Annotated in this window: 54 protein-coding genes, 3 tRNA genes and 2 pseudogenes (1 of these 59 only partly in view); 28 read left to right on the forward strand and 31 right to left on the reverse strand. The window is 62.8% G+C overall.

Translation table 11 applies throughout. The features are described 5' to 3' along the window. The first annotated feature begins 114 nt into the window (after positions 1-114). Positions 115-279, forward strand: coding sequence for an excisionase family DNA-binding protein (locus tag EWH12_RS22975; protein ID WP_129926144.1), 165 nt, complete (start codon positions 115-117; stop codon positions 277-279). A gap of 142 nt (positions 280-421) precedes the next feature. Then, positions 422-1,648 (forward strand): tyrosine-type recombinase/integrase, encoded by a 1,227-nt coding sequence (locus EWH12_RS06540; protein WP_129926084.1) that lies wholly within the window; start codon positions 422-424, stop codon positions 1,646-1,648. A 19-nt stretch (positions 1,649-1,667) separates the two neighbouring features. Here the strand turns inward: EWH12_RS06540 and EWH12_RS06545 are convergent. Beyond that, positions 1,668-1,742, reverse strand: a tRNA-Val gene (locus EWH12_RS06545). 134 nt (positions 1,743-1,876) lie between these two features. On the opposite strand from EWH12_RS06545, the gene EWH12_RS06550 reads away from it, so the two are divergent. Further along, the gene (locus EWH12_RS06550; protein ID WP_066601988.1) at positions 1,877-2,005 is read left to right on the forward strand and encodes an entericidin A/B family lipoprotein; all 129 of its coding nucleotides are present in this window, start codon (positions 1,877-1,879) and stop codon (positions 2,003-2,005) included. Between the two features lie 4 nt (positions 2,006-2,009). On the opposite strand, the gene EWH12_RS06555 is transcribed toward EWH12_RS06550, so the two are convergent. After that, positions 2,010-2,198 carry a hypothetical protein gene (locus EWH12_RS06555; protein WP_066601986.1) on the reverse strand — a complete coding sequence of 63 codons (189 nt, stop codon included), beginning with the start codon at positions 2,196-2,198 and terminating at the stop codon, positions 2,010-2,012. A gap of 176 nt (positions 2,199-2,374) precedes the next feature. On the opposite strand from EWH12_RS06555, the gene hslV reads away from it, so the two are divergent. Together hslV and hslU are read left to right on the forward strand one after the other, a co-directional pair. After that, the gene (gene hslV / locus EWH12_RS06560; protein ID WP_066601983.1) at positions 2,375-2,941 is read left to right on the forward strand and encodes an ATP-dependent protease subunit HslV; all 567 of its coding nucleotides are present in this window, start codon (positions 2,375-2,377) and stop codon (positions 2,939-2,941) included. 43 nt (positions 2,942-2,984) lie between these two features. Beyond that, a complete protein-coding gene (hslU, locus tag EWH12_RS06565) occupies positions 2,985-4,286 on the forward strand; it encodes an ATP-dependent protease ATPase subunit HslU (protein WP_129926085.1) in 1,302 nt (433 codons plus the stop codon). Between the two features lie 106 nt (positions 4,287-4,392). Here the strand turns inward: hslU and proS are convergent, their stop codons facing one another. From proS to phaR, 3 genes are all read right to left on the reverse strand, one after another. Then, positions 4,393-5,919 carry a proline--tRNA ligase gene (gene proS, locus EWH12_RS06570; RefSeq protein WP_129926086.1) on the reverse strand — a complete coding sequence of 509 codons (1,527 nt, stop codon included), beginning with the start codon at positions 5,917-5,919 and terminating at the stop codon, positions 4,393-4,395. Between the two features lie 101 nt (positions 5,920-6,020). Then, on the reverse strand, positions 6,021-6,365 hold the full coding sequence (locus tag EWH12_RS06575; RefSeq protein WP_066601977.1) for a hypothetical protein: 345 nt from the start codon (positions 6,363-6,365) through the stop codon (positions 6,021-6,023). 4 nt (positions 6,366-6,369) lie between these two features. Then, the gene (gene phaR / locus EWH12_RS06580; protein WP_066601974.1) at positions 6,370-6,990 is read right to left on the reverse strand and encodes a polyhydroxyalkanoate synthesis repressor PhaR; all 621 of its coding nucleotides are present in this window, start codon (positions 6,988-6,990) and stop codon (positions 6,370-6,372) included. On the opposite strand from phaR, the gene EWH12_RS06585 reads away from it, so the two are divergent. Together EWH12_RS06585 and EWH12_RS06590 are read left to right on the forward strand one after the other, a co-directional pair. Further along, positions 6,989-8,077, forward strand: coding sequence for an alpha/beta hydrolase (locus tag EWH12_RS06585; protein ID WP_242495968.1), 1,089 nt, complete (start codon positions 6,989-6,991; stop codon positions 8,075-8,077). The two genes, phaR and EWH12_RS06585, sit on opposite strands and share 2 nt — an antisense overlap. A 47-nt stretch (positions 8,078-8,124) precedes the next feature. Next, positions 8,125-9,297 carry an acetyl-CoA C-acetyltransferase gene (locus EWH12_RS06590; RefSeq protein ID WP_066605265.1) on the forward strand — a complete coding sequence of 391 codons (1,173 nt, stop codon included), beginning with the start codon at positions 8,125-8,127 and terminating at the stop codon, positions 9,295-9,297. A 61-nt stretch (positions 9,298-9,358) separates the two neighbouring features. Here the strand turns inward: EWH12_RS06590 and EWH12_RS06595 are convergent, their stop codons facing one another. Beyond that, positions 9,359-9,508, reverse strand: coding sequence for a DUF2256 domain-containing protein (locus EWH12_RS06595; RefSeq protein ID WP_129926088.1), 150 nt, complete (start codon positions 9,506-9,508; stop codon positions 9,359-9,361). A 189-nt stretch (positions 9,509-9,697) separates the two neighbouring features. Between EWH12_RS06595 and EWH12_RS06600 the strand changes: the two are divergent. The 3 genes and pseudogenes from EWH12_RS06600 to EWH12_RS06610 form a co-directional block, all read left to right on the forward strand. Further along, positions 9,698-9,823: pseudogene (locus EWH12_RS06600) on the forward strand (IS5-like element IS711 family transposase); the annotation flags it as partial. A gap of 19 nt (positions 9,824-9,842) precedes the next feature. Then, positions 9,843-10,075, forward strand: a pseudogene (locus EWH12_RS06605) (deoxyribodipyrimidine photo-lyase); the annotation flags it as partial. 253 nt (positions 10,076-10,328) lie between these two features. Beyond that, on the forward strand, positions 10,329-10,712 hold the full coding sequence (locus tag EWH12_RS06610) for a c-type cytochrome (protein WP_129926089.1): 384 nt from the start codon (positions 10,329-10,331) through the stop codon (positions 10,710-10,712). 7 nt (positions 10,713-10,719) lie between these two features. Here EWH12_RS06610 and EWH12_RS06615 read toward each other — a convergent pair whose 3' ends face one another. Then, complete coding sequence (locus tag EWH12_RS06615) at positions 10,720-11,481, reverse strand: competence/damage-inducible protein A (protein WP_129926090.1); 762 nt, start codon at positions 11,479-11,481, stop codon at positions 10,720-10,722. 80 nt (positions 11,482-11,561) lie between these two features. Here EWH12_RS06615 and map point away from each other — a divergent pair, with 80 nt between their 5' ends. From map to EWH12_RS06635, 4 genes are all read left to right on the forward strand, one after another. Beyond that, the gene (gene map / locus EWH12_RS06620; RefSeq protein WP_066601959.1) at positions 11,562-12,392 is read left to right on the forward strand and encodes a type I methionyl aminopeptidase; all 831 of its coding nucleotides are present in this window, start codon (positions 11,562-11,564) and stop codon (positions 12,390-12,392) included. A gap of 243 nt (positions 12,393-12,635) precedes the next feature. After that, the gene (locus EWH12_RS06625; protein ID WP_066601956.1) at positions 12,636-12,974 is read left to right on the forward strand and encodes a P-II family nitrogen regulator; all 339 of its coding nucleotides are present in this window, start codon (positions 12,636-12,638) and stop codon (positions 12,972-12,974) included. A gap of 84 nt (positions 12,975-13,058) precedes the next feature. Beyond that, the gene (gene glnA, locus EWH12_RS06630; protein ID WP_066601954.1) at positions 13,059-14,471 is read left to right on the forward strand and encodes a type I glutamate--ammonia ligase; all 1,413 of its coding nucleotides are present in this window, start codon (positions 13,059-13,061) and stop codon (positions 14,469-14,471) included. Between the two features lie 89 nt (positions 14,472-14,560). After that, on the forward strand, positions 14,561-15,622 hold the full coding sequence (locus EWH12_RS06635) for an NAD(P)H-dependent flavin oxidoreductase (protein ID WP_066601952.1): 1,062 nt from the start codon (positions 14,561-14,563) through the stop codon (positions 15,620-15,622). 43 nt (positions 15,623-15,665) lie between these two features. Here EWH12_RS06635 and EWH12_RS06640 read toward each other — a convergent pair whose 3' ends face one another. Together EWH12_RS06640 and EWH12_RS06645 are read right to left on the reverse strand one after the other, a co-directional pair. Next, positions 15,666-16,322 (reverse strand): histidine phosphotransferase family protein, encoded by a 657-nt coding sequence (locus EWH12_RS06640; RefSeq protein ID WP_066601950.1) that lies wholly within the window; start codon positions 16,320-16,322, stop codon positions 15,666-15,668. A gap of 97 nt (positions 16,323-16,419) precedes the next feature. Next, positions 16,420-16,821 (reverse strand): M67 family metallopeptidase, encoded by a 402-nt coding sequence (locus EWH12_RS06645; protein WP_129926091.1) that lies wholly within the window; start codon positions 16,819-16,821, stop codon positions 16,420-16,422. Positions 16,822-16,838: 17 nt separating this feature from the next. On the opposite strand from EWH12_RS06645, the gene EWH12_RS06650 reads away from it, so the two are divergent. Next, positions 16,839-17,792 (forward strand): RluA family pseudouridine synthase, encoded by a 954-nt coding sequence (locus EWH12_RS06650; protein WP_129926092.1) that lies wholly within the window; start codon positions 16,839-16,841, stop codon positions 17,790-17,792. Between the two features lie 76 nt (positions 17,793-17,868). Further along, positions 17,869-18,780, forward strand: a complete 912-nt coding sequence (gene rpoH, locus EWH12_RS06655; RefSeq protein WP_066605261.1) for an RNA polymerase sigma factor RpoH — start codon at positions 17,869-17,871, stop codon at positions 18,778-18,780. An 81-nt stretch (positions 18,781-18,861) separates the two neighbouring features. On the opposite strand, the gene EWH12_RS06660 is transcribed toward rpoH, so the two are convergent. Both EWH12_RS06660 and EWH12_RS06665 read right to left on the reverse strand, forming a co-directional pair. Beyond that, positions 18,862-19,323, reverse strand: coding sequence for a GNAT family N-acetyltransferase (locus EWH12_RS06660; protein ID WP_242495969.1), 462 nt, complete (start codon positions 19,321-19,323; stop codon positions 18,862-18,864). 14 nt (positions 19,324-19,337) lie between these two features. Further along, positions 19,338-19,901, reverse strand: coding sequence for a TetR/AcrR family transcriptional regulator (locus EWH12_RS06665; protein WP_129926094.1), 564 nt, complete (start codon positions 19,899-19,901; stop codon positions 19,338-19,340). A gap of 87 nt (positions 19,902-19,988) precedes the next feature. Here EWH12_RS06665 and EWH12_RS06670 point away from each other — a divergent pair, with 87 nt between their 5' ends. Together EWH12_RS06670 and mtgA are read left to right on the forward strand one after the other, a co-directional pair. Then, complete coding sequence (locus EWH12_RS06670) at positions 19,989-21,281, forward strand: MFS transporter (RefSeq protein ID WP_129926095.1); 1,293 nt, start codon at positions 19,989-19,991, stop codon at positions 21,279-21,281. Between the two features lie 33 nt (positions 21,282-21,314). Next, complete coding sequence (gene mtgA, locus EWH12_RS06675; protein ID WP_129926096.1) at positions 21,315-22,010, forward strand: monofunctional biosynthetic peptidoglycan transglycosylase; 696 nt, start codon at positions 21,315-21,317, stop codon at positions 22,008-22,010. A gap of 97 nt (positions 22,011-22,107) precedes the next feature. On the opposite strand, the gene EWH12_RS06680 is transcribed toward mtgA, so the two are convergent. The 6 genes from EWH12_RS06680 to EWH12_RS06705 all read right to left on the reverse strand — a co-directional run bounded on the left by EWH12_RS06680 (position 22,108) and on the right by EWH12_RS06705 (position 29,983). After that, positions 22,108-24,600 (reverse strand): TonB-dependent receptor, encoded by a 2,493-nt coding sequence (locus tag EWH12_RS06680; protein WP_129926097.1) that lies wholly within the window; start codon positions 24,598-24,600, stop codon positions 22,108-22,110. 369 nt (positions 24,601-24,969) lie between these two features. Continuing rightward, positions 24,970-26,238, reverse strand: coding sequence for an ATP-dependent Clp protease ATP-binding subunit ClpX (gene clpX / locus EWH12_RS06685; RefSeq protein WP_129926098.1), 1,269 nt, complete (start codon positions 26,236-26,238; stop codon positions 24,970-24,972). A 140-nt stretch (positions 26,239-26,378) separates the two neighbouring features. Beyond that, complete coding sequence (clpP, locus tag EWH12_RS06690; RefSeq protein WP_129926099.1) at positions 26,379-27,014, reverse strand: ATP-dependent Clp endopeptidase proteolytic subunit ClpP; 636 nt, start codon at positions 27,012-27,014, stop codon at positions 26,379-26,381. An 89-nt stretch (positions 27,015-27,103) separates the two neighbouring features. Then, the gene (locus tag EWH12_RS06695; protein ID WP_066601927.1) at positions 27,104-28,093 is read right to left on the reverse strand and encodes a glycosyltransferase family 2 protein; all 990 of its coding nucleotides are present in this window, start codon (positions 28,091-28,093) and stop codon (positions 27,104-27,106) included. Positions 28,094-28,243: 150 nt separating this feature from the next. Next, positions 28,244-29,839 carry a trigger factor gene (gene tig / locus EWH12_RS06700; RefSeq protein WP_129926100.1) on the reverse strand — a complete coding sequence of 532 codons (1,596 nt, stop codon included), beginning with the start codon at positions 29,837-29,839 and terminating at the stop codon, positions 28,244-28,246. A gap of 59 nt (positions 29,840-29,898) precedes the next feature. Further along, positions 29,899-29,983 (reverse strand) — tRNA-Leu (locus EWH12_RS06705). A gap of 125 nt (positions 29,984-30,108) precedes the next feature. On the opposite strand from EWH12_RS06705, the gene EWH12_RS06710 reads away from it, so the two are divergent. The 3 genes from EWH12_RS06710 to EWH12_RS06720 all read left to right on the forward strand — a co-directional run bounded on the left by EWH12_RS06710 (position 30,109) and on the right by EWH12_RS06720 (position 32,070). Further along, positions 30,109-30,306: a hypothetical protein gene (locus tag EWH12_RS06710; RefSeq protein ID WP_066605257.1), complete on the forward strand. Its 198-nt coding sequence runs from the start codon at positions 30,109-30,111 to the stop codon at positions 30,304-30,306. 212 nt (positions 30,307-30,518) lie between these two features. Next, a complete protein-coding gene (locus EWH12_RS06715; protein ID WP_066601922.1) occupies positions 30,519-31,124 on the forward strand; it encodes a sigma-70 family RNA polymerase sigma factor in 606 nt (201 codons plus the stop codon). After that, entirely contained in the window at positions 31,042-32,070 is a 1,029-nt protein-coding gene (locus tag EWH12_RS06720; protein ID WP_066601918.1) for a FecR family protein, read from the forward strand. The genes EWH12_RS06715 and EWH12_RS06720 overlap by 83 nt, the downstream gene beginning before the upstream one ends. A gap of 3 nt (positions 32,071-32,073) precedes the next feature. Here the strand turns inward: EWH12_RS06720 and EWH12_RS06725 are convergent, their stop codons facing one another. From EWH12_RS06725 to EWH12_RS06750, 6 genes are all read right to left on the reverse strand, one after another. Next, positions 32,074-33,816, reverse strand: a complete 1,743-nt coding sequence (locus EWH12_RS06725) for an MFS transporter (RefSeq protein ID WP_129926102.1) — start codon at positions 33,814-33,816, stop codon at positions 32,074-32,076. A 2-nt stretch (positions 33,817-33,818) separates the two neighbouring features. Next, complete coding sequence (locus EWH12_RS06730) at positions 33,819-34,565, reverse strand: FkbM family methyltransferase (RefSeq protein WP_066601913.1); 747 nt, start codon at positions 34,563-34,565, stop codon at positions 33,819-33,821. Then, positions 34,562-35,707, reverse strand: coding sequence for a glycosyltransferase family 4 protein (locus EWH12_RS06735; RefSeq protein ID WP_129926103.1), 1,146 nt, complete (start codon positions 35,705-35,707; stop codon positions 34,562-34,564). Before EWH12_RS06735 ends, EWH12_RS06730 begins: the two co-directional genes overlap by 4 nt. Then, positions 35,704-37,008 carry a hypothetical protein gene (locus tag EWH12_RS06740; protein WP_207212369.1) on the reverse strand — a complete coding sequence of 435 codons (1,305 nt, stop codon included), beginning with the start codon at positions 37,006-37,008 and terminating at the stop codon, positions 35,704-35,706. The genes EWH12_RS06735 and EWH12_RS06740 overlap by 4 nt, the downstream gene beginning before the upstream one ends. Beyond that, positions 37,005-37,757 carry a methyltransferase domain-containing protein gene (locus EWH12_RS06745; RefSeq protein ID WP_129926104.1) on the reverse strand — a complete coding sequence of 251 codons (753 nt, stop codon included), beginning with the start codon at positions 37,755-37,757 and terminating at the stop codon, positions 37,005-37,007. The genes EWH12_RS06740 and EWH12_RS06745 overlap by 4 nt, the downstream gene beginning before the upstream one ends. A gap of 84 nt (positions 37,758-37,841) precedes the next feature. Next, positions 37,842-38,543: an NAD-dependent deacylase gene (locus EWH12_RS06750; RefSeq protein ID WP_129926105.1), complete on the reverse strand. Its 702-nt coding sequence runs from the start codon at positions 38,541-38,543 to the stop codon at positions 37,842-37,844. Between the two features lie 106 nt (positions 38,544-38,649). Here EWH12_RS06750 and dapB point away from each other — a divergent pair, with 106 nt between their 5' ends. The 4 genes from dapB to EWH12_RS06770 all read left to right on the forward strand — a co-directional run bounded on the left by dapB (position 38,650) and on the right by EWH12_RS06770 (position 40,774). Further along, the gene (gene dapB, locus EWH12_RS06755; protein WP_129926146.1) at positions 38,650-39,414 is read left to right on the forward strand and encodes a 4-hydroxy-tetrahydrodipicolinate reductase; all 765 of its coding nucleotides are present in this window, start codon (positions 38,650-38,652) and stop codon (positions 39,412-39,414) included. Further along, entirely contained in the window at positions 39,415-40,077 is a 663-nt protein-coding gene (nth, locus tag EWH12_RS06760) for an endonuclease III (RefSeq protein ID WP_129926106.1), read from the forward strand. A 101-nt stretch (positions 40,078-40,178) separates the two neighbouring features. Further along, positions 40,179-40,565 carry a hypothetical protein gene (locus EWH12_RS06765; protein ID WP_129926107.1) on the forward strand — a complete coding sequence of 129 codons (387 nt, stop codon included), beginning with the start codon at positions 40,179-40,181 and terminating at the stop codon, positions 40,563-40,565. Positions 40,566-40,697: 132 nt separating this feature from the next. Beyond that, positions 40,698-40,774 (forward strand) — tRNA-Arg (locus EWH12_RS06770). Here EWH12_RS06770 and EWH12_RS06775 read toward each other — a convergent pair. The 4 genes from EWH12_RS06775 to EWH12_RS06790 form a co-directional block, all read right to left on the reverse strand. Continuing rightward, a complete protein-coding gene (locus tag EWH12_RS06775; protein WP_066601803.1) occupies positions 40,775-41,272 on the reverse strand; it encodes a methylated-DNA--[protein]-cysteine S-methyltransferase in 498 nt (165 codons plus the stop codon). It lies immediately after the preceding tRNA gene. Positions 41,273-41,347: 75 nt separating this feature from the next. Then, a complete protein-coding gene (locus EWH12_RS06780) occupies positions 41,348-42,760 on the reverse strand; it encodes an efflux transporter outer membrane subunit (protein WP_129926108.1) in 1,413 nt (470 codons plus the stop codon). A gap of 5 nt (positions 42,761-42,765) precedes the next feature. After that, positions 42,766-45,939 (reverse strand): efflux RND transporter permease subunit, encoded by a 3,174-nt coding sequence (locus EWH12_RS06785; RefSeq protein WP_129926109.1) that lies wholly within the window; start codon positions 45,937-45,939, stop codon positions 42,766-42,768. A 3-nt stretch (positions 45,940-45,942) separates the two neighbouring features. Beyond that, on the reverse strand, positions 45,943-47,124 hold the full coding sequence (locus EWH12_RS06790) for an efflux RND transporter periplasmic adaptor subunit (protein ID WP_129926110.1): 1,182 nt from the start codon (positions 47,122-47,124) through the stop codon (positions 45,943-45,945). A gap of 123 nt (positions 47,125-47,247) precedes the next feature. Here EWH12_RS06790 and EWH12_RS06795 point away from each other — a divergent pair, with 123 nt between their 5' ends. After that, positions 47,248-47,832 carry a TetR/AcrR family transcriptional regulator gene (locus tag EWH12_RS06795; protein ID WP_066601794.1) on the forward strand — a complete coding sequence of 195 codons (585 nt, stop codon included), beginning with the start codon at positions 47,248-47,250 and terminating at the stop codon, positions 47,830-47,832. A 4-nt stretch (positions 47,833-47,836) separates the two neighbouring features. On the opposite strand, the gene EWH12_RS06800 is transcribed toward EWH12_RS06795, so the two are convergent. The 4 genes from EWH12_RS06800 to EWH12_RS06815 all read right to left on the reverse strand — a co-directional run bounded on the left by EWH12_RS06800 (position 47,837) and on the right by EWH12_RS06815 (position 54,612). Beyond that, positions 47,837-48,961, reverse strand: a complete 1,125-nt coding sequence (locus EWH12_RS06800) for a glycosyltransferase family 4 protein (RefSeq protein WP_066601793.1) — start codon at positions 48,959-48,961, stop codon at positions 47,837-47,839. Positions 48,962-49,407: 446 nt separating this feature from the next. Next, entirely contained in the window at positions 49,408-52,299 is a 2,892-nt protein-coding gene (locus EWH12_RS06805; RefSeq protein ID WP_129926111.1) for a M16 family metallopeptidase, read from the reverse strand. Positions 52,300-52,451: 152 nt separating this feature from the next. Then, positions 52,452-53,834: a DEAD/DEAH box helicase gene (locus EWH12_RS06810; protein WP_066601788.1), complete on the reverse strand. Its 1,383-nt coding sequence runs from the start codon at positions 53,832-53,834 to the stop codon at positions 52,452-52,454. A gap of 307 nt (positions 53,835-54,141) precedes the next feature. Continuing rightward, the gene (locus EWH12_RS06815) at positions 54,142-54,612 is read right to left on the reverse strand and encodes a pyridoxamine 5'-phosphate oxidase family protein (RefSeq protein WP_129926147.1); all 471 of its coding nucleotides are present in this window, start codon (positions 54,610-54,612) and stop codon (positions 54,142-54,144) included. Positions 54,613-54,711: 99 nt separating this feature from the next. Between EWH12_RS06815 and EWH12_RS06820 the strand changes: the two genes are divergently transcribed. Both EWH12_RS06820 and tsaB read left to right on the forward strand, forming a co-directional pair. Next, a complete protein-coding gene (locus tag EWH12_RS06820; protein WP_066605236.1) occupies positions 54,712-55,287 on the forward strand; it encodes a NifU family protein in 576 nt (191 codons plus the stop codon). A 99-nt stretch (positions 55,288-55,386) separates the two neighbouring features. Further along, a protein-coding gene (gene tsaB / locus EWH12_RS06825; protein ID WP_066601783.1) for a tRNA (adenosine(37)-N6)-threonylcarbamoyltransferase complex dimerization subunit type 1 TsaB crosses the window boundary here: on the forward strand, positions 55,387-55,602 show its beginning. Its footprint extends 411 nt past the window's final position; only the first 216 of its 627 coding nucleotides appear in the window; the start codon lies at positions 55,387-55,389; its stop codon lies beyond the right edge, outside the window.

The raw sequence follows: 55,602 nt of genomic DNA on the forward strand, positions 1-55,602 counted from the left end.
CTGGAAACAATCGGCGCGGTGAGCCATAACCCCATTGTCAGCCTGCCAGCTCTGGCTGCCTGACCCGAACCCGATCCCGATCCTGCCGTGGATTGACGGTTCCTACACCACCTCCTGGGACACGACCGAACCGGCTGGCCCGAAAGCCGCATTCGCAGCCTCATAGCTTCGAACAAAATTCGCTACCTGCGCATCGGCAAGAACATCCTGATCCCGGCTGATGCTCTTGAGGAGTATGTCCGCGTAAATACGGTCATGCCCGAAGGCACAGCCGAATGACCGAAAGCACCAAATTATCCCGAAAAATCAAACGCGCCATACGGCTCAACACCGGCATGAAGTTCACAGCAGAGCAGGTTTTGCAGAGCGTTGACTTGGGCTTGCTCGACGCCGTCACTGCCAAAGAAAATGAGGAGCTGAAATGTCACGCGAGACGTCACCCTATCGTGTCGGAGACCACTGGCTTGACAAGCGTAGAGATGGACGCAGTCCGGACATCTGGCAAATCGCGGAATACGACCCTAAAACTCGATCGACACGCTATATCAGTACTAAGCAGCGGGATTTAGAGACCGCGAAATCGACGATCCATGCGTATGTGGAAAAGCTACGCTCTAAGAAATCGCAGTCTATGGAGGACGCTAAAATTGTCCCGCAGCTCATTTTATATAATGAGGAACATGGGAAGCTCGTCGAAAATCCTGGGAACATTGACCGATCGCTGCGGCTCTTCATCGGCTTTCTGATGCAGGATGACATTGGGGTGAATGCCACTGTCAGCGACATCAAGCCGGTCGTAATAAATCGCTTCATCACATGGCGAATGCGCCCTCATGGCTACAAGCTGGCATGGGGCGGGCGCGATCACGAGTTTATCTCAGATGGCGTCAAGGGAGCGTCAGTTCAGCGAAATATCAACGATATCCGCGCTGCCATCATTCATGCGGCCAACAATGGGCGCATTCCATATGTTCCGCGCATACCAAGCGTTCCGAAGAAGTTTGAGTCTCCGCCGTCTGACCTGACTTACACTATAGATCAGATGGGCGCGATACTGGCCTATGCCACCGACAATCCACCCATGTATCGATGGCTGGCCCTGATGATGGCGACGGCAATGAGACCTGACGCAGCCTTGGCCTTCGATCCTAGTCTGCAATGGCAGGAGAAGATCGGACTGCTCGATCTGCATCCCAGGGATTGGCCGAGAACCGACAAGCAAAACCCTGTGGTTCAAGCGATCGCGCCTTTTGTCCCTATCCTGAGGCAATGGAGGGCAGCACCTCACCCGATTGTCCAATCCCGGAAAAAGGCGTGGGGAAATCTGCGGAAAGCCCTCTGCTTACCGTCGAAAGCGATTCCCAAGACGATCCGACATTCTATCGCAACGCAGCTTCGCAGGCGCGGAGTGGCAATGCAGCTGATCAGCGAGCAGCTTGGCCATTCAAGCCTAAACCGCACCACAGCGATCTACGCTCGATACGATCCAGAGTTCTTGGGAGACTTACCCGCAACGCTGACTACCATATTTCAGGAGATCCTTGCCGCAGCAAATCAGTGGTCTGCGGACCATTTGCTGACCACCGGCCCCACAGGGCAGCGGATCATTCAGCGAAAAATGGAGATGGAATATGTTACAACTACTTGAAGTACCACCGGAAATCCGATGGTGGGCGCGGCAGGGATTGAACCTGCGACCCCACCCGTGTGAAGGGTGTGCTCTACCACTGAGCTACGCGCCCCTGTAAGGAGGAGGCGGCCTTTGGCATCGGCCGCGCGCCCTGTCAATATCCTGGGATCGATTTGACGCAAAAGCGTTTTCGCGCGGCCGCATCGCCCTCTATAAGGGGCTGTGGAAATTACGGAGCCAGCCTTGATGTCAAAGTCTCTTGCCCTGCTGATCGCAAGCCTGCTGCTCACGGCGCTGGCCGCCTGCAATACGGTGCAGGGCGTGGGTCGGGACATCGAATCGGTCGGACGCGCCGGCAAAGACGCGATGCACTGACGAATTATTGGAGGATGCGGCTCATCGCCGTCATATTCTTGCGCAGGCGCACGCCGTCGCAATCCGGCTCGCCACATTCGCACACTTCGATGGTATAACGCACGCCACACATGACCAATATGTCATGGTCGAAGGAATAGTTGGAGATGCCCGCTCGCTCGACCTTTTCCTGCGCCCTGGCCTTGAGAGTCATGCGTGTCCTCCCCCTAATCTGTGGGACGTGGATAATTGATGTTGCGATGCACAATGTCAATTGATGGACATTTGTTCCTGAACAATTTGTAAGAATATTGTCGCTGAAATGACACGCTTCGCCCCATCGCCACCCCTGACTTGCACGCGACGGCGCAGCGTCCCATATGCCGCGTCATGAACGACCAACGCAGCTCGTCCATGCCCGTCTGGCATGGCACCACCATCATGTCAGCCCGCAAGAATGGAAAGGTCGTCGTCGCCGGCGATGGCCAGGTGTCCATGGGCCAGACCGTAATGAAGCCCAATGCCCGCAAGGTCCGCCGGCTGCACGACGGCAGCGTGATCGGCGGCTTCGCCGGTGCCACCGCCGACGCCTTCACCCTGTTCGAACGGCTGGAGGCCAAGCTGGAACGCCATAACGGCCAGTTGATGCGCTCGGCGGTGGAACTGGCCAAGGACTGGCGCACCGACAAATATCTGCGCAACCTGGAAGCGATGATGATCGTCGCGGACAAGGATGTCACGCTGATCCTGACCGGCAATGGCGACGTGCTGGAGCCGCTGAACGGCGTAGCCGCGATCGGTTCGGGCGGTAATTTCGCCCTCGCCGCCGCGCGCGCGCTGATGGAATATGAGGAAGACGCCGAAACTCTCGCCCGCAAGGCGATGGCCGTCGCGGCCGACATCTGCGTCTACACCAACGACCAGTTGACCATCGAAACGCTGGACAGCGCCGCCTAAACTAAAAAAGCCCCTCCCTTGAAAGGGAGGGGGGAGTCTTTTAATGAACGACAACCTGACCCCCAAAGCCATCGTCGCCGCGCTCGACGCACATATTATCGGCCAGCAGGACGCCAAGCGCGCCGTTGCGGTCGCGCTGCGCAACCGCTGGCGCCGCCAGCACCTGTCCGCCGATTTGCGCGACGAGGTGACGCCCAAGAATATCCTCATGATCGGGCCGACGGGCTGCGGCAAGACCGAGATCAGCCGCCGCCTCGCCAAGCTGGCCGACGCCCCCTTCGTCAAGGTCGAGGCGACTAAATTCACCGAGGTCGGCTATGTCGGCCGCGACGTCGAACAGATCGTCCGCGATCTGGTCGAGGAAGCTGTGCGGCTGGAGAAGGACCGCCGCCGCGAAGCCGTGCGCGAAGCCGCCTCGGAAGCCGCCATGGCGCGGCTGCTCGATGCGCTTACCGGCAAGGAAGCGAGCGAAGCCACACGCCTCTCCTTCCGCCAGAAGATCGAAGCCGACCAGATGAACGAGGTCGAAGTCGAGGTGGAAGTCGCCGACAGCCCCTCCATGCCGATGGAAATCCCCGGCATGGGCGGACAGGTCGGCATGATCAACCTGTCCGACATGATGTCCAAGGCGTTCGGCCAGCAGCAGAAGAAGCGCCGCAAGATGCGCGTCGCCGAAGCCTGGGACAAGCTGGTCGAGGAAGAGCAGGACAAGCGGCTGGACCAGGACGACGTCGCGCGCACCGCGATCACCAGCGCCGAGCAGAATGGCATCGTTTTCCTCGACGAGATCGACAAGATCGCGGTCAGCGATGTGCGCGGCGGCTCCGTCAGCCGCGAAGGCGTGCAGCGCGATCTGCTGCCGCTGATCGAAGGGACGACCGTATCGACCAAATATGGCCCGCTCAAGACCGACCATATCCTCTTCATCGCGTCGGGCGCCTTCCATGTCGCCAAGCCCAGCGACCTGCTGCCCGAACTCCAGGGCCGGCTGCCGATTCGCGTCGAGTTGAAGGCGCTGACCGAGGAGGATTTCGTCGCCATCCTCTCCGATACCAAGGCCAGCCTCGTCGCCCAATATCGCGCGCTGCTGGCGACCGAGGAGGTGACGATCGACCTGACGCCCGACGGCATCCGCGCCGTCGCGAAGATCGCCGCCGACGTGAACAGCGAGATCGAGAATATCGGCGCCCGCCGCCTACAGACGGTGATGGAAAAGCTGCTGGAGGATGTCAGCTTCGAAGCCGAAGACCGCCGTGGCGAAACGCTCGTGATCGATGCGGTCTATGTCGAGAAGCAATTGTCAGCGGTCGCTCACGACACCGACCTCAGCAAATATGTTCTGTAATTAGGCGAAAACGGGATGAGAGGGGAAACCATCCTCTCATCCCGCTCCGATTTACCAAATCTCCGTTCGCTCGAAACGAACGACCTACTGATTAAAAGTCAGTTGCTCAGTAACTGCGCCCAACCAGCACGCGCTCCACGGCCTGCCCGCCGGTGAAGATACACGCGCCGTCCGCCGCGTCCGCATCCAGTGGCACGTTGCGCAGCGTCAGCTTCTCGCCCTTGAGCCACTGCACCACCTTTTCCAGCGCCTCGCCGGTCGGCCTGGCCCACTGGACCAGCGCCCAGCCGGGCCTGGCGCTGGCGTTAAAATAGGCTTTCAGCGCGTCTAGCGTGCCGATCGAGCGATCGATGCTGCCGTCCAGCCGGCCTTTGGCGTCGGCGAAGAGGGACGCCTGAATATCCTCCAGCATGGCGGTTGCGCCCGCCACGAAATCGCCCTTGGCGACGATCTGGCTGTCGAGCTTGCCATCCTCGCGATAGAGGCGATCGCGGCGGATCACCGACACATTCCCGCCGGCGACGTCACGCCCGCCGACCTCGATCACGATCGGCGCGCCCTTCTTCACCCAGCCCCAGCGCTTGGTCGCGGCCTTGGCGGGCCGCTTGTCGAGCAGCGCGCGCACCGGCTCGCGGAAGGCGTCCAGCTCATTGAGGGACGCCACCAGTTCGCCGCAATAATCCAAAATCGCGGCGTCCTCGTCATTGTCGCGCAGCATCGGCACCACGACGACCTGATAGGGCGCGACGCGCGGCGGCACGCGCAGGCCATCATCGTCGCCATGGACCATGATGAGGCCGCCGATCATGCGGGTGGACATGCCCCAGCTGGTCGTCTGCGCCAGCTCTTGGCTACCTTCGGCATTCTGGAACTTGATATTCTGCGCCTGGCTGAAAGTCGTGCCCAGGAAATGCGACGTGCCCGCCTGCAACGCTTTGCCGTCCTGCATCATCGCCTCGATCGAATAGGTCGCGACGGCGCCGGGGAAGCGCTCATTCTCCGGCTTCTCGCCCGCGACCACCGGCAGGCCGACGCACTCCTCGGCGAAGCTGCGATAGACTTCCAGCATCTTCATCGTCTCTTCCATCGCCTCATCGACGGTGGCGTGCGCGGTATGACCCTCCTGCCAGAGGAACTCGCTGGTGCGGAGGAACATGCGGGTGCGCATTTCCCAGCGCACGACATTGGCCCACTGGTTGATGAGAACCGGCAGGTCGCGCCAGCTCTGCACCCAGCGGCTGAACGCCGCGCCGATCACGGTTTCGGACGTCGGCCGCACGACCAGCGGCTCCTCCAGCTTGGCTTCGGGGTCCGGCACCAGCTTGCCATCCTTCTGAATCAGCCGGTGATGGGTGACGACCGCCATTTCCTTGGCGAAGCCGTCGACATGCTCGGCCTCCTTCTCGAAATAGGAAAGCGGAATGAACAGCGGGAAATAGCAATTTTCATGCCCCGTCGCCTTGATCCGGGCGTCGAGCAACGCCTGGATACGCTCCCATATGCCATAGCCCCAGGGACGGATGACCATGCAGCCGCGCACGCCGCTTTCCTCGGCCAGGTCGGCCTCCGAAATGACGGCCTGATACCAGGCGGAAAAATCCTGTTCGCGGGTGACGGAAAGGGCGTGTTTCACGGGATCGAAAACCTGACGTAAAAAGGGAATGGCGCGCCATAAGCCAGAGGCGGCGTCCCTGTCGACCCCCGACGACAGGGCGCGTGCCGATCGGCGGCGCGTCAGGCGGTCGCCGCGCCCATCTCTTCCAGCCAGGCCTTCGCCTGCCTGGGTTCGCCGACCGCATCGGCCGCGGCGGGACCGCGCGCCGCCATGAAGCGCTGATGCAGCGCAAAGGGCTCCAGCCCCAGCGTATCGCGCATCCCGTCAATCTCGTCCGCCAGTTCCCCCAGCGCCGCTATGACGGGCGCGACGCGCGTGCGCGCGACCTTGTCCTTCTGATGGTCGAACAGGCCCCATTGCCCGCTCGCCGCCACCCGCAGGGCCGCGATCAACGCATCGCGATACTCAGCCTCCACCTCTTCTCGGCGGACGTCCAACCGTTCCAGCCTGTCCGCCTTCGCCATCGCTTCAGGTCAGCTTGTCGATCTTGGCGTTGAGCGCGGCGAGCTGGGCCTTCAGATCGTTGATCTCGTCGTCCTTGCTGCCATCGGTCGCCGCCGGGGTGACGACGGGGGGTGGCGTCATGCCTGGCATCCCAGGGATACCCGGGATCCCCGGGATACCCGGCATCCCCGGCACGCCATTGCCGAAGGCGCTGGCCGCCGCTTCGAACATTTGCATGTTGCGCTTGGCGATATCGGCCAAAGGACCGCCGCCGAAGGCGCCCTTCATAGCTTCCTGAAACTGCTGCTGGTTTTTGCGGAATGCGTCCATCGACGCCTCCAGATATTGCGGCACCATCGATTGCATCGAATCGCCATACATGGCGATCAACTGGCGCAGGAAGTTGACCGGCAGCATATTCTTGCCGCGCTGCTCCTCCTCCATGATGATCTGGGTCAGGACATTATGGGTTATGTCCTCGCCGGTCTTGGCGTCGACCACGGTGAATTCGCGTCCTTCGCGCGTCATCTGCGACAAAAGGTCCAGCGTGATATAGCTTGAAGTTTCGGTATTATAGAGCCGCCGATTGGCGTACTTCTTGATAACGACCGGCTCCGATTCATTAGCGGTCTTAGATTTGGCCATGGATTCCTCTCCCACACCTGAACATCTCGCATTAGCACAGGGCGATGCCGCACCGCAACATGGGCCGCGGCCATTACCCCTTTTTCTCAATATTTTATGGCGCGAAACGGAGGGAAATCCTGACCTGCGCCGCCGCGCGTTTCAGGGGTTGCGTAAATATCAGGACGCCGCCCGCCCCGCCGCCCCGCCGCCCGCGCCTTGCGTCGCCACCGCCGGCCCTGCCCGATTGCTGCAGCATGGTGCGGAAAATGGCCGTTCCCCGGTTGTTTTCATCCCTTCGCTCATCAATCCGCCGCGCGTGCTGGACCTGTCGCAAAGCCGGTCCTTGCTGCGCCACATGGTTGCAGCGGGCCATGACGCGCACCTGATCGATTGGGGCACCCCCACATCGCAGGACGCTATGCTCGGCCTCGATGGCCATGTCATCCATCGGCTGCTGCCCCTTCTCGCCACGCTGCCCCGCCCGCCGATCCTGGTCGGCTATTGCCTGGGCGGCAGCCTGGCGCTGGGCGCAGCAGCCATGGCCGCCTTTCCCGCGGTAGCGAGCATCGCTGCACCTTGGCGGTTCGATGCCTTCCCCGCCGCTGATCTGCAATTGATCGGAGGCTTGTGGAACGGCGCGCGGGCGATGAGCGAGCGGATCGGCTATGTCCCCATGGAGGTGCTCCAATCGGGTTTCTGGGCGATGGACCCGGCCCGCACCATTCGCAAATATGCCGCCTTCGCCGACATGGAAGCAGGGTCGGACGCCGAACGCGCCTTCCTGGCTGTGGAGGATTGGGCCAATGGCGGCGCACCGCTGACCTTCGCGGCGGGGCGCGATCTGTTCGATCATTTCTACGCCGGCAATGTCAGCGGCCGTGGCCAATGGCGCATCGATGGCCGCCCCGTGGACCCTGCCGCGCTCGATTGCCCGACCCTGTCGATCGTGTCGACCAGCGACCGCATCGTGCCCGCCGCCGCCGGCCCTCGCTTGCGCGAAGAACGCAGCCTTTCGCTCGGCCATGTCGGCATGGTGGTGGGTGGCGGCGCCCGCGAAACGCTTTGGGAACCGCTGTCCCACTGGCTTTTCAGCCATGGCGGTTGATGCTATTGCGCCTGCGAAAACAACCACCGGAATCGAGGATCAAGCCTTTGTCAGACATCGTTATCACCGCCGCCAAGCGCACCGCCGTCGGCAGCTTCATGGGCGCTTTCGGCTCGACCCCTGCGCACGAACTTGGCCGCCAGGCGATCATCGCCGCGCTCGCGCAGGCGGGCGTCGCGCCCGATGAAGTGGACGAAGTGATCCTGGGCCAGGTATTGGCCGCCGGCCAGGGCCAGAACCCCGCGCGTCAGGCCGCCGTCAACGCCGGCATCCCGGTCGAACGCACCGCCATCGGCCTCAACCAGCTATGCGGTTCGGGCCTGCGCGCCGTCGCGCTCGCGGCGCAGGCGATCCGCGCCGGCGACGCCAACATCATGGTCGCGGGCGGCCAGGAAAGCATGTCGCTCGCTCCCCATGCGCAATATCTGCGCGCCGGCAGCAAGATGGGCAATGTCAGCCTCATTGACACGATGATCCATGACGGCCTGACCGACGCCTTCAACAATTATCATATGGGCATCACGGCCGAAAATCTGGCCGAGAAATATCAGATCAGCCGCGAAGCGCAGGATATCTTCGCCGTCGCCAGCCAGAACAAGGCCGAAGCCGCACGCGCATCGGGCCGCTTCGCCGACGAAATCGTGCCGGTTACGATCAAGGGGCGCAAGGGCGACACCATCGTCGATGCCGACGAATATATCCGCGCCGGCGCCACCATCGAGGCGATGGAAAAGCTCAAGCCCGCCTTCAAGAAGGACGGCACCGTCACCGCCGCCAACGCCAGCGGCCTCAATGACGGCGCCGCCGCGCTGGTGCTGATGACCGCCGATGCCGCCGCCAAGCGCGGCGCGACCATCCTGGGTCGCATCGCCGGCTTCGCTACCTGCGGCGTCGATCCGGCGATCATGGGGATCGGCCCCGCCCCGGCCAGCCGCAAGGCGCTGGAAAAGGCCGGCTGGTCGGTCGCGGACCTCGACCTGATCGAAGCCAATGAAGCCTTCGCCGCGCAGGCTCTGTCGGTCGGCCAGGAACTGGGCTGGGACGCCGAGAAGGTCAACGTCAATGGCGGCGCGATCGCCATCGGCCACCCGATCGGCGCGTCGGGCGCGCGCGTGCTGACCACTCTTCTCTACGAAATGGCCAAGCGCGACGCCAAGAAGGGCCTCGCCACCCTGTGCATCGGCGGCGGCATGGGCGTCGCCATGTGCATCGAACGCTGATCGCCTGACCTGCCAAAAAAAGGCGGTCGCTCCCACCAGAGCGGCCGCCTTTTTTTTCATGTCAGCCATTCTTCGCGCCGGCTCGACACAGATCGGAACAATAGACGACATTGTCCCAATCGCGCTCCCACTTCTTACGCCAGGCAAAGGGGCGCTGACACACAGGGCACATCTTGGTCGGCAGATCGCGTTTGGCAACTCCGCGTGGCATATGGTTCGTTCCCTTGGAGCCTTATGGCTTTACATTCACCCGTTCGCTTCGAGCGAAGTCGAGAAGCCTGTAGCGCCATACCCACGTTGCTCGACTTCGCTCGAAACGAACGGAACAAGATGGTTCGACATAACGCCGTCAAGGCCTAGGTGCTGTCTGCATTTAGAGGATTCCGTTTGCTGATGAGTTCTCTTCAAGGTCGTCGATGCGATCGGCCTGCCGCTGCGAATCCATCCAACATCGGGGCAATATGGCGATTGCCCACAGTCCGAGGCGCTCCTGTCCGGTTTGCAGGTTGGCCATGTCATTGCCAATGACCTCGGTGCAACCGCATGCGTCGCGGGTCCATGCACTACATCATTATGAACCCCGGTGGCGCACTCTGCCTCCATAACGGCGGCCTGTTGCCGCCGCCGGGGGCGGTGCGTACCGGGGCTGGCGGCCTGCCGACGATGCCGGACTGGACGCCGGGCGAGGAGGGCGCGCGCCAATGTTGCGAATTTTGTCGATGAGGCCAGCTATTATCCGACCGCCCGCAACCTGCCCACGATCGAGGGGACGTCGCGATAACCTTGCCCGGCTGGATGAAAGTCTGCGCGATATGCGTGCTGGTAGCGGACCGCGACCCTCGCGGTGATCTCTGACACCGACGGTCTCTCTGCGGCAAAACGCCGTATGTCAGCGAATGGCGCATCACATTATAAGCCGCGCCAGTTGACGTCCATACGCTTAAACTCCCATTCAGACGGAAAGCCATAAAGGCGCATGAGCGGCAGAAAGGCCCAAGCCCCGCCGTTTCATCTTTCAAGGGAAACTTTTCATGCCGCTTGCGATCGTATCGAGACTGTTCGTCCTGACTGCCCTGTGCGCAGCCAGTTCCCCTGCAATCGCGCAGGCGGGCGATCCGGTCAAAGGGAAGACGGTGTTCGCACGCTGCGCGCTATGCCATGATGTGAAGGCAGGGCCGAAGAAGATGGGTCCGTCGCTCGCCGGGATATTCGGCCGCACGTCGGGCACCATGGCGGGCTTCACCTATTCGCCCGCGATGCAAAAGGCGAAGATTCGCTGGGACGCCAAGAGCATCGATACCTTCCTGACCAAGCCGAGCGGACTGGTGCCGGGCAACCGCATGGCCTTTGCCGGCGTGCCCAACCCGGTCGACCGCGCCAACCTGATCGCCTATTTGAAGGCCGAAGCCAAGTAAACGACTGCTAGATCCCGCCCGCCGTCACGGTCCAGCCGCCGCGTTCCAGCGCGGCGCCGAGATCGGCGGCGCAGGCGTTTAGCGTCGTCGCATCGGTCGAACGAATCACGAAATTGGCGCCGGTGCGGCCTTCGCGGAAAAAGGGATAGCTGCCGATCTGGCAATCCTCATGCGCGCGTTCGGTCGAGGCAAGCAGGTCGGCGATCTCGCTTTCGGCCACCCAGCAGCCGATCGTCGCGGACAGCAGCGGCAGGCCGCCTTCCAGCGTGCCGGTCAGGCTGTCGAGCATACCAGCGGTGATATAGGGCACGCCGGCCATGATGAAGATATTGCCATGGCGGATGCCGGGCGCGCCGGACATGTGATTTTCGATCAGGGCCGCGCCAGCAGGCACCCGCGCCATACGCAATCGCGCCTCGGTCAATCCGCCGCGGGTTTCATAATAGCCGGACAGAATGGCGCGCGCACCTTCGTGGATTTCCACCTCCACACCCAGCGCCGCGGCAATCGCGTCCACCGTGATATCGTCATGAGTCGGGCCAATGCCGCCGGTCGTGAACAGATAATCGTTGCGCGCGCGCAGAGCGTTGACCGCCTCGACAATCGCGTCCTGCACATCGGGCACGACGCGCACTTCGCGCAGGCGAATACCCTGGACGCCCAGCCAACTGGCGACTTGGGCGATATTCTTGTCCTGGGTGCGGCCAGAAAGGATTTCGTCGCCGATCACGATCAGCGCTGCGGTCCAGATGCGGGTCGGATCGGCCATGCGCCAGCCCATAGCCTGCCCCGGACGCCCTGCCTAGTCGCCCTCTCGCATTATGCCGCTATTACGCCTATAAATAGGGCATGACCGACTATATGACGATGACGGCCGATGCGCCGATTTCCCGCTCCGCTGCGATCAAACTGTATGACGAATCCGGTTTCGCCGGTATGCGCAAGGCCGGGCGGCTCGCCGCAGAGATATTGGACGCGCTCGTGCCGCATGTCGTGCCGGGCGTCACCACCGGCGAACTGGACGACATCGTGCGCCGCATGTCGCTGGACGGCGGCGGGGTGCCCGCGACCCTGGGGTATCGCGGCTATACCCATAGCTGCTGCATCTCGCTCAATAATGTGATCTGCCATGGCATTCCGGGCGACCATCGACTGAAGGACGGCGATATCCTGAATATCGACGTCACACCGCTGGTCGATGGCTGGCATGGCGACACCAGCCGCATGTTCATAGTCGGCGACGCCGCGATCAAGGCGCGGCGGCTGGTCGAAGTCACCTATGAATGTCTGATGCTGGGCATCGAGCAGGCCAAGCCCGGCAATCATCTGGGCGACATTGGCTATGTGATCCAGCGGCACGCCGAAAAGCACCGATATGGCGTAGTGCGCGATTTTTGCGGCCATGGCCTGGGCCGAGTGTTTCATGACAGCCCCGAAGTCGTCCATGTCGGCCGTCCCGGCACCGGCCCTGAACTGCGCCCCGGCATGTTCTTCACGATCGAGCCGATGATCAACATCGGGAAGCCCGGCGTGAAGATGATGGACGATGGTTGGACCGCGGTGACGCGCGACCGGACTCTGTCGGCCCAATTCGAACATAGCATCGGCATCACCGAAACAGGCTGCGAGATATTCACCAAGAGCCCTGCGGGCCTGGACTGTCCGCCTTACGCGCTCTGACGATCGGAACACTGCCCAAAAAACGGGCAGAGAGTTATGATATTGCCCTGAATCCGGGCAATATGGACAAAGATTGCTGCATCGCCGAAAGCATGTCCTAGCGATTCGCCACTTGGCACGGTAATTGATTGTTAAGGGGAACGGCGCCGGCCTTGGGGGGCATGACGATCGTTCCCTCAAGGAGAGAGGAATGCGGGTCGCCCCCGCATTCTGTGCGTGCGTCATGGGTTGGGATTACGAGTGATGAAAAAGATCGAAGCGATCATAAAGCCATTCAAGCTGGACGAGGTGAAGGAAGCGCTCCACGAAGTGGGCGTGTCTGGCATCACCGTAACCGAGGCCAAGGGCTTCGGCCGCCAGAAGGGGCATACCGAACTGTATCGCGGCGCAGAATATGTCGTCGATTTCCTGCCCAAAGTGAAGCTGGAGGTCGTTGTCGACGATTCGCTGGCCGACCGCGTGGTCGAGGCGATTTGTTCTGCGGCGCAGACCGGTCGCATCGGCGACGGCAAAATCTTCATTTCCGCGGTCGAAGGCGCCGTGCGTATCCGCACCGGCGAGCGGGACAGCGACGCGATCTGATTTAACCAATTTTCGCCGAGCCGGGCGGGAACAGACTTCAACTGCCCCTTCGGGGGGGTATTTTTGAGAGAAGGGCAAAAGCACATGGCCAATACGCCAAAAGACATCCTGAAGATGATCGAAGAAAAGGAGATCGAATGGGTCGATGTCCGCTTCACCGATACGAAGGGCGCCTGGCACCATCTGACCATGTGCGCAGGCGTGATCGGCGAAGATGAACTGACCGATGGCCTGATGTTCGACGGCTCCTCGATCGAGGGCTGGAAGGAAATCAACGAATCGGACATGATCCTGAAGCCGGATCTGGACGCGGTCTATGTCGATCCGTTCAGCGCCACGCCGATGCTGATCCTGGTTTGCGACATCGTCGAACCCGAAGATGGCTCGCTTTATGCCCGCGACCCGCGCTCGACTGCCAAGCGCGCCGAAGCCTTCCTCAAGACCACCGGCCTTGGCGATACTGTCTATATCGGCCCGGAACCCGAATTCTTCATGTTCGACGACGTGAAGTTCGAGAACAGCTACAACTCCAGTTCGTACAAGCTGGACGACGTTGAACTGCCAACCAACTCGAACACCACTTATGAAGGCGGCAATATGGGCCACCGCCCGCGCGCCAAGGGTGGTTACTTCCCGGTCGGCCCTGTCGATGTCACCACCGACATCCGCGCCGAAATGGTGTCCACCCTGCTGGAAATGGGTCTGCCCATGGACAAGCATCACCATGAAGTCGCGGGTAGCCAGCACGAGTTGGGCCTGACTTTCGGCAAGCTGGTCGAAACCTGCGACCGCATCCAGATCTACAAATATGTCGTGAAAATGGTCGCCCAGGCCTATGGCAAGACCGCGACCTTCATGCCCAAGCCGATCAAGGCCGACAATGGTTCGGGGATGCACACCCACATCTCGATCTGGAACGAAGGCAAGAACACCTTCGCCGGTGACGGCTACGCCGGCCTGTCGGAAACCTGCCTGTTCTTCATCGGCGGCGTCATCAAGCACGCCAAGGCGATCAACGCCTTCACAAATCCGACAACCAACAGCTACAAGCGCCTGGTGCCCGGTTTCGAAGCCCCTGTGCTGCTCGCCTATTCGGCGCGCAACCGTTCGGCATCGTGCCGCATCCCCTATGGCGCCGGCACCAAGGCGAAGCGCGTCGAATTCCGCTTCCCCGATCCGCTCGCCAACAGCTATCTCGCCACCTCGGCGCTGCTGATGGCCGGCATCGACGGGATCGAGAACAAGATCCACCCCGGCGGTCCGATGGACAAGAATCTGTACGACCTGCCGCCCGCCGAACTGAGCCAGGTGCCGACCGTCTGCGGTTCGCTGCGTGAAGCGCTGGACAGCCTCGCTGCCGACCACGATTTCCTGCTCAAGGGCGGCGTGTTCACCAAGGACCAGATCGATGCCTATATCGAACTGAAATGGCCTGAGGTATATGCCTGGGAAATGGCGCCGTCGCCGGTCGAATTCGACATGTACTATAGCGGCTGATCCTTTCAGCGCTGTTTTTGGGAAAAAGGCCCGGTCGCGACAAGCGGCCAGGCCTTTTCCTTTATGAGCGATGCGCCCAAATAGGGCGCATGAACCCGCTCGCCATACTTGGCCTTGCCCACCCGATCGTCCAGGCGCCGATGGCCGGCGTGTCCACGCCGCAAATGGCGGCGGCCGTCAGCAACGCTGGCGCACTGGGATCGATCGCCGTCGGCGCCGTCGATGCCCCCGCCGGGCGCAGCATGATCGACGCGGTGCGCATGCAGACGGATCGCCCGTTCAACGTCAATCTCTTCGTCCATGCGCCCGCCAGAGCAAGGCCGGATTTGGAGCGGCGCTGGATCAGTACGCTCGCGCCGCTATTTGCCGAACATGGCGCACAGCCACCGCCAACGCTCCGCGAAATCTATCGCAGCTTTGCGGAGAACGAGGCGATGCTGGACATGCTGGTCGATACGCGGCCAGCGGTCGTCAGCTTCCATTTCGGATTACCCGACCGCCGAAAAATCGACCTTTTGAAGTCTGCGGGCTGCCTGCTGCTGGCCAGCGTGACCAACCTCGATGAAGCGCTGGCGGCCGAGGCGGCAGGCATCGATGCCGTGGTGGCGCAGGGTTTCGAAGCGGGTGGCCATCGCGGGATGTTCGATCCTGATGGGCCGGACGATAGCTTGGGCGCCGTTGCGCTGACCCGTCTGCTGATCGAACGCTCCGGCCTGCCCGTCATAGCGGCGGGCGGCATCATGGACGGTCGGGGCGTGCAGGCGGCGATCGATCTGGGGGCTGTGGCTGCGCAATTGGGCACGGCCTTCATCGCCTGCCCGGAAAGCAGCGCCGACGCGGCCTATCGCGCGGCGCTGTTCAGCCCGGCCGCGGCGCATACGGTCATGACTCGTGTCGTATCAGGACGGCCCGCCCGCTGCCTCGCCAATCGCTTCACCGCCTGGGGGCGGCAAAGCGACCGACAGCCGCCCGATTATCCGATCGCCTATGATGCGGGCAAGGCGCTCAACCAGGCGGCAAAAACGGCCGGCGAAGGCGGTTATGGCGCGCAATGGGCCGGACAAGGCGCGCCGCTCGCCCGCGCATTGCCCGCCGCCGATCTGGTGGCGCTGTTGGTCGCGGAAATGCGACAAGCGCGGGGCGACGGATAGACAGAGCAGGCGCTGAGACAGCGACTGCGACAGTTGTACGCGATTATCGCGTACGATCGGGGATCGACGCACCGAACAGCAGTACGGGCTCGCCCGGCGGCGACAGGGCGATCTCGCCGCCCGATTCGGCCACCATCTGGCGTATCATCCAGGCGGCGGCGGTGCGGGAGGCCAGCCCTTCGATCGGCAGGGTGCCGGCCAGCGCGGCCCGCAGGTCCGGGTCGAGCACGACCTTGGGGCCTTCGCCGCGCACAACGATCTCGGTCAGGCCCGGCCGCTTTTCCGCGCCGATATCCAACTGCCCGCCACGCACCAGCGCGTCGCCGGCGATCAGCGCCAGGTTAAGCAAGATTTTGGCCGCCAGTTTGTCGAGCATCTGTTCTTCGACCAGCCAACCGACTTTGACCCGGCCCGTGGTCGCAAACATGCCTTCGATCGCCACCTTCGCCTCATGCGGCGGCACGGCGTCGCCAAAGCCGCCAGCGGAGCCGAAGGCGAGGCGGAAGAATTTCAGTTTGTTCGCCGAAGTGCGGGCGCTGTCGCCCAGCAGGTCCAGGCAACGCTGGCGCATTTCCGGGTCGGTTTCATCCGCCATCAGCTCCAGACCATTGTTGAGCGCGCCGACGGGGCTCAGCAGGTCATGGCACAGGCGCGAACAAAGCAGGCTGGCAAATTCGATGCTGTCGGTCGGGTTGGTCATGCGAGGTCTGGGTCACCGGATTGTGGAGGAAATAAGCGGGTCTTTGGCTAATGCGCCGCGCCGCGCGCCGATGCAAGCCCGGCTGGCCGCCTTTCGCTCACCGACTGTCGAGATGCATTTTGGTGAAATGGACGTTAACCGCCGTCCCCGGCCCTGCCCGCCATATAGTCGCGTCCCCCGCCCCGACGATCAGCCATAAATTTCCATCGGGCGCCGCGCAGGCCGCATCGGTCGCGGAAGGCGCGGCGATGCCCGATGGATGCGAATGATAATGGCCAATGATCTTGGGCCCACCCGATCGCGCCGCCCGATGCGCGGCGATCAGGGTCGCTGGGTCCAGTTCGAAATGGCGCGCGGGATCGGGCGCCACATTGACCGCGGGCGCGATCGCCTCGATCCGGTCATCGGAGCCCAGCAAAAGGCCGCACACCTCATGAACATCACCGGCCGCCAGGGCCATGATCTGTTCCAACAGAATCCTTGAAATTTCGACCCGCATTCCTACATCCCTAGCCAATGGGTCCGGGGGTTTCCATCATTGAAGCAGCCATTGGCGAAGCGCAGCAAGGCTGGCGCCTCGATCGTGCGCTGGCGGATCTGTTGCCCGATCTGTCGCGTGAGCGGTTGAAGGGGCTGATCGGCGAGGGACAGGTGCAGTCCGCCAACGTCGGCAAGATCAGCGTGTCGATGAAGGTCGCGGCCGGACAGATGTTCATCATCACCCTGCCCCCGCCGGTGCCGCTGGACACGGTGGCGCAGGATATTCCGCTCACCATCGTCCATGAGGACGCCGACCTGATCGTGATCGACAAGCCCGCGGGGTTGGTCGTCCATCCCGCCGCCGGCAATCTGGACGGCACGCTGGTCAACGCGCTGCTGCATCATTGCGAGGGGCGCCTGTCCGGTATCGGCGGATTCGCCCGGCCCGGCATCGTACATCGCATCGACAAGGATACGTCCGGTCTGCTGGTGGTCGCCAAGTCGGACAAAGCGCATGAGGGGCTGGCCCGCCAGTTCAAGGATCACAGCATCGATCGGCTTTATGCCGCTATCGTCTATGCCGTGCCCAATCCGGCGGCCGGGACGGTCGATACCTGGATCGGCCGATCCGACGCTGATCGAAAGAAGATGGCGGTTCATCGGGAAGGACGCGGCAAGCACGCCGTTACCCATTATCGCACGACACAGAGATTGCGCGACGCGGCGCTGGTGGAATGCAAGCTGGAAACCGGCCGCACGCATCAGGTTCGCGTGCATATGCACCATATCGGACACCCCTTGATCGGTGACCCGGTTTACGGTAGAGAAAGAAAAGGTTTCAAATCAATACTGGAAACACTGGGTTTCAAAAGGCAGGCATTGCACGCCAAAAGCCTGGGGTTCATACATCCGGTAACGAGCGAACGGCTTATGTTCCAAAGTGCACTGCCCACCGACATGCAGGAACTGTTAAGCCAGCTCCACGTATAGAGATTAACAAATTTGCGACGGCGCCTGTGACGCCTCTTCTGGGTCCCGCCGCGCAATGAAAGGGAAAGGTGACGACATGGCCAAGAGCAATGTCCCCGCGGTTCCGGCGCTGGGCGGTGAAGCCAGCCTCAACCGCTATCTGTCGGAAATCCGCAAGTTTCCGCTGTTGACGCCTGAGCAGGAATATATGCTCGCCAAGCGTTATGAGGAGCATCAGGACCCTGAGGCCGCAGCCCAGTTGGTGACATCGCATCTGCGCCTGGTGGCGAAGATCGCGATGGGCTATCGCGGCTATGGCCTGCCGGTCAGCGAGCTGATTTCCGAAGGCAATATCGGCCTGATGCAGGGCGTTAAGAAGTTCGAGGCCGAACGCGGTTTCCGCCTGGCGACCTACGCCATGTGGTGGATCCGGGCATCGATCCAGGAATTCATCCTGCGTAGCTGGTCTCTGGTCAAGATGGGCACCACCGCGTCGCAGAAGAAGCTGTTCTTCAACCTGCGTCGGATGAAGAACAATATCGAAGCGTTCGAGGATGGCGACCTGCGCCCCGAAGACGTGACCAAGATCGCGACCGACCTGGGCGTCAGCGAGCAGGACGTCGTGTCCATGAACCGTCGGATGGCGATGGGCGGCGACACGTCGCTGAACGTCCCGATGCGCGAAGATGGCGAAGGTCAGTGGCAGGACTGGTTGCAGGACAATGATCCGTTGCAGGACGAGCGCGTCGCGGAAGAGCAGGAGCGTACCCAGCGGCATGAGATGCTGGTGGAGGCGATGACCGACCTCAACGACCGCGAGAAGCATATTTTGGCCGAACGCCGTCTGGCCGAAGAGCCCAAGACGCTGGAAGAACTGTCACAGGTCTATGGCGTGTCGCGCGAGCGCGTTCGCCAGATCGAGGTTCGCGCCTTCGAAAAGCTGCAAAAGGCGATGATGCGTATCGCCGGCGACAAGCTGGGCAAGATGGCGCGGTTTGCGCTGGCCTGATCGTGCGATCAGAGTGAAACCAAGAAGCCCCGGAGCGATCCGGGGCTTTTTTGTGCCTCCTGCTGGCAGCAGGGCGGCGGATCATTGGGATATCGTCCGTTCCATGGCAAGGCTGTCCTCGCCATAGCCCGCTCCGTCGTTCACAGGCAGGAAGCCCTGTTTCCGCCAGAAGGCGTCAGCGCCGTTGACGGCGGTCAGCGTGATGCGCGCGAATCCCGCGCTATCCGCCTGATCGACGACCAACTGTACCGCCTGCGCCGCCGCGCCGGCACCGCGCGCCTGTGGCAGGAGCGCCAGGTCGTGAAGATAATAGCGATCAGCCGTCGCAGGAATGGCGAGGATGGGGGCATTGAGCGCTGGCGAGTGATCGTCCTGCCAAGGATGGCTGATGAGATAACCCACCGCATCCCCGGCACGCTCCAGCATCCAGCATCCGGCCGGGTAGAGTTGCAGACGTTCAGCGTAGATGTCGGCATGTTCGGTATAGGCGCCGTGCACCGCGTCGGAGATTGCCGCAACCGCCGGAATATCGGGCCATCGCATCGGTCGCCAGGGACTCATGCGGACAGACCCAACGCGTGGCGGGTCGCGGCCAATATCTCGTCCGACAGCACCGGATCGCCCACGCCGCGCGCCAGCGCCATGGCTCCGACCATCTGCGCCATACGCGCCAGGGCGTCCTGCCGGTTCATCTCCGGCCCGGCCTGTTCGAGGATGGCGGCCAGTTCTTCAAATCCGTGACAAAAGGCATGAGCGAGATCGCCGCCGCGCCGCGCGGCGTCCGGCGCAAGGGCGATGAGGGCGCAGCCGGTTTCCGGCGCGTCGCGATTGCGGGGGCTGAGATAATTGTCGGCGATCGCTGCGGGCGCATCGCCCTGCCCGGCCGCCTCCGCCAGCCCCCGCCAACGCTGGGCGCTGGTAGCCAGCGACGCGGCGCAGGCTTCGGCCGCCAGCGCCTCTTTCGAGTTGAACTGATTGTAGAAGCCGCCATGGGTGAGGCCGCATTCGCGCATCACCTCCCCAATGCCAACCCCCTCTAAGCCGCGGGCACGAAACAGGCGCGATGCGGCATCGACCACCTTTTCCCGATTCCGCGCAGCCTGATCGCGGCTGACCTTCATATCCTGCATCCTTCGACTGGCCTCTTGACCTTATATATGATGTCTATCATTTAACGCCAGTCCGAACGGGACCCGAAGGGAAAGCTGATGCTGTCGACCCTGTTTGCGCACCGCTTGGCTGCGCGCAACATTCATTATGGCTGGGCAGTCGCCGGCACGACTTTTCTCACCATGCTGGTCGTGGCCGGCGCGGTCGGGGCGCCCGGCGTCCTGATCGTGCCGTTGCAAAAGGAGTTCGGCTGGAGCGCGGCGGATATCAGCGGCGCGCTCGCGATACGGTTCCTGCTGTTCGGCGGCATGGGGCCGTTCGCCGCCGCCTTCATGAACCGCTTCGGCGTGCGGCGCATGATGTTGATTTCGCTGTCGATCGTCATTGGCGGGATGTTGTTGTCGCTGGGCATGACGCAGTTGTGGCAACTGGTGCTGCTGTGGGGCGTGGTGATCGGCATAGGGACCGGCCTGACGGCGATGGTGCTGGGCGCCACGGTTGCGACGCGCTGGTTCGGGCAGCGGCGCGGCCTTGTCATGGGGCTGTTGTCGGCCAGCACGGCGACCGGGCAGCTCGCCTTTCTGCCGCTGCTTGCGAGCCTGACCGAAAGTCATGGCTGGCGCGCGGCGCTGTTGCTGGTGTGCGGCGCGATCGTCATGGCGGCGGTCGTCGTGCTGCTGCTGATGCGCGACCGGCCCGCTGATCTGGAGCTGGCGCCCTATGGCGAAACGCATGTCCAGCCTGCGCCTCCCCAGCCCGCCAGCTTCGGCGCACTGCTGATGACCCCGCTGACCGTGCTGCGCGACGCGGCAAAGGCGCCGACCTTCTGGATACTCTTCTTTTCCTTCTATATTTGCGGGGCCAGCACCAACGGGCTGGTGCAAACCCATTTCATCGCATTGTGCGGCGATTACGGGCTGGCGGCGGTCGGCGCGGCGTCGATGCTGGCGATGATGGGATTGTTCGATTTCGGCGGGACGCTGGCGTCGGGCTGGCTGTCCGACCGGTTCGACAATCGATGGCTGCTCTTCTGCTATTATGGGCTGCGCGGGCTTTCGCTGCTCTACCTGCCCTTCAGCGACTTTTCGCTCTACAGCCTGTCGATCTTCGCAATCTTCTACGGCCTCGACTGGGTCGCGACGGTGCCGCCGACGGTGAAGCTTACGGCGCAGCGTTTCGGGGCGGAGCGGGCGAATATCGTCTTTGGCTGGATATTCGCCGGGCATCAGTTGGGCGCGGCCAACGCGGCGCTGGGCGGCGGACTTGCCCGAACCCTGTGGCTCAGTTACATGCCGGCGTTCATCGGCGCGGGCATATTGTGCCTGATCGGTGCGGGGCTGGTTCTGCTCATCAATCGCGACCAAAGGCGGGAGACGTTCGCGACCGCTTGAACCGGGGAAGTGGACCGCGCTACGACAGGCGGCATGACCACACCCATCGCATCGCGCCGCCGCCTTTCCCGCTGGATCATGATCCCGATCAAGATATTGTTCGGCTTCATCGCCGTGTCGCTGCTGATGGTGGCGATCTATCGCTTCGTGCCGCCGCCGGTGACGCTGACGATGCTGTTCGACCCCAATGGGATCACCAAGGACTGGACATCGCTGGACGCGATCGACCCGGACATGGCGCGGGCGGCGATTGCGGGGGAAGATGGGAAGTTTTGCAGCCATCACGGCTTCGATGTGGACGCGATCGCCAAGGCGGCGATCCATAACGCCAGCGGCGGCCGCATCCGCGGCGGATCGACCATCAGCCAGCAGACCGCCAAGAATGTCTTCCTGTGGCAGGGCGGCGGCTTCGTGCGCAAAGGGCTGGAGGCGTGGTTTACCGTATTGATCGAGGCGATGTGGGGCAAGCAGCGGATCATGGAAGTCTATCTGAACGTCGCGGAGACGGGGATTGGCACCTATGGCGTGCAAGCTGGAGCGGTCCGTTATTTCCACCATGGCGCGAGCAAGTTGAGCAAGGCGGAAGCCGGGCGCATCGCCGCGGTGCTGCCGCTGCCCAAGAAGCGCGCGGCGGTGGCACCAGGCGGCTTCACGCGGCGCTATGGCAACACGATCACGGCGCGGATCGGCGTGGTGCAGCGGAACGGGTTGGATAGCTGCCTGCGGTGAGTTTCCCGCGCTTCTTGCATGTGACGTGTGAGAGGCAGGCAGCAAAAAGGGGGCGCGGATTGCTCCGCGCCCCCTTTTTCAGACTGGTCGTTGCGGCTTAGAAACCGACGACGACCGACCCAATAAAGGTCCGCGGCGCACCGATCTGGGCGAAGGTCACGCTGCTGTTAGACAAAGTGCCGTCAAACCCGCCGACATAGAGCTTGTCGAACACGTTGGTCACATTGAGTTGGAGAGCAACGCCCGGAGCGCCGAACTTTTCCAGTGAGTAACGGGCATCGATATCAACCAGCGTATAGGCTGGCGCCTTGGCACCATAGATTTGCGCACCCGACACGATCACAGGGAGGTTCTGATCGTTGATGTAGCGCGGACCAGTCCGCTTGGCCTGGATACCCAGGCGGAAACCTTCGATCTCACCCTGCATACGGCCACCCAAGGTGAACACGGGCGCACCCGATTCGCGCTTGCCCGACGTTTGCGCGACAGTCGTGGCCGACAGTTCGACATCGTCCTTGATCTTCGATTTCAGGTAAGAGCCGAAAGCATAGACCATGAATTCTGGAATCGGCTGGTAAGTGATGCTGCCATCGACACCATATTTATCGACGCGGCCGAGGTTCCGGTAAATGGTCGTGTCGAGATCACGATCATAGGCCGACGCCAGGCGATCGCTGTAGATGGTGTACCAGCCCGACAGTTGCGCCTGTAGCTTGGGCGAACGATAGCGTAAGCCGAGATCGAAATTGTCGGTGGTTTCCGGCTGCGGGTTGGCGCGATCGTCGGTCGCGGCGTAGAAGAAGGACTGATACAGATTGTCCGTGCCGGGAACCTGCAGGCCCTTCGAATAATTGCCGAACACATCGAAGGCGTCAGTCGCATTGAACACGAAGCCAGCGCTGGGCAGCAGCTTGTCATATTTGAACACGCGACGCTGCGGACCCTGAACAGTCGGGTTAGCGGCTGCATAAGCCGCTTCCGTCGTAGAACCCGGCTCGAAGCAGCGCAGGTTACCAGAGGCCGTCGCAGTGGCGCAATAATTGTTCAGGTCGCGCTTGAAGAAGGGCGCTCGCAGACCGACGGTGACGGTCAAAGCATCCATGAACTTGCCGCGATATTCACCCGACACCTGATGAAGGATGGCATAGGATAGGCGGTTACGCTTCTGCAGCACCGCACCGCTGGCATCGACGAGCGCGTCATCGACGGGGAACGGATCAGCACCGAACCCATTATCGGTCAGATAGCCCGCTTCGCCGGTCTGGCGGTGACGGCCGCGATCATAGCTATAGGCCACGCGAACGGTGTTGTTGGCATCCAGATCATAGCGCAGCGAGGCGATCAGACCATAGCGGTTAGTCTGGGTCTGGCTGGGCGAATGGACGCGGATAGTGTCCAGCATATCGCCGTCGCCATTGAGGTCGCGGCCGAAGAAATATTGCGGGGCGCTGGACGAGCCTTGGACGAAGCCGGTGACGCCAGCCAAGCCCGAGGACGCAGAGGTCAAACCTTCCGAAGCGATGCTGGTGCCGCCGCCATTGGCTTTGGTATATTGATAGCTGGGATCGACGGTCAGGATCAGGCCGTCGGACAAGGTGAAGCGAGAATTGACGCGGATGTTGCCCGTGTTCGACGGGTTATAGCGATATTCGAAGTCCGAGCCGCAGCTACTAGCTGCATCGGCAACCCCAGCGACGCCATCGGCGATAGTGCAACGGGCGGTTTCATAGAAACGCTCGTCCTTCGTCAACGGGAAGCGGCCCGTGCCGCTGGCGCTGCCCACGGTCCGGCCGCCATCGACGCGAAGCGGCACCGAGCCGAAGAAATTGTTGCGGTTTTCGTTATAGTGGCCGGCCAGCGATATGAAGTCGCCATTGCTACCGATCGGCTGATAGATTTTGGCGTTATACTGCTGCTTGTCGATCTCGCCGATGCCGCCATAGATGGCATTGTTGGTGGCGCGGCTGGCGGACAGGAAGGCGCGCGTGCCCCATTTCGTGAAGCTGCCGGTCTGAACGAGGCCAAACAGGCGGAAAAATTCAAAATCGCCGACAGAGGCCACCATCTTGGCGCTGAAATCTTCACTGGGGGTGAGCGAGCGATAATTGACGGTGGAACCAGTCGCGGCGGCCGTTGGGCTATCGACGTCGGTCGAGCCGAGGTTGACGTTGACCTGCTCAATGATTTCCGGATCGAGCTGCTGGTTGGAATAGAGCGCATAGCCACCGGTATCATTCAGCGGCAGTCCGTCGAACGTCTGCGAAATGCGCTGATCGTCAAAACCGCGAATGGTGAGCGTACCGCCAGCAGAACCGAACGGATCGTTATTCTGGAAGCTGACACCCGGCAACTGATTGATGACTTCGTTGATCGTTTGGCCAGGGGTCTGCGCCTGAATGAACTCGGCACCCAGAACCGCTTTTGCGCGGCTAGTGTCTGGAACAATCACGCCAGCAATGCCCGAATCAGTCTTCGCACCGGTGACCACGATGTCGTTTTCGAAGTCGATCGAACCGGTCGACTGCGCGAAGGCGGCGGAGGGGGCGGCGACGGCGATCAACGCGGCGCTGCCCATCAGAAATGTCTTCATGTGACCCTTGTCCCTTTTCAAGAGTGGCGCGTCGCCGCACCCCTGCAAATAGTCTGCTCTTTCAAGCCGGCGCCGCTCATGGCGGCTACTGACGACGGCCCTGTGATGCGTCGATTGCAATTTTGTTACAATGCACCAACAGGACTGTCACAATCCTCCCCTGCCCCTTTCGCCTGCGCTTTGGGACCTCCGCCATTTGGTCATAAACTATTGAAGTTTAGTGACAAAATTCCGATGACACACAATAGTTTGACGGTGGTGCAATTTTGCAACGCAGCAAGAATTTTTGTGCAGCGCACGCTGGCGTAACGAAAAAGGGCCGGCGATCGCGAGCCGGCCCCTTAAAAAGCGGGTAAAAAAGGGTGTGGATCAGGCCGCGTCTTCGGCCCGCTTTTCCTTCTCGCTGAACACGCGAATCGGCTCCTTGGTGCCCGCCACGACATCCTTGTCGACCACCACTTCACCGACGCCCTCCATCGAGGGCAGGTCGAACATGGTGTCGAGCAGGATCGCTTCGAGGATCGAACGCAGGCCGCGCGCGCCGGTCTTGCGCTCGATCGCCTTCTTCGCGATCGCCACCAATGCGTCATCGGTGAAGCTCAGTTCGACATTCTCCATGTCGAACAGCTTGCCATATTGCTTAACCAGCGCGTTCTTCGGCTCGCCCAGGATTTTCACCAGCGCCGAAACGTCGAGATCCTCCAGCGTCGCGATGACGGGCAGACGACCGACAAATTCGGGGATCAGGCCGAATTTGAGCAGATCTTCCGGTTCGCTCGACTTGAGCAGTTCGCCAGTCTTGCGCTCTTCGGGCGCGGCGACATAGGCGCCGAAGCCGATCGACTTGGCTTCCAGACGGTCGCCGATGATCTTTTCCAGGCCCGCAAAGGCGCCGCCACAGATGAACAGGATGTTGGTCGTGTCGACCGGCAGGAACTCCTGCTGCGGATGCTTGCGGCCACCCTGCGGCGGGACGGAGGCGGTGGTGCCTTCCATCAGCTTGAGCAGCGCCTGCTGCACGCCTTCGCCCGACACGTCGCGGGTGATGGAGGGATTTTCCGCCTTGCGGCTGATCTTGTCGATTTCGTCGATATAGACAATGCCGCGCTGCGCCTTTTCGACGTTGTAATCCGACGCCTGGAGCAGCTTCAGGATGATGTTCTCCACATCCTCGCCGACATAGCCCGCTTCGGTCAGCGTGGTCGCGTCGGCCATGGTGAAGGGCACGTCGAACGTCTTGGCCAGCGTCTGCGCGAGCAGCGTCTTGCCGCAGCCGGTCGGGCCGACGAGCAGGATGTTCGACTTGGCCAGTTCGACCTCGCCCGGCTTGGAGCCGTGGTTGAGGCGCTTGTAATGATTGTGGACCGCAACCGAGAGCACGCGCTTGGCGCGCTTCTGGCCGATCACATAATCGTCGAGCACATCGCAGATTTCCTGCGGGGTCGGCACGCCGCCATCCTTCCGCCCGACAAGACCGCCCTTGGTCTCCTCACGGATGATGTCGTTGCACAATTCCACGCATTCGTCGCAGATGAACACGGTCGGTCCCGCGATCAGCTTACGCACCTCATGCTGCGACTTGCCGCAGAAGGAGCAGTAAAGCGTGCTTTTCGAATCCGAACCGGTAAGCTTAGTCATTCGCCATTCTCTCTTCCCCCCCGGTCTACAGTCACCAGAACCGCGTTCGGTGAGGGATTTTCTGGTCCAAAGGCCATATTAGACCGGGCCGCGCGCGTTCCACAAGGGAAGAAAGTGGCGCGACCCGGTAAAGATAGTCTTTAAGCGTCGGCAGATTCCGGCGCGGCAGGGCGGCGGTCGAACACCTCGTCGACCAGACCGAAGGCCTTCGCCTCGTCCGCTTCGAGGAAAGTGTCGCGATCCATGGCCTTTTCCACCGCTTCCAGCGTCTGGCCGGTATATTTGACATAGAGGTCGTTCAGGCGACGGCGAATCCGCAGGATTTCCTTGGCCTGGATCTCGATATCCGACGCCATGCCCTGCGCGCCGCCGGACGGCTGATGCACCATGATGCGCGCATTGCCCAGCGCGATGCGCTTGCCCGGTTCGCCCGCGGCGAGCAGGAAGCTGCCCATCGAAGCGGCCTGGCCGATGCACACGGTGCCGACCTGGGGACGAATATATTTCATCGTGTCGTGGATCGCCATGCCGGCCGTCACCACGCCGCCGGGCGAGTTGATGTACATCCATATGTCCTTTTTCGGATTTTCCGATTCGAGGAACAGGAGCTGAGCGACGATCAGCGAGGCCATATGATCCTCGACCTGGCCGGTGACGAAGATGATCCGTTCCCGCAGAAGCCGCGAATAAATGTCGAAGCTGCGCTCGCCGCGGTTCGACTGTTCGATGACGATGGGGACCAGCGCGGCCATGGGATCATGCATGATGTTGGTCATTATACTCTTTCAGTCAGGTGCTTTTGCCCACCCCTACATCGGCACAAAAGGCGAATGGTTCAAGGGGGAAGGCGCTTGGCGTTGCGGGGTCAGTCGCGACGGGCGAAGTCGGACGGCGCGCGGAAGGCGAGATAGGCGAGACGTCGCACCTCCCGCCGGCCGCGGACCACGGTGTCTAGGATGAGGCCGCACATGGTCGACAAAGTGGCCAGGATCATGAGGCCGGTCACCAGGATCGCGGTCGGGAAACGCGGGACCAGGCCGGTGTGGAGATAGGTGACGATCAGCGGCGCGGCGAGGCCAAGACCCAGCGCCGCCAAGAAGGTCGCGATAATGCCGAAGAAGAGGACCGGCCGCTCGATGCGGTAGAGGGTGATGATGGTCCGCAGGATACGGAACCCGTCGCGATAGGTGCTGAGCTTGCTGACCGATCCTTCGGGACGGGCGCCGTAGGCGGTCATCACTTCGGCGACCGGCATGGCGAGTTCAAGCGCGTGGACGCTAATCTCCGTCTCGATCTCGAAACCGGCCGACAGAACCGGGAAGCTCTTGACGAAGCGGCGGGAGAAGACGCGGTAGCCAGACAGGATATCGGTGAAGCTGCGGCCGAAAAGCTGCTTCAAGAGGCTGGTGAGCGCCCAGTTGCCGAAGCGATGGCCACGACGATAGGCGGCGTCCGCCTCTTCCCGGCGGCAACCGACCACCATGTCGAGATTATCCTCCAACATGGCGGCGATCATCGCGGGGGCGGCGGCGGCCTCATAGGTCGCATCGCCATCGGCCATGATGTAGATGTCGGCATCGACGTCGGCGAACATGCGGCGCACGACATGACCCTTGCCCTGCTGGCCGACGCGGCGCACGATCGCCCCTGCCCGGGCGGCAAGGTCGCGACTGCCGTCGCTGCTGTTATTGTCGAACACGTAGATGTCGGCGGCGGGCAAGGCTTGGCGAAAATCCTCCACCGTCTGTACGATCGCGCCGGCTTCGTTGTAGCAGGGCAGGATGACCGCGACGCGCGGAGTCACCATGGCCGTTTCGCTATTCACGGCGAGATTCACTGGCGGATATTCCTTCATCGTCGCGACTTGCCCCGTTCCACGCTGGCTGCCCTATGCCGCCTGCATCGAACATCATCCTTAATATTTCGTCTGCCATGCCGGCCCCGAAATGAAAAGCGCCCGCGCTTCACAAGGAAGGCGGGCGCTCATTCCATAGGGTCGAACGGCTTACTCGGCCTTGGCGGCGGCCTTCTTGGGAGCAGCCTTCTTCTTGGGCTTCTCTTCAGCGGTTGCGTCTTCGGCTACGGCTTCGTCCTTCTTGGCGGCGGCCTTCTTGGGTGCGGCTTTTTTGGGCGCTTCCTCGGCTGCCGGCGCTTCGTCGGCGGCCGGAGCGTCGGCTTCAGCCTCACCCTTCTTCGCAGCCTTCTTGGCCTTGGGCTTCTCGTCATGGTCGTGACCACAGTTCGGACCATGAACATGGGGCTTGATGTCGCCGTCTTCGGCTTCGATAGCCGCTTCCAGCTCTTCCTTGGTCACGGCGCGATCGGTGACTTCCGCCTTTTCGAACAGGAAGTCGACGACCTTGTCCTCATAGAGAGGCGCGCGCAGCTGGGCCGCGGCCATCGGGTCCTGACGCACATATTGCACGAAGCGCTCGCGGTCCTGCGGGCCGTATTGCTGCGCGGCCTGCATGATCAGGCGGTTCATTTCCTGGTCGTTGACGATCACGCCATTGGCCTGGCCGATTTCCGAGAGGAGCAGGCCCAGGCGGACGCGACGCACGGCGATCGCGCGATAATCTTCCTTCTCGGCTTCCATTTCGGCGATCGCGGCGGCCGGATCTTCCTCATGGGTCGCTTCATGCTGAAGCTGCTGCCAGATCTGCTCGAACTCGGCTTCCACCATGCTGGGCGGCACGTCGAAATCATGAGCAGCAGCGAGCTGGTCGAGCAGCTTGCGCTTCATATGGGTGCGGGTCAGGCCGTTATGTTCCTGTTCGATCTGCCCCTTGAGCAGTTCCTTGAGCTTGTCGAGGCCTTCCAGGCCCAGCGACTTGGCGAACTCGTCGTCCAGCTTGGGCTTGTCGCCGTTCAGGATCGACTGGACCGTGATGTCGAAGGTCGCGGCCTTGCCAGCCAGATGCTCTGCGCCATAATCTTCCGGGAAGGTGACCTCGATGGTCTTTTCCTCGCCCTTCTTGACGCCGGTCAACTGCTCTTCGAAGCCGGGAATGAACTGGCCCGCGCCGATCTTGAGATTGACGCCCTCGGCGGAACCGCCTTCGAAAGGTTCGCCATCGACCTTGCCGACGAAATCGATCTTGAGCGTATCGCCGTCCTTCGCCTTGTGGCTGGCGGCATGTTCTTCGAGCGCGCCCTGCTGGGTGGCTATGCGGCCGGCAGCCTCATCGACCTGCGCGTCGGCGACTTCGACGGTCAGACGCTCCAGCTTCAAGCCCTCGATGCTGGGCGCTGCGATGTCGGGCAGCACTTCCAGCGCGACCTTGATTTCGGCATCCTTGCCGAATTCGAATCCTTCGTCGAGTTCGACCGACGGCTGCATGGCAGGACGCAGCTTCTGATCGGCGATCAGCTTCTGGATGCTTTCCTGGATCGAATTGTTGAGGGCGTCACGCTGCAGCGATTCACCATGCATCTTCTTGACGAGGTTCGCGGGCACCTTGCCGGCGCGGAAGCCGGGCATCCGCACCTGCGGTGCGATCGCCTTCACTTCCTTGTCGACACGGGCGTCGATATCCTTCGACGTGATGGTTACGGTGTAGGCGCGCTTAAGGCCCTCGTTCAACGTCTCGACAGTCTGCATCTCTTCTCTCAAACGCTTTCTTCAGCTGAATTTCGGTGGCGCTGCCACGGTCGGCATCCTGGTGCGGGCGAAGGGACTCGAACCCCCACATCTTGCGATACCAGAACCTAAATCTGGCGCGTCTACCAGTTTCGCCACGCCCGCATCGGTCGCCGGTCGGCGCGGCATAGAGAAAAGCGTGAGAAGAGGCAAGGGATAGTGGAGCGCCTCTGCGGAACCGCTTATGCTGCCCGAACGTAGGGCTCATGCGTTACACAGGAGAGACAATGATGGCCACCCGCCCCGATACCGGACCCGATGGGGTTCCGCCGCCCGACACAATCCAGCCGCAGTCGCCCGACGAGATGCCCCCGCCCCATGCGCCCGATGAAACGCCGATGACCGAGCCTGACGAAATCACGCCGGTCGGCCCCGATTATGACCAACCTGACAGCGCGCCGATGGAATTGCCCCCGCCGCCCGACTGAGCGGTCACCGCATCGCAAGCAAAAGATTGCGCGATATACGTGTGCGCTCACGGCAACATATCCACAATTAAATTGCCATGGCGGGAACTTTTTTGGTCGATCGTCTTGATTATGACGTTCCTGCGTCTGGACAGCTCCCTGCATCCATGATTGAAATATGACATAGAAAAGAAAAGCGGAGAGGCCCGGCTGAAAAAAAACAGGGGGTCGTCGTGCAACGGGTTCGCGCTAAACTGGAATGGTTCAAGACCGTCATCCTCCCGCAGGAAGCCGCTTTGCGTGGACGCCTGCGCCGGATATTGCCATCCACCCATGAGCTGGAGGATATGGTCGCAGAGGTGATGACCCGCGCCTATGCTACGGAAAATTGGGAAAATGTGACGACGGGCCGCGCCTATCTGTTCACCATCGCCCGCAACCTCGTCATCGACACCGCCCGCCGCAACAAGGTGGTCAGCTTCGAAACCATCGCCGACCTGGAATTGCTGGGCGGCGAGAATAATATCGAGGCGCAACTTCACGCCCGCGAAGCGCTGCGCCAAGTCGAGGCCATTGTCGAGTCGTTGCCTGCCCAATGCCGCCGCGTATTCATTCTTCGCCGCATTCACGAAAAATCGATGCTGGAAATAGCGGACGAGATGTCTCTGTCCGTTTCTACTGTTGAAAAACATCTGGCCAAAGCCATCGCGATAGTTATGCGGGCCTGGGCGGAACGTGAGGAAACGGACTTCGAGCGTGCAGGCGTCGGAACCAGGTTCGAGCAACGGCGGCAGGGACGCGATGGAGGCGCAAGCCGCGCGCCTGCTGGCCAAGCTTAACAACGCCCCCACATCGGAGGACGAAGCGGAGATTTGCGCCTGGATCGAAAGCGATCCGCGCCATGCCGTAGCCTTTGCCCGCGCCGAAGCCGCGTGGGAGGCTGCCGAGCGGTTGAAGAGCGCCGCCGCCGACATCAGCCTGCCGCCGCTCGCCGAAATTGTCAGCGAAGAGCAGCAGCGTCGCCTGTCGCGCAACATCATGATCGCCGCCGCCGTCGCAGTCCTCTTTTTCCTGGTCGCCGCGATAGTCACAGTCCGTACTTTCAGCGGCATCGACCGCTATCAGACCGGTATAGGCGAATATCGCGACATCGCGCTGGACGACGGGTCCACTCTTCATCTGAACAGCGACAGCGAAGCGGAGGTCCGCTTCACATCGAATGGCCGCAAAGTGCGCATCATCAAGGGCGAAGCGTCCTTCGACATTGCCCATGACCGCAAGCGCCCGTTCGATGTCGAAGCCCGGTCCGCGCTGATCCGTGCGGTCGGCACCGCCTTCAACGTGCGGATGCGCCCGTCCCTTGTCGAACTGACGGTGACGCAGGGCATAGTGACCGTCCATTCGGGCGGCGGCGCGGCGCAGAAGGTCGCGGCCGGCAGCGGCGCGGTGATCCAGCCGCGCACCGTCGCGCTGACCCGGCTAGGCCCCAAGCTGATCGACCAGCGCACCGCCTGGCGCGAACAGATGGTCGAACTGGACGGCGAAACGATCGAGCAGGCGGCGGGCGAGTTCAACCGCTATCGCGCCGCGCCGATCCTGATCGGCGATACCCGCGTGTCGTCGCTGCGCATCGGCGGCCGGTTCCGCACCAGCGACAGCCGGGAGTTTCTCTCGGCGCTGCAACTGAGCCTGCCGATCCGTGCGGTGCATGGCGAGGACGGATCGGTGATGCTGCTCTATCGCGACGAAGACCCGGCGCCAGCGGACAATAGCGCGGCGCTGTAGGCCTTACATCGCGTTGTCGGCGGCGTTCAGGGCGTCTTCGAATGTATCGGGGAGCGGCGGCTGGACCGGACGGTCGCAGCCTTCTTCCTTCATATGGGCGCGCAGCGCGTCCATCCGGCCGAGGTTCCAGCGCGCCAGCGGCACGCCCAAGGGCCGAAATTCGGCGCGGTCGAACAGTTGGACGACATAGGCCTCGCACAGCGCATCGACCTGCTCCAGCGTAAGCATCCCCAGGTTCATCACCATCGGCTTGCCCGGCACGCCGTTGCGCCCCCGCACCAGATCCGTGACGTAAAGGCCGCCGCGCGGATCGACCAGAACGACATCGGCCTCGCTCGAATCGATCAGCCGGTGGCTGGCCGCGTAGGGTTCGACGAAGACATGGGTGCGCCACACCAGAAAACTGCTGGCGAGGCCGGTGATGACCAGACCGATCAGCAGCGGCCGTAACGCCCCCTGCGGCCGGAAGCGCGCCCAACCAAGGCCCGCGAGCAGGCAGAAGGGGCCGATGAAGCCATGGGCGTAGCGGAATCCCCAGCCATAGCCTTGCGCCAGCGCGAGCAGGCTGCCGGCGAGGCAGCCCAGCGCCAGCGGCAGCGCGATTTCCTGCCCGCGGATCATCGTGCGCCAGCGCATGGCGGCGATGCCGAGCATGGCCAGGGGGACCATCAATATGTTGTTCCAGGCGACATAGCGCGTGAGATTCACCAGTGGCTGCCAGCGATCGCCCAGCCGCTGGAACAGGCTGCCGACCTTGTCCGCGACCCCGGCGGAGGGGCGGACGTCGGCGGGGGCGCCCAAAGCGTGCATCAGGAAGCCGGGCCAGAGTTTAGCCCAGATGATGACGATCGCCGCCAATGTCAGCGCATGGAAAGCCGCGACGGTCCAGCGCCGCGCCAGCAGCATCCACAGGATGAAGGGGGCGATGAAGATGGGCGGGAAATGCCATTGGTGCAGCCCGGCGGCGATCAGAGCGACGAGGCCTGCGGCGACATGACCGACCACCCCGCCGCGCAGCACCAACGCCAGCCAGACCATGTTGAGCGCGAAATGGCCGGTCATGGCATAGGGGGTCATCGCCGTGACCCAGAGTTGGCTGGACGAGAAGCCGAGCAGCACCGTTACCCAGACCGCATCCGGGCGATCGGGCATCAGGTGCAGCGCCACCCGCCATAGCGCGAACAGGCCCGCCATCAGAAGCGCGGGACCAGCCAGGTTGGGATCGCCCAATTGCCAGAACAGCGCCTGGATCGCACTGTTCACCGGCAGATAGGCCGCCGTCCAATAATCCGCCGCGCCGAAAGGGGAGAAAAATTCGGGCATGATCGCCCGGCGATAGGGTTCCCACTCGACCGGGATGGGGCGCGCGAACAGTCCTTCGCGCATGTAGGCGGCGGCGAAGCGGGCGACTTCTTCGTCCCGGCTGATCGCGTAATCCTGAAACAGCGCATAATGGCCGGCCCACGCCGCCATGCCGAGCAGGACGATCAGCGGCACGACGATCCGGGCGGTGGGCCGGGGAAGCGCGATCCCCTTCCCCTCCGCCCAAGGCGCGGCCAGCGCCAGCAGCAGCAGAGATCCGAGCAGCGCGGGGAAATCCTGATCCAGCAGCAGGATCACCGCCAGGCTGACCCCCTGCCGATAGGTGACGTGCCACAGGAAGGTCGCGCCCAGCCACAGCGCCAGCCCGATCGCGCCCGCCAGAAACAGGCGGCGCGCGCTGACGATGCGGCTCCCCTGCCCCATGGTCAGGCCTGAACCAGGGTCCGGTTGACGAAAATGCCGTCCATTTCGACCAGTTGCGGAAAATGGCCCTTATTATTGGCGAAGAAGGCGGAAGGGACGAAACCGCGCGACTCCAGCCAGTCGATCATCGCGCGATAGCCGACGCCGCCTTCATAAATGGGTCGGACGCCCAGTTCGGTCTGGATGCCCAGCATGGTGGTCAGGACATCGCCCGCGCCTTCGCAGACGGAGAGGTCATGGCCCTGCGTATCCATTTTCAGGAAGGGACGCGCAAAGCCATGCTGCGCGGCCAGTTCGGGCAGCAGCGTATCGAGGCGACGGCATCGCATCTCCACCGTCTTCGTCACCTTGTTGCGGTCGGCGAAGATCGCGTCCTGCGCGTCCGAGGGTTTTTTGAGCGAGCTGAACTGGTCTGCGGCCATGATGTTGAAACTGGCCGTCCCGTCGAAGTCCGACAGGGCCATGTTGAAAACATGCCAGTTGCGATCGGATGCCGCCTGCTTATGCAGATCGGCGAAAACGTCCGGGTTGGGTTCGAAGGAAAGGATCAGCCCCTGATAGCCGGCGTCCTTGCGCGCCGTCGTCGCATATTGGCCGCGATTGGCGCCGACGTCGAAGAGGCAATCGACGGCGAAAGCCGACAGGAAGCGCTTCAAGGCCTGGATTTCGGGATATTGATGGACGCGCCCGGCTACGGCCAGGCGCAGGGCCAGGGCGCGATCGCTCAATTCACGCAGATAGCGGTTCATGCGCGCGCGGCCAACACGGTGCGATAGATGCCGATCGTCGCCACGGCCATATCCTTCCAGCTTCCCATTGCATTCCCGTAATCGCGCGCGCGTGCGCCATGGCCTTGCCTGATGGCCGCGCTTTCGATCAGCGGCAAGAGGGCTTGGGCCAATGCAGGCGCATTTCCCGCGCGGGCGCGGACGGCGACATCGTCGGGCAACTGGCCGAACATGCCCGCGTCCGACGTCACCATCGCCTTGCCATGGTGGAGCGCGGAGAGGAAAGCGCCGCTCGAATCGATATGGCGATAGGGCAAGGCGATCATGTCGGCGCGGACCATGTGGGCGTCGAGCCGGGATTCGGTGAGGAAGCCGAAATCGGTGACGAGGCGGTCGGCGAACCCGGCCTGGGTTACGGCGTCCAGGAAAGGGGCGACGTCCATGAAGGGCTTGCCCGCCAGCACCAATTCGAACACATGCGCGGCGCGCCAAAGCTGGAGGCAGGCGTCGATCAGGATATCGACCCCTTTGTATGGGCGGATCGTGCCGAAGAAGAGCAGGCGCGGGACCGTGGGCGCGGAGATGGCGGCGAGATCAGCCGGGGTTGCGGGGGCAAGGCGCATCGGCGGGTGCGGGGTCACATGGATGCGGGCGGGGTCGATGCCCTGCCCTAACAGCGCGGCGCGGGTCGTGTCGCCATGGACGATCAGAGCATCGAACAGGTCGAGCAGCGCGCGGTAGCCGCGCCCCTGCAGGCCGGCATCGGCATGGTAGGCGTCGGCATTGTGCACGGTGTGAACCAGTGCGGTGCGGCCCTTCAGCCGTTTGAGCATCAAGGCGTCGGCGGGAGCGAGCGGGAGCCACTGGGCGTGGACGACGGGGGCGTTGGTGAGCGCGCTCATGTCGCCCAGTGCGCAAGCAAGGCCATATTCCACCGCCTTGGCGACGCGGAAGGCGCGGCCTTCGCCCAGCCGCGCGCGCAGGGCTTCGCTGCGGGGAAAGAAATGCGGCTTGTACAGATAGCCCTGCGGCATGATCGCGTCGGTGGGACGCATCGGGCGGCCGAGCAGGGTGACGTCGGCACCCTCGCCCGCCAGTGCGGCGCACAGGCTGTCGTCATAGCGCCCGGTGAAGAGCGAGGGATCGAGCATCGCGACCTTCATGCCCGCGCCAGCCTGCGCAGCGAGACGAGGTGCAGCGCGGCGACGATCAGCAGGGTGAGCGCGTAGAGGCCGAGAAAGGCGAGATCGAAGCGGCCGGGCCAGAGCAGCAAGGCGAGCGGCGCGCTGGCCAGCGATCCGGCGAGGAAAGGGAGCGAGCGGGCGAGCAGTTCGCCGAAGCGACCAAGCGCCGCCTGCACATAGACAGAGACGCAGAGCAGGGTCAGCGCGAACAGCGCCAGGATGATGAAGGTGATATCCGCCCGGTCGATGGTGGCGCGGCCGTCGAACAGGATCGTGAACAACCGGTCGCCCGCCAGCAGCAGCACGGCGGACAGGCCGACCGCGAAGATCATCGCCGCGCCGAGCGCGCGGCCCAGCAACTGGCGCAGACGGACCCGGTCGCCGGCATGATAGGCGCGGGTGATGCGCGGCAGGGCGGCCTCCACCGTGGCGCGGACCAACATGGACAGCGACCTGGACACCTTGAAGAAGAAGTCGAAGATGAGCATCGGCCTTGGGTCGCTGGTCGCCAGTGCAATGGTGAAATAGGGCGCGTTATAGGCGACGATATCGGAGACGGTGAAGGCCGCCGATGCGCCGATGTCGCGCAGATAATGCGCGCGGACATGGCCCCCGCCGACGCGGAAGGCGAGCCAATGGCTGCGCTTCATGTCCAGGCGGCGATGGACATGGCTGATCGCATAGGCGATCACCACGATGCTGACGGCCAGTTGCAACGCCACGGACAGGCGCGGGTCCATGCCCGCCAGCATCGCCAGCAACAGCCCGATCGTCACCACACGCCGCGCGCAATCCAGCCCTTCCCACAGGAAATTGCCATCGACCCCCGCCAGCGCCCGCTTGGCGAGCAGGGCCGGGAGGTTGAGGCAGGCGGAGAGGAAGAAGAGCAGGAAGAGCAAAGGCAGGCCGGTTGAGAGCCAGCCCAAAGCCAGCGCGACGATCAGGATCAGGCTGCCGCCCACCACCAGCAGGCCGAGGAAGAGGAAGAGGACGCCCATTTCCTCCAACCGGAAGCCGCCATCATCGTCATCGCCCGTGCCGCTGCTGAGCCAATGGCGACGCAGCCGGGCATAGATGATGCTGGTGAGGCCAAATTCCGCCGAAATGGTGAAGTTACCGAAGGCGACGAGCAGCAGGAACGCCTGAAACTCGGCGATCGGCAGGACGCGCACGAAGACGAAGGTCACGGCGAAGCCCCAGATCAGCACCAGCCCGACATTGGCGAGCTTCACCAGCGCCAGGAAGCGGGCGGACCCTTCCAGCCGCGCGAGGCGGCTCACCGCGCGGGTTCTCCGCCCGGCTTGCGCGCGCGGAACAAACGGTCGTCCAAGCCGTGGAAATGGCGCGTGTCCGTGTCGATCGCTGCGGCGTCGATTTCCTCCAGATCGAAGCCGGCAGCGCGGATTCGATCAGCGAAATCGGGGCCATACTGGCGGACATGATCCCATTGGCCAAAGCGGCGTTCGCGTTCGCGCGGTGGGATGTCGAAGCTGCCATCCTCGGTAGGCCTGTCCCATAATGGCACGATCAGCCAGGCTTCGCCGCCGGGCTTCAACGCATGGTAGATGTTGCGCAGCACGGCCATGTCGTCCGGCACATGCTCCATCACATGGCTGGCGTAGAAGAGGTCGTAGCGATCGCGCTCGGAGAAGTCCATCAGATCGACGCGGCGCATATCGGCAACGGCGTAACGCGATGGGTCGAGATCGGCGGGGGTGTAGTCGGCGGCTGAAGAGAAACGACGCACCAGACTGCGCTCATTGGGGGCCATATGCAGGATGGCGCCGTCCGTGGGCACATCGAGCGTGCCTTGCTGGACCAACCAATTCATGAGACGCTCGCGCGGAGATGCGCCGCAGGCGGGGCAGCCCCATTCCGCGTTATCACCATAGCGGAAGAAGCCGACCACGGCAGAGCCGCAGGCCGGGCAGCTGCGCGTCGCGCGCGCGCCGAGGGCCTTGCGCAGCGTCAACGCCGCCTTGGTCAGATGCTTGCCGGCGGCCTTGGCCACCCGCTGGACAGTAATCACCGATCGCTCCGCGCCATCATGGGGAAAGGCCGCGCTATACTATAAGCGCCGGGCAATGCGAGGGGGTTTCGGGGTTCGTCCCGATCAGGCCAGCAGTTCGCGCACCAGATCGGGCACCAATGCGCTGGCCGGCCCCAGTCGGGTTTCGTGGAAATAGATACTGCCCGCCGACGGATCGAGATTGAGTTCCAGCGTGCGCGCGCCGACATGGCGGGCAGTCTGGACGAAGCCCGCTGCCGGATAGACCGCGCCCGACGTGCCCATCGACACGAACAGATCCGCGTCGCGCACGGCGGCGTCGATCCGATCCATTTCGTATGGCATTTCGCCGAAAAAGACGATGTCGGGGCGGAGTGCGGGTTTGCGGCACCCGTCGCAGGGCGCGCCGGGCGGCAAGGCTGCGGCCCAGGGAACCGCCTTGCCGCAGGCCGCGCAAAGCGCCGATTTGAGTTCTCCGTGCATGTGGATGAGGCGCGTCGCCCCTGCCCGTTCGTGCAGGTCATCGACATTCTGGGTGACGATCAGCAGGTCGCCCGGCCACTGTGCGTCGAGCGCGGCCAGCGCCTGATGCGCGGCATTGGGCTGGACCTCCGCCAGCGTGGCGCGGCGCTCATCGTAGAAGCGATGTACGAGCGCTTCGTCGCGGGCCAGCGCCTCTGGCGTGCAGACGTCCTCGACGCGATGGCCTTCCCACAGGCCATCGGGACCGCGGAAGGTGGCGAGACCGCTTTCGGCGGAAATACCCGCGCCAGTGAGGATGACGATGTTGTGGATGTCGGGGTTCATGGCTGAACTTCTAGAGACGTCATGCGTCCGCGCCAAGGCGGAGGGATGACAAAGTCGCGCTGCTCTGGCATCGGCGGAGCGAGTACAGATAATGAAACGGACCATCATGACGACGATCGGCATTTTCGGGGCGGCGGGCCGCATGGGCCGGGCGATTGCGCAGGCGGCGGTGGATGCAGGCCTGGGCATTGCGGGCGGCACCGATCGTGATCCGGCCGGCGAGATCGCGCCGGGCATCGCCATGACCGCCGATCCGCTGGCGCTGGCGCAAGCGAGCGAAGTGCTGATCGATTTTTCGGCGCCCGGCGCGCTGGGCGCACAGCTGGACGCCTGCATCGCCGCGCGCAAGCCGGTGCTGATCGGCACCACCGGACTGGAGGCGGTGCATCATGCGCTGATCGACGAAGCTGCCGTCCATATTGCGGTGTTGCAGACGGGCAATACGTCGCTGGGCGTCAACCTGCTCGCCGCGCTGGTCGAGCAGGCGGCAGCGGGTTTGGGCGACGATTGGGACATCGAGATCGTCGAGATGCATCATCGGCACAAGGTCGATGCGCCGTCCGGCACGGCGCTGCTGCTGGGCGAGGCGGCGGCGCGGGGGCGCGGGATCGCGTTGGCGCAGCATAGCGAGCGTGGGCGCGACGGCATTACCGGCGCGCGGGCGAAGGGCGCGATCGGCTTTGCCGCGCTGCGCGGCGGATCAGTCGCGGGGGATCATCAGGTGATCTTCGCGGCCGAAGGCGAGCGGATCGAGATCGGTCATCGCGCGGAAAACCGCACCATCTTTGCACGCGGCGCGGTGAAGGCGGCGCGCTGGCTGGTAGGGCAACCGGCCGGGCGTTATGACATGAAAGGCGTGCTGGGGCTGTAGATGAAGAAGGCCGATATATTCGACTTTTTCAGCCGCCTGGCCGAAGCCAATCCCGCGCCGGTGACCGAGCTGGAATATGGCAATCCCTATCAGTTGCTGGTCGCGGTGACGCTGTCGGCGCAGGCGACCGATGTCGGGGTGAACAAGGCGACCCGCGCGCTGTTCCGCGAGGTCGAGACGCCGCAGCAGATGGTCGACCTGGGCGAAGAGGGATTGAAGGCGCATATCAAGACCATCGGCCTGTTCAATACCAAGGCGAAAAATGTCATCGGCCTGTCGGAGATATTGGTGCGCGATTTCGGCGGCGAGGTACCGGAGGATCGCGACACGCTGACCACCCTGCCCGGCGTCGGGCGCAAGACCGCCAATGTGGTGGTCAACACCGCCTTTGGGCAGGAGACGTTCGCGGTCGACACCCATATTTTCCGCGTCGGCAATCGCACCGGGTTGGCGCCGGGCAAGACGGTGCTGGCGGTCGAACAGCAACTGGACAAGAAAGTGCCCGGCCCGTTCCGCCGCGATGCGCATCACTGGCTGATCCTGCATGGCCGTTATGTGTGCAAGGCGCGCAAACCCGAATGTTGGCGCTGCATCGTCGCCGATCTGTGCCGGTTCAAGCCCAAGACGCATGCGCCCAAGATAGCGACTGCGAAGGCCGCTTAGGCACGCATCCATTCGCTCCCTGTTCAGCCATGGCTCGCTAGGAGCATGACGGAAAGGCGTGCGCCGTGCCGTCGATTCGGCATGATATGAGGAGAGAAGCCATGTCCATCTTTGCCCCTGCCCGGCTCGCACTGAGCCTGGCGCTTAGCTGCGCCGCCCTGCCCGCCATCGCCAAGGACAAGCCCGATCCCTATATGGCCAAGGGAGAGCCGGTCAACTGCGTCCAGATTCAGTCGATCCGGTCGACCGATGTGCGTGACGACCGCACCATCGATTTCATCATGAACGGCAACAAGGTCTATCGGAACATCCTCCCCAATAGCTGCCCCAGCCTGGGCTTCGAGAAGCGGTTCCTTTATAAGACGAGCCTGTCGCAGCTTTGTTCGGTCGATATCATAACCGTGCTGTGGAATGGCGGCCCCGGATTGCAGCAGGGCGCGAGTTGCGGCCTGGGCAAGTTCCAGCCGATGGAGAAGGCCTCGAAATAAGATGGATTGGCGATTGTAAGGCGATTTTCGAGTCATCAGATGATTCCATCTGATTAGAAATCGCTTCAGGGTGATTTTGACGCTGGCGCAGCGCGGTGGACTTTGCTACCCGCCCCTCCTGACCAGCGTCTTGCACCCATAGCTCAGCTGGATAGAGCGTTGCCCTCCGAAGGCAAAGGCCAGTGGTTCGAATCCACTTGGGTGCACCATTATTCCTGATTTTCGATAGTCTTACGCTCGAAATCGAGTAGCCAGCGCTTGGTTTCCATGCCGCCGGCAAAGCCGGTCAGCGCGCCATTCGCGCCGACGACGCGGTGGCAGGGAGCGATGATTGAGATTGGATTGCGGCCATTGGCCGCGCCGACGGCGCGCGATGCCGTGGGGCGGCCGACGGCGCGGGCGATGTCGCCATAGCTGCGCGTCTCGCCGAATGGGATATCGCGTAGCGCCGCCCAAATGGTCTGCTGAAAGGGCGTGCCGCGAAAGTCCAGCGGCACCGTGAACGCCCGAAGCCGGCCTGCAAAATAGTCCGCCAGTTGCGCCGCTGCCGTCTTCAGTATCGGATGATCGCTGCGTTCCGCGCGCGCGCCCAGGCGGACGCGGGCGGGGTCGTCATCCTCCCACAGAATCGCCACGAGGCCGGTATCGCTCGCGACAAGCGTCAGTGGGCCGACCGGCGAGGGGAAAATGCTATGGGCCAGGATCATCTATCGTCTCCGCTATGCACCGAGGCCCATAGCGGAGATCGATCGGCGATTCTTCCCGCAGCTTGCGGCCAAAGCCTATTTCAGGCCGCCGCCCATGGCGCGATAGAGTTCGACCATGTTGCTGGCGCGGGTCAGGCGCGTGCTGAGCAGGCTCTGTTCCGCGCTGTAGAGCGAGCGTTGCGAATCCAGTGTCGTCAGGAAACTGTCGACCCCATAGCGGAAGCGCGCCTCGGACAAAGTGTAGGCGACCTTGGCCGAATCGCGCAGGGAGGTCTGCGCTTCCAACTGGTCGTTCATTGTGCCGCGCCGCGCGAGCGCGTCGGCGACTTCGCGGAAGCCGGTCTGCACGCTCTTTTCATAAGTAGCCAGCATCGCGTCATAAGTCGCCTTGGCGTAGCGCAGATTATTCTTGTTCCGACCAAAATCGAAGATCGGCAGGGTTGCGCTGGGCGCGACCGACCATGTGTCGCTGCCCGACGCGAACAGGCCTGAAAGGCCCAGACTGACCGTACCGAGCGCCGCCGTCAACGAGATGTTGGGGAAGAAGGCCGCGCGCGCCGCGCCGATATTGGCGTTGGCGCCACGTAACTGATGTTCCGCCGAAGCAATATCGGGACGGCGCAACAGCACGTCGGACGCGATGTTCGCCGGCAGATTTTCCAACGTCGCGCCTGCCTGTGGCAAGACGTCGGGCAGGTCCGCGGCCGGGACAGTCGTACCGGCGAGCAGGTTGAGCGCATTTTGATCCTGCGCCACCAGCGTCGTCGCCTGAGCGATGTCCGAGCGGGCCTGATCGTAGCTGGTCTGCGCCTGACGCACTTCCAGATCCGATGCAATGCCCTTGGCGAAGCGCGCCTTGTTCAATTCCAGCGTCTTGCCGAACGCCTGTTCCAGATCGCGGGCGATGCGCAATCTTTCCTGATCCGCCGCCATGGCGAGCCAGGCATTTGCGGTTTCCGCGATCAGCGCGGTTTGCGCCGCGTTGCGGTTCTCGACACTGGCGAAATATTGCTCCTGCGCTGCCTCGGTAAGGTTACGCACGCGGCCGAACAGGTCGATTTCCCACGCAGAAATGCCCAGTTGCGCCTGATAGACGTCAGTGTTCAACCGCTGGCTCTGACCGAACTGGACCAGCGGCTGTTCCGAATAGGTCGCCGTACCGGTTCCCGCCACGGTGGGCAGCAGGTCCGCCCGCTGCACCTTATATTGCGCCCGCGCCTGTTCGACATTGGCGACCGCCAAGCGAAGGTCGCGGTTGTTTGCGAGCGCGGTTTCGATCACCCGCGCCAACCGGGCGTCGGTGAAGAAATCGCGCCAGCCGGTGTCTGCCGTCACGGCCGCGCCCTGCCCCCCTTCGATAGCATAGGCTGGCCCCTGCGGCGAGGTTGCAGGCACCGGCAGGTCCGGCCGCACATATTTGGGCGCCATGTCGCAAGCGGCCAGCGCCAGCGAGAGAGTGAGGGCGCCCAGCGCTGTTACATTGCGCATGGTCTTCAAGCCTCCTGCGGGGCGTCGGGTGTCGCCCGGTCGCCGTCCGCCTCATGATTATGATGTTCGCGGAACAGCCGCTTCACGACGGTGAAGAAAACGGGGACGAAGAATATCGCCAGCACGGTGGCCGACAACATACCGCCGACCACGGCCCAGCCGATCGCATTTTGACCGCCCGCACCCGCGCCCTTCGACATCGCCAAAGGCAACACGCCGAAGATGAAGGCGAAACTGGTCATCAGGATCGGCCGCAAACGCAGCTTGCCCGCTTCCAGCGCCGCTTTTGCCGGCGGCATCCCCTCGCGCATTTTCTCCTCGGCGAACTCCACGATCAGGATCGCGTTTTTCGCCGACACGCCGATGGTCGTGATAAGGCCGACCTGCAGATAGATGTCGTTATCCAGCCCCGCAAACGTGGCCGCAATCACAGCGCCCAGCACGCCCAACGGCACCACCAGCATGACCGCGATCGGCACCGACCAGCTTTCATAGAGCGCCGCGAGGCAGAGGAAGACGATCAGCATGGAGAGCGCATAGACATAAGGCGCCTGACCGCCGGAGGTGCGCTCCTCATAGGAAATGCCGTTCCAGCTGTAACCGACGCCGGCCGGCAGCTTTGCAGCGAATTCCTCCATCGCCTGCATGGCTTCGCCGCTCGAAACGCCGGGCGCTGGCGCGCCCTGGATATTCATCGACGGCACCCCGTTGAAACGCTCCAGACGAGCCGGACCCTGCACCCATTCCGTCGTGGCGAAGGCCGATAGCGGCGCCATCGTGCCGCTGCTACTGCGGACATGGAAAGCATTGATCGCATCGGGCGAGGTGCGGAAGGGCGCGTCGGCCTGTACGAAAACGCGCTTTACGCGATCACGGTCGATAAAGTCGTTGACGTAGGAACCGCCCAGATTGGTGCTTATCGCGTCGTTGACGTCGGCCTGCGCAATCCCCAGCGCGCCCGCCGCCGCCTGATCGACGTTCAGCTTGAGCTGCGGCGTATCTTCCAAGCCGTTGGGTCGAACCTGGGCCAGACGCTTGTCGCCCTTCGCCATGCCAAGCAACTGGTTACGCGCGGCAAGCATTTTTTCATGACCAAGATTGCCTTGATCGAGCAATTGGAAGTCAAAGCCCGATGCGTTGCCCAGTTCCTGCACAGCCGGCGGAACGAAGGCGAATGCCATGCCGGACGAGAGCTTCTGAAACGCCTTATTTGCGCGCAGCGCGATCGCGGGCACCTGATTATCCGCGCCCTTGCGATCCGCCCAGTCCTTCATACGGGCGAACACGATGCCCACATTCTGCCCCTGCCCCACAAAGCCGAAGCCGCCGATGGTGAAGACTGCGGAGACGTTTTTCTTTTCGTCCACCAGATAATGATCGCGCATACGGGCCAGCGCACGCTCGGTTTCCTCCAGCGTGGTGCCAGCCGGCAAAGAAATCTGGTTGATGATGATGCCCTGGTCTTCTTCCGGCAGGAAGCCACTTGGCAGGCGCAGGAAGATGAAGGCCATGCCAACCACGATGAGGCCATAGGCCAGCATCGTGCGACCCCAGCGACGCTCCACTTTCTCCACGCCCTGGCCGTAACGGACCACGCCCTTGTCGAAGGTCCGGTTGAACCAGTCGAAGAAGCGACCGAAGATCGAGCCGATTGGTCCGTTCCAGCTATGGCCATGCGAAGCGGGCTTCAGGATGGTGGCGCACAGCGCCGGCGTCAGGATCAACGCGACCATGACCGACAGGATCATCGAAGAGACGATCGTGATCGAAAATTGCCGGAAGATCACGCCTGTGGAGCCGCCGAAGAAGGCCATGGGCAGGAATACCGCCGATAGGACGAGACCGATGCCGATCAGCGCGCCGCTGATTTCGTCCATCGATTTTTTGGCCGCCTCCTTGGGACTGAGGCCCTCATCCTGGATCAGGCGTTCGACATTTTCCACCACGACGATCGCGTCATCGACCAGCAAGCCGATCGCCAGCACCATGCCGAACAGGGTCAGCGTGTTGATGGTGAAACCCGCAGCGCTGAGGATCGCCAATGCGCCCAGCAGCACCACCGGCACGGCGATGGTGGGGATCAGCGTCGCACGCCAGTTCTGAAGAAACAGAAACATGACGACGAACACCAGCAGGACGGCTTCGAAGAGGGTATGGATGACCTGTTCGACCGACAGTTTGACGAAGGTCGAGTTGTCGACCGGGAAGTCATATTTCACCCAGCTGGGGAAATTCTTCGACAACTGGTCGACGCGATTCTTGACCGCCTCCACCGTGTCGAGCGCGTTCGCGCCGGGCGCCAGCTTGACGCCAAAGCCCGATGCCGGGTGGCCGTTGAACTTCACGCCGAAGCCGTAATTTTCCGCGCCCAATTCGATACGGGCGACGTCGGACATCAATACGACCGAACCGTCACTGTTGCTGCGCAGGCGGATGTCGCCGAACTCCTCAGGCGTGCGCAGGCGCGACTGGGCCGTGACGGTGGCATTGAGCGCCTGCCCAACCGGCGAGGGCGATCCGCCGATCTGGCCAGCGGAAACCTGCGCATTCTGCGCGATAATCGCCGATTTGACGTCGCCGGTAGTGACGCCCAGATTGGCCATCTTATATGGGTCGAGCCAAATCCGCATCGCATATTGCGATCCGAACAGCTGGGTGTCGCCCACCCCGGTGACGCGGCTGATCGGGTCTTGCAGGCTGGATGCGATAAAGTCGGCAGCATCTTCCTGATCATGGATGCCATCGTCCGAATAGGCCGCCATGATGAGCAGGAAGCTGGAGGTGGATTTGCCCACACGCAAGCCCTGCTGCTGCACTTCCTGCGGCAGCAAAGGCGTCGCCTGCGACAGCTTATTCTGCACCTGGACCTGCGCGATGTCGGGGTCGGTGCCCTGTTCGAAGGTCAGGGTGATGTTGAGATTGCCCGAACCATCGCTGGTCGAGGAGAAGTAGCGCAAATTGTCGATGCCCTTGAGCTGTTGCTCGATGATCTGCGTCGTTGTGCTTTCCAGCGTCTGTGCGTTGGCGCCGGGATAGCTGGTCTGGATCGTAACCGCAGGCGGCGCGATCTCCGGGAACTGCGCGACCGGCAGCGAACGGATCGCCAGCAGGCCCGCAAGCATGATGACGATGGCGATGACCCATGCGAAGATGGGTCGGTCGATAAAATAGCGGGCCATGGCTTAGCGCGCCCCGCCTTGGCCGGATGACGCGGCATTTTTCGCGCCGCCCTGAGCAGCCGTCACCTGCTGCGGCGCGCCGGGCCTGACGACCGTGCCGGGACGCAGGTTCACCAGCCCTTCAACGATCAGCCTGTCGCCGGGCTTGAGTCCGTCGGTGACGATCCACTTATCGCCCACGGCGCGGTCGACCGTGACCTGGCGCACGTCGACCTTATTGTCCTTGCCCACGACCATGGCGGTCGCACGGCCGCGCGGATCGCGACTGATGCCCTGCTGCGGCGCCAGAATCGCCTGGGTCCGCCGCCCCTCGACCAGCTTGGCGCGGACATACATGCCAGGCAGCAAGAGGCCATCGGGGTTGGGGAAGGTGGCGCGCAATGTCACCGCGCCCGACGAGGGATCAACGGTGACTTCGGAAAATTGCAGGCGACCTTCGATCGGATAGGCGCTGCCATTGGGCAACAGCAATTGGATTCGCGCGCCGTCGGCTTCGCTGACGCCGCCATTCTTCATCGCCTGCTTGAGATCGATGATCTGCGCGGCCGACTGCGAGACATCGACATAGACGCTATCCGTGCGCTGAATCGTCGCGAGCGCATCCGCCTGGCCTGCCTGCACGAGCGCGCCGGGGGTGAAGAGAGAACGGCTGATGCGGCCGGAAATCGGCGCCCGGATGCGCGTAAAATTCTGATTCACCTGCGCCGCCTGGACCGCGCCACGCTGCGCCGCAACATCGGCGCGCGCCTGCTGGGCCGCCGCGTCGGCGTCGTCATATTCCTGTCGGCTGACGGCGTTGATGCCGACCAGATCCTTGTAGCGCTGGGCCTGTAGACCAGTCGACCGGATCGCGGCGTTGGCGCGCGCGAGCGAGCCTTGCGCCTGGGCCAAGGCGGCGCGGTACGGCGCATCGTCAATTTCGTAAAGAAGCTGGCCAGCGCGGACGTTGCTCCCCTCCTGAAACAGGCGCCGACGGATTACGCCACTGATCTGAGGCCGCACCTCGGCGGTCTCAAACGCTACGATTCTGCCGGGCAACTCATTCACCAGCGGCGCTGATTCGACCTTGAGCGTGACCACGCCGACGGCGGGCGGCGGCGGCGCAGGTGGCGGGCTTTCGCCGCATGCGCTCAACGCCAGTGCCGACGCGCATGCCAGCAGCCCGATGATTGTCCCCTGTTGCATCGCTTGAATATCCGTCTGTGAATTAGGGATCGAAGATGTGGAATGAATGTTCATTCCGCTTGCCCGGCAGGTACGATCATGGCAATGCGATTTCAAGAGGCAAAAAACGCCAAAGGGGTGGACATGAGTGCAGTGCAGCAAGAAAAAAACGGTCGCGTTCGCATTTTGGCGGCTGCACGGACATTATTCGACAACCATGGATTTCATCAGACCGCGATGGCCGAACTGGCGGTCACCGCTCAAGTTTCCGTCGGACAGATATATCGCCTATTTAGAAGCAAGGAAGATATTATCGAAGCGCTTGTCCTCGACGATGCCGATCAATGGTGCGCCGAAATGGAAGACGTCCAGGCGCGGCTGGATTCGGGCGAATTGACGGTGGAAGCGACGTTCAAACAATTATTTATACATACGATAGACGAGAAGGACGAAGCGCTGTCCTTCGACATATTGGCCGAAAGTTTCCGCAATCCCGCTGTTGCCGACACGATCGGCGCCATGTGCCAGCGGTTCCGCACCTATATCCGCTATTTCGCCTGCGCAGCCAATGACAAATTGTCCGGCGAAGCGCTGGATGCGGCGGAGGAAATGATCCTCGCCTGCCTGTTCGGCCTGGGTCACCGCAGCATCTCGCGGCCCCGACTGCCCGCAAGCAGCGCCGCCCACTGGACGGCGCAGATGATCGTCACCGCGTTGCGCAAGGTGTGACGGTTCAGTCAATTCGTCGATAGAGGTCAACGGTTTCCTGCGCACAACGGTCCCAACTATAGCCCCGCGCGACGACCAGACCAGCCTGCTGCGCCTGCATCCGCCATTGTCCATCGGTCAAAGCCTGCTCCAAATGGCGGGCGAAGCCGTCCACATCCTCCGGGCGCACGAGCATGGCCGCCCCGCCCGTCACTTCGGGCAGGCAGGAGGCGTCGGCGACGACGGCGGGAATGCCGCTCGCCATCGCCTCCACCGGCGGCAGGCCGAAGCCTTCATAGACCGACGGATAAACAAACAGCGCCGCGCCGGCATAGAGGAGCGGCAGGTCTTCTTCGGGCACAAAACCGAGGTAACGCACCCAGCCCTGACGCGCGCCCTTGTCCATGAGGTCGCGAACGGAATCGCTGAGCCAGCCCGCACCGCCTGTGACCATCAATGGCCAGCGCGCCCGGATGGTGGGCGGGAGCGCCTGCCAGGCGCGCAGCAATTCGGTGATCCGCTTGCGTGGCTCCACGGTCGATACGCATAGAGCATAGCCTTGATAGGCCAAGCCATAACGCGACAGCGTGGACCCGACCTGATCGGCATCTCGCGGATGGAAAGCGGTGCTTGCGGCCAGCGGGACTGCGGTTACGCGGGAAAGGTCGAGCGAGAGGAAGTCCGCGACTTCGGCCCGCGTCGTTTCGCTATCCGTGATGAAATGCGCGGCGCGCTCCACCGACAGGCGGAAATAGCGCTCAAACTGGCGAAGCCGCTCTTCGGGATGGGTTTCGGGATAGCGGAATACCGACAGGTCGTGAATGGTGATGACACCACCCTCACCCGCCGGGGGCAGAAAATAATTGGGGCCATGAAACAGATGCGAGCGCATAACGCTGGCGTTTTGCAGGTCGCGCGCCCAGCCGGTACGCTTCCTGATCCAGCGATGCACCTTGTTGCGTCGCTTGCGCGGCACCGGTTCAACCAGAAGGCTGGCAGGGTCTTCAATCCATTCGCCGTTCCGATAGAAACGCAGGCTGCTCATGTCGGGCGCCTGGCCGATCCTCTGCGCCAATTCCCAGCTATAGCGACCGATGCCCGACAACCGTGGCTCCAGCGCTTCGATCGACAGGATGACGCGCAGGGTCATGCGATGCCGCTCTGCGCTGCAGCGAAACAGATAGGCGCAATTTCAGTCGAGGCGGCAGGGATCATCGGTTCAGCATTCCTGGCAGAACAAGACAGAACCGCCTTGTAACAACGCGGTAGCGGGATGGATGACTGATATGCAAGCGTAAATCCGGTTGTCGCCCCGCCGCGCCGGTCCCACGCTCCGCCGCATGGAGGCGTGGCTCGCGCTGCGTCGCGGCAACTTCTCGATGCGCGGGTGATTTCCCCTTCGAACCATATGAGAAGGCATTACATGAAGATGACGTCCGTTTTTGATCGCGCCTATTTCGCAGAGCGATTGGAAAGGAACCGCCAATTGGCGGCCCAATCGCATAATCCGGTCATTCGCGAACTGCATCTGGAATATGTCCGCCTGTACGAGCAGATGATGGAGCAGCCCCAGTCCGCCTGACAAGAGCGGCGCGATCAGCGCGCCGCCACACCTTCGGGCAGGACGACCGTCGACCAGCTTTTCCCCGGCACCAGATATTTCGCCGCGAGCGCCTGCAACTGCGCCGGCGTGACGGTAAGCAAATCCGACGACATGGTCTTCATCGCTTCCACATAGCGGGCATCATGGGTCGCGCCCTCCATCTGGTTCATCCAGAAGGCGTTGCCGGTGCTGGCGCGCATCAGCAATTGCCGCATCGGGGCGACCGCGCGTTGCAGTTCGTCGGCGCTGACGGGGGTCTTGGCCAGATCGGCCGCCGTTTCCTTCACCACGCTGTAGAAATAGGCGATCTTGTCCGGCCGCACCTGGCTGGTCACCAAGATATAGCCGCCGCTTTCGTAGGAGAAAGGCCAGTTATTCTGGACGCTTGGCGAGTAAGCCGCGCCCTCCGTCGAGCGCAGCTTGTCGAACAGTCGGTCGTTGAAGATTTGGGTCAATATCTCCAGCTGGCGCGCTTCTTTTTGCAGTTCGAAGCCGCCGGCCGTCGGCCAGGCCATAACCGCCGCCGCCTGTTCCTTGTCGCCCCTGTGCCTCAGAACGACCGGGGTTTCGACATGCGCCGGGAAGCGCATCGCCCGGTTGATCGCGGGGACAGGCACGTCCGGCCGGGCAGGCAGCGCGCCGAAGGTCGCCGCGACCGCCTGGACCGCCTCGTCCGGCTTCACCTGGCCGAAAATCTGCACCTCGATCGGACCGGAGGCGAGGATCGGTTCCCAGGTCTCGCGGAAAGCCTGCGGCGTGAGCGCTTCGATCTCCGCGCGCGATGGCGTGCGGAAGCGCACGTCCTTATCATGCAACAGCCAGTTGAGATCGCGTCCCAGCACCGAATCCGGCGCGCGCGACATCGCGTCATAGGCGACAATCGCGCCGGTCTTTACCCGCGCCAGCGGCGCCGGGTCCCAACCCGGCTCGGCCAACTTGGTCGCGAAGAGGCGCAGTTGATCGCGATAGTCGGCGGGCCGGGTCACCACCTGCATTTCGAACGCATCGTCATCGGTCGAGAAATCCATGCCCATGCGGCGGCCGTTGGTCAGGTCGTCCAGTTCGCGTTGGCCAAGCTTGCCGATGCCGCTGGCGACCAGCGCATAGTCGGCGGCCCAGCTTGCGACCGGCTTGGTCGGCGAGAAAGCCTGCTGCCCATGGCCGAAGCGGACGTTGATCCGCACCTTTTCGGTTTCCGCGTCATTGGCGAAGAGGGTCAACTTGACGCCGTTGGAAAAGGCGACGCTTTCCATGCCCTGGAGGCCGACCGGCGTGCGCGACACCACCTTTCCGGGCGGTCCGAGCTTGGGCAGGTCGTCCATCGTCACCGCCTTGTCGGCGAGACGGGCGTTGGTGGCCGCCTTCACCGGCGCGGCGACTGCGGCGGCCAGTTTCGCGTCGAGGCCGGGTTGGATCTTGCCCGTCACCATCAGCGCGCGGAATACCCCGGCGGAGAAGAGGCGGCGGGTAGAATCGAGGATTTTTTCCGGCGTCATAGCAGGCTTCCCCGCGCGGAAAATGTCGACGGCGGCCTGTGGGCTAACGGTGGTTTCGCGGATGTCGACGGCGCTGACGAGATCGCTGGCCTGCTTCGCGCCCGGCTCCGTATCGGCATTTTCGACCTGGATATTGAGCGCGGTATCCATCTGCGCATATTCCCGCTCGATCTCCGCCACGCTGGGCGGCGTGGCCTTCGCATCCTCCACCACGGCGCGCACATCGACCAACGCCTTTTCCCAATTCTCGCCGGTCGGGATGATGGTCATGAACGTGCCGTCGACAGAGCGGCTGACATCCTGCTGCTCGACGCCCGCTTGCAGGAAGCTGCCGCCCGCGCGCGCCGCCTGCTCCAGCCGACGGCTGATGATTTGCAGCGCCAGCATGTCGGTCAGCTTGTCCTGATTGTAAACAATAGTGTCGGCATGAGGCGTCCAGGGGCGCAGCCAGGCCAGCGTCAGGCCGAGCGGTACGCCCGGTTCCACCACCACGCGGGTTGCGGGCCGATTGGCGTCCGGCGCACCGAAATCGGGCAGCGGCGCACCCTTTCCGGGCACCGTCCAACTGGCGAAATTATCCTTGATAAGCTGTTCGGCCTGCGCAGGATCGATGTCGCCCGCGATCGCGATGACGGCGTTTTCAGGGCGATACCAGCGCTGGTGGAAGGCCTCCACCTTGGCGGCGTTCGCGTCGGTCAGCGTCGCCACTGTGCCGATCGGCGCATGGTCGGCGAGCGGCTGGCCGGCGAAGAAATGCAGTCGACTGGCGTCGGACATGCGCATCTGAGGCCCGTCGCTTTCGCGCCGTTCGGCGAGCACGACGGCGCGTTCGGCATCGACCGCATTGTCCACGATATTGGGATCGGTCATCATGCCCGCGAGGATTTTCATGCTCTCGGTCAGGCTGGCCGGCGTCGCCTGCGGCAGGTCGAGCGCATAGGTGGTGCCGGTCGGCGTCGTCTGCGCATTGCTGTCGCTGCCGAAGGTGACGCCGAGACGCTGCCAGATACGTTTGGATTCACCGTCGGGCACATGGCGCGATCCGCGCATCGAGAGATGTTCAATGAAATGGGCGTAGCCCAGTTCGCCGGGCCGCTCCATCAGTGAGCCGGCGTCGATTCGCAAGCGGACGGACACCTGCCCCGGCGGCACGCCATTGCGCCGGATGGCATAGCGCAGGCCGTTCGGCAGCGTGCCGAAACGCCATGCCGGATCGATGGGCACATCGCTATTTTCATAGAGCCATGGCCGCACCTGCGGCTGCCCGCTGGCCGGCCCCTGTGTGGCGGAGGCGGAGGCCGTGCCGGTCTGGGCCGACGATGGCGATCCTGACAGAAGCAGGGCGAGGACGGAGAGCGAAGCGGCCGAACGGCGGGGGGAAAAGCGCATAAGCATGGGAGCCTAACGGCATTTTCCTGAATGACCACTGACAATGCGGTCATGATCGGGAGCTAGTTGTTTAGTCGCGATATACGCACCGTTCGCTTCGAGCGGGTCAAGAAGCGTTTCTCGACCCGCTCGAAACGAATGGCGTCTAATATTTAGCGCGGGGCGCCGGTGCGCTGGACGGCACCCTTATGTGCGCCGACGCCGCCACCGCTGCGGCGGCGGTTAAACGGGCGCTTGGCGGGCGCGTCGCCTTCGGCACGATGCGCGCGATCGGGCGCGCCGCGCTGCTGACGCTGGCCGTCCTGATATTTCCGCTGGCCATCGGCTCGGCGCGCCTGCTGCTGCGGGGTCTGACTTGGCCCCTTCTTGGGCGCCGCCGGCTTTGGCAGGTTGCGCACTGCCTCCATGAAATTCTCCGGCAGCGGCGTGATTTGCAACTTGACTCGCGTCGCCTTCTCGATCGCCTTCAAATAGGGACGCTCGTCATCCGCCACGAAGCTGATCGCGATGCCGTCGGCCCCTGCGCGCGCCGTGCGGCCAATGCGGTGGACATATTGTTCGGCGACATTGGGGATTTCGAAGTTGATAACATGGCTGACGCCCGACACGTCGATCCCGCGCGCGGCGATATCGGTCGCGACCAGCAGCTTCACCTTGCCCTGGCGGAAGGCCTGGAGCGCGGTGGTGCGCTGGCCCTGGCTCTTGTTGCCGTGAATGGCGAAGGCGTCGATGCCGGCGCCTTCCAGGAAACGCACGACGCGATCGGCGCCATGTTTGGTGCGGGTGAAGATCAGCGCGCGGTCGATATCTTCGCTCTTGAGCACCAGATGGAGGAGCGCCTGCTTCTCACCCTGGTTCACGAAATACATCTGCTGATCGACGCGCTCTGCTGTCGTCGATTGCGGCGCGACGCTGACCTTGACCGGATTGTTGAGGAACTGCGCGGCGAGCGCCTCGATCTCCTTGGGCATGGTGGCCGAGAAGAAGAGGTTCTGGCGGTCGGCGGGCAGCATCTTGGCGACGCGCTTCAAGGGGTGGATGAAGCCCATGTCCATCATCTGATCGGCTTCGTCGAGAACGAAGATTTCCGTGTCCTTGATGGTGAAGGCGCGCTGATCGATCAGGTCGAGCAGGCGGCCGGGGGTCGCGACGACGACATCGACGCCGACGCTGAGCGCACGGATCTGCTTGCCGATCGGCACGCCGCCAAAGACGGTTTCGACCGACAGCTTGAGGAAACGGCCATAATCGCGGAAGCTCTGCGCGATCTGCGCGGCCAGTTCGCGGGTCGGCGCCAGCACGAGCATCCGGCAGCCCTTGACCGGCGTCGGCCTGGGGTTGCGGGCGAAATAGTCGAGACTGGGCAGCGCGAACGCCGCGGTCTTGCCGGTGCCGGTCTGGGCGATGCCGCACAGATCCTTGCCTTCCAGCAGGACGGGGATCGCCTTTTGCTGGATCGGGGTCGGGGTGACGTAGTTTTTGGAGGCGAGCGCCTTCATGATGGGCTCGGCGAGACCAAGGTCGTTGAATTGCATTGGGAAAACTCACAAGTCGGCCATGCGCCAACTTGCTCTGCGGACGCAGGAAGGGCGCGAGGCGGGTTACGAAACGACCCGCGTGAAAAGGGAAGCCTCAAGCTTGGCGCAGACTCTCATTGGCCGGTCCGTGGTCCTCACCTGACCATAAAGGTCAATTGGGATAGCGGACGATCACGCTGCCAATCGCTAGGGGGCCGAAACGACCCGTCTGCTGCGCTGCAACGCATATGGCGAAGTTGCAGGTAAATAGCAAGTGGCCGCGGAATGGACCGCGGCCGCTGCTTTTCAGGCGAGGGAACGGGCGTCAGAGCGCCACTTGGGCATGTTTGCCCTTCATTTCTTCGCGCACGTCGCCGCCGAACAGCATCTTGAAGACGCCCTTGATCGACATGTCCGAACGCCAGATTTCAGCGTTCCCCAGATCGAAGCGCAGCATCAGCAGACTGGGATCGTTGCGACCGCCCGGATACCAGGCCTCGACCTCTTTCGACCAATAGCGGTCGATGATGACCGGATCAGTTTCGGGCGAGAGCGTCCCTTCGATACAGGCGAAGAGATTATGATCCTTCGCCGCATATTGCGCCATCGCCGCGCCACCGGGGGCAAGCCGGTTGTCGCGCGAGGTGTAGAACCAGAAGCAATGATTGGCGTCCGGATCAAGTTGCGCCGTCATCGGCAGGCTATGTTCGCCGCTGTTCTGAAGGCCGAGCATCACAAACGGACTGCTCGACAGTTCCGCCCAGAAACGCTCCCGAATATCGTTGTTGTCGCTCATCATGCTGTCTCCTTGTTGGGTCGCCTGTTTCAATCGCCGGGATGCGGCGAAGTTCCCGAAGCGCTTGATCTTGGCCGCGGCAATCGCCACATGAGGGCGATGCTGATCGAGACAGAACTCACGCCCAACCCGGCGACCATCAAATTCCTGCCCGGACGCGAAGTCATGGGTGCCGGTACGCGCGATTTTGCGACCCCGGAGGAAGCCGAAGCATCGCCGCTGGCCGATGCGCTGTTTCGCCTGGGTGATGTGACCGGCGTGTTCTTTGGCGGGCATTTCATTTCGGTGACGATCGCGCCGGGATCGGAATGGTCTGATGTGAAACCCGATGTGCTGGCGACGCTGTTGGAACATTTTTCCGCCAATATGCCACTCTTCACGCCTGGCTCCGCGGCCGGGATCAGCGTCCCTTCCGACGAGGACAGTTTCGCCGACGCGCCGGAAGATGCCGAGATTGTGGAGCAGATTCGCGAATTGATCGACACGCGGGTGCGGCCGGCCGTGGCCAATGACGGCGGCGACATCATCTATCGCGGGTTCGACAAGGGCACCGTGTACCTCAAGATGCAGGGCGCCTGTTCGGGTTGCCCCTCCTCGACCGCGACGCTCAAGAACGGCATCGAACAGTTGCTGAAACATTATGTGCCCGAAGTGACCGAGGTCCGCGCGGTCTGAAGCCTGCCTGCGACATTTGGCAAATCCCCAAGGATCGACTAACCGCAAGACGACTCCGCAAAGCATCGATGCTTGGAGCGGATGTTTGAGGGGGTTTGTTTGCGTCTTCTGGTGATCGACACCGCCACCCAGGCCCTGTCCGTCGCGCTATTGGAGGACGGGGCGCCGATCGGTCGGTTCCACGAAGTCGTCGGACGCGGTCATGCCGAAGCGCTCTTGCCCGCGATCGCCGCATTGCCCGATGGGGGACGCGCCGACGCGATTGTCGTGGATGTGGGACCGGGCAGCTTCACCGGGGTGCGGATCGGCATTGCC

The sequence above is a fragment of the Sphingobium cupriresistens genome (assembly GCF_004152865.1).
In the GTDB taxonomy this organism is placed as follows: domain Bacteria; phylum Pseudomonadota; class Alphaproteobacteria; order Sphingomonadales; family Sphingomonadaceae; genus Sphingobium; species Sphingobium cupriresistens.

Excerpts from the sequence above, each read along its gene's own strand:
- EWH12_RS06540 (WP_129926084.1), top strand. The coding sequence starts at position 422 with ATGTCACGCGAGACGTCACCCTATCGTGTCGGAGACCACTGGCTTGAC.
- EWH12_RS06550 (WP_066601988.1), top strand. The coding sequence starts at position 1,877 with ATGTCAAAGTCTCTTGCCCTGCTGATCGCAAGCCTGCTGCTCACGGCG.
- EWH12_RS06555 (WP_066601986.1), bottom strand. The coding sequence starts at position 2,198 with ATGACTCTCAAGGCCAGGGCGCAGGAAAAGGTCGAGCGAGCGGGCATC.
- hslV (WP_066601983.1), top strand. The coding sequence starts at position 2,375 with ATGAACGACCAACGCAGCTCGTCCATGCCCGTCTGGCATGGCACCACC.
- hslU (WP_129926085.1), top strand. The coding sequence starts at position 2,985 with ATGAACGACAACCTGACCCCCAAAGCCATCGTCGCCGCGCTCGACGCA.
- EWH12_RS06575 (WP_066601977.1), bottom strand. The coding sequence starts at position 6,365 with ATGGCGAAGGCGGACAGGCTGGAACGGTTGGACGTCCGCCGAGAAGAG.
- EWH12_RS06585 (WP_242495968.1), top strand. The coding sequence starts at position 6,989 with ATGGATTCCTCTCCCACACCTGAACATCTCGCATTAGCACAGGGCGAT.
- phaR (WP_066601974.1), bottom strand. The coding sequence starts at position 6,990 with ATGGCCAAATCTAAGACCGCTAATGAATCGGAGCCGGTCGTTATCAAG.
- EWH12_RS06595 (WP_129926088.1), bottom strand. The coding sequence starts at position 9,508 with ATGCCACGCGGAGTTGCCAAACGCGATCTGCCGACCAAGATGTGCCCT.
- EWH12_RS06610 (WP_129926089.1), top strand. The coding sequence starts at position 10,329 with ATGCCGCTTGCGATCGTATCGAGACTGTTCGTCCTGACTGCCCTGTGC.
- EWH12_RS06615 (WP_129926090.1), bottom strand. The coding sequence starts at position 11,481 with ATGGCCGATCCGACCCGCATCTGGACCGCAGCGCTGATCGTGATCGGC.
- map (WP_066601959.1), top strand. The coding sequence starts at position 11,562 with ATGACCGACTATATGACGATGACGGCCGATGCGCCGATTTCCCGCTCC.
- EWH12_RS06625 (WP_066601956.1), top strand. The coding sequence starts at position 12,636 with ATGAAAAAGATCGAAGCGATCATAAAGCCATTCAAGCTGGACGAGGTG.
- glnA (WP_066601954.1), top strand. The coding sequence starts at position 13,059 with ATGGCCAATACGCCAAAAGACATCCTGAAGATGATCGAAGAAAAGGAG.
- EWH12_RS06635 (WP_066601952.1), top strand. The coding sequence starts at position 14,561 with ATGAACCCGCTCGCCATACTTGGCCTTGCCCACCCGATCGTCCAGGCG.
- EWH12_RS06640 (WP_066601950.1), bottom strand. The coding sequence starts at position 16,322 with ATGACCAACCCGACCGACAGCATCGAATTTGCCAGCCTGCTTTGTTCG.
- EWH12_RS06645 (WP_129926091.1), bottom strand. The coding sequence starts at position 16,821 with ATGCGGGTCGAAATTTCAAGGATTCTGTTGGAACAGATCATGGCCCTG.
- EWH12_RS06650 (WP_129926092.1), top strand. The coding sequence starts at position 16,839 with ATGGGTCCGGGGGTTTCCATCATTGAAGCAGCCATTGGCGAAGCGCAG.
- rpoH (WP_066605261.1), top strand. The coding sequence starts at position 17,869 with ATGGCCAAGAGCAATGTCCCCGCGGTTCCGGCGCTGGGCGGTGAAGCC.
- EWH12_RS06660 (WP_242495969.1), bottom strand. The coding sequence starts at position 19,323 with ATGCGATGGCCCGATATTCCGGCGGTTGCGGCAATCTCCGACGCGGTG.
- EWH12_RS06665 (WP_129926094.1), bottom strand. The coding sequence starts at position 19,901 with ATGAAGGTCAGCCGCGATCAGGCTGCGCGGAATCGGGAAAAGGTGGTC.
- EWH12_RS06670 (WP_129926095.1), top strand. The coding sequence starts at position 19,989 with ATGCTGTCGACCCTGTTTGCGCACCGCTTGGCTGCGCGCAACATTCAT.
- mtgA (WP_129926096.1), top strand. The coding sequence starts at position 21,315 with ATGACCACACCCATCGCATCGCGCCGCCGCCTTTCCCGCTGGATCATG.
- EWH12_RS06680 (WP_129926097.1), bottom strand. The coding sequence starts at position 24,600 with ATGAAGACATTTCTGATGGGCAGCGCCGCGTTGATCGCCGTCGCCGCC.
- clpX (WP_129926098.1), bottom strand. The coding sequence starts at position 26,238 with ATGACTAAGCTTACCGGTTCGGATTCGAAAAGCACGCTTTACTGCTCC.
- clpP (WP_129926099.1), bottom strand. The coding sequence starts at position 27,014 with ATGACCAACATCATGCATGATCCCATGGCCGCGCTGGTCCCCATCGTC.
- EWH12_RS06695 (WP_066601927.1), bottom strand. The coding sequence starts at position 28,093 with ATGAAGGAATATCCGCCAGTGAATCTCGCCGTGAATAGCGAAACGGCC.
- tig (WP_129926100.1), bottom strand. The coding sequence starts at position 29,839 with ATGCAGACTGTCGAGACGTTGAACGAGGGCCTTAAGCGCGCCTACACC.
- EWH12_RS06710 (WP_066605257.1), top strand. The coding sequence starts at position 30,109 with ATGGCCACCCGCCCCGATACCGGACCCGATGGGGTTCCGCCGCCCGAC.
- EWH12_RS06725 (WP_129926102.1), bottom strand. The coding sequence starts at position 33,816 with ATGGGGCAGGGGAGCCGCATCGTCAGCGCGCGCCGCCTGTTTCTGGCG.
- EWH12_RS06730 (WP_066601913.1), bottom strand. The coding sequence starts at position 34,565 with ATGAACCGCTATCTGCGTGAATTGAGCGATCGCGCCCTGGCCCTGCGC.
- EWH12_RS06735 (WP_129926103.1), bottom strand. The coding sequence starts at position 35,707 with ATGAAGGTCGCGATGCTCGATCCCTCGCTCTTCACCGGGCGCTATGAC.
- EWH12_RS06750 (WP_129926105.1), bottom strand. The coding sequence starts at position 38,543 with ATGAACCCCGACATCCACAACATCGTCATCCTCACTGGCGCGGGTATT.
- dapB (WP_129926146.1), top strand. The coding sequence starts at position 38,650 with ATGACGACGATCGGCATTTTCGGGGCGGCGGGCCGCATGGGCCGGGCG.
- nth (WP_129926106.1), top strand. The coding sequence starts at position 39,415 with ATGAAGAAGGCCGATATATTCGACTTTTTCAGCCGCCTGGCCGAAGCC.
- EWH12_RS06765 (WP_129926107.1), top strand. The coding sequence starts at position 40,179 with ATGTCCATCTTTGCCCCTGCCCGGCTCGCACTGAGCCTGGCGCTTAGC.
- EWH12_RS06775 (WP_066601803.1), bottom strand. The coding sequence starts at position 41,272 with ATGATCCTGGCCCATAGCATTTTCCCCTCGCCGGTCGGCCCACTGACG.
- EWH12_RS06780 (WP_129926108.1), bottom strand. The coding sequence starts at position 42,760 with ATGCGCAATGTAACAGCGCTGGGCGCCCTCACTCTCTCGCTGGCGCTG.
- EWH12_RS06785 (WP_129926109.1), bottom strand. The coding sequence starts at position 45,939 with ATGGCCCGCTATTTTATCGACCGACCCATCTTCGCATGGGTCATCGCC.
- EWH12_RS06790 (WP_129926110.1), bottom strand. The coding sequence starts at position 47,124 with ATGCAACAGGGGACAATCATCGGGCTGCTGGCATGCGCGTCGGCACTG.
- EWH12_RS06795 (WP_066601794.1), top strand. The coding sequence starts at position 47,248 with ATGAGTGCAGTGCAGCAAGAAAAAAACGGTCGCGTTCGCATTTTGGCG.
- EWH12_RS06800 (WP_066601793.1), bottom strand. The coding sequence starts at position 48,961 with ATGACCCTGCGCGTCATCCTGTCGATCGAAGCGCTGGAGCCACGGTTG.
- EWH12_RS06805 (WP_129926111.1), bottom strand. The coding sequence starts at position 52,299 with ATGCGCTTTTCCCCCCGCCGTTCGGCCGCTTCGCTCTCCGTCCTCGCC.
- EWH12_RS06810 (WP_066601788.1), bottom strand. The coding sequence starts at position 53,834 with ATGCAATTCAACGACCTTGGTCTCGCCGAGCCCATCATGAAGGCGCTC.
- EWH12_RS06815 (WP_129926147.1), bottom strand. The coding sequence starts at position 54,612 with ATGAGCGACAACAACGATATTCGGGAGCGTTTCTGGGCGGAACTGTCG.
- EWH12_RS06820 (WP_066605236.1), top strand. The coding sequence starts at position 54,712 with ATGCTGATCGAGACAGAACTCACGCCCAACCCGGCGACCATCAAATTC.